We start from the raw sequence: 56,563 nt of genomic DNA on the forward strand, positions 1-56,563 counted from the left end.
GCCGGCCACCTTCGGGCAGCAGCGGCTTGAGCCGCTCCCACTCCGCGTTGGTTAAGTCACCTCGACCCATAGGCCCATCGTGACGGCCTAGACACGATCAGTCAGCAGATCTAAGAAACAGCTCCTAGAGGGGCCACATGACGGCATTCCGAACAGCGGGCGACCTTTCAGGACGGACCCCACCATTCACGGACGATTCCCCGCACACCCGGAGAAACGGAGTACGGCTGAGAAACCCGGCGACAACCCCTGCATGGAGTGCGGCCGGGAAACGCGGCGCCCACCCTTGCATGGAGTACGGCCGGGAAACGCGGCGGCCACCCCTGCCCGGAGTGGGCGGGGGTGGCCGGCGCGATGCTTTTGTCCGGGATGACGATCTCGGGCCTGATCAGGCAGTTGCCCCGACCGGGTTCGCCAGAGCCTGGGCATGGAAGGCCAGGCTCCGGTTCATCGGGACAACTGAGTGATCACGCGATGATCGTTGATGCTGCCGAGGTGTTTCAGGCGGCGGAGATGCCGGCGCTGGCGGCGCGGCGCATGCGACGGCGACGCTCGCTGGCGCGCTCGTCCTCGTTGAGACCGCCCCACGTGCCGTACTTCTCCGGCCGGGACAGCGCGTAGTCTAGGCACTCGTTGCGGACAGGGCACCCGGCGCAGATCGCCTTGGCCTTCCGCTCACGTACGTCACGCTCGGGCTGCCGCTCTCCGTCGGGGCCGAAGAAGAGCACGAGATCCTCACCCCGGCACGCGGCATCATCCTGCCAACCCCAGCTGGGGCGCGGGCGGGCGAGCTGCCGACGTACCTGAGACATGAGAAAACCACCTTCGTGAGAGGTATTTCGGTAATTGAGCCGCATTGGACGCTTTTGGCGTCACTGTTCCAACGCAAGGACGGGCCGTGATGTTCCCTGTTCAGGCGAGGGCAGGCGTGGCGTACCGCACAGGCGTGAGCCTGTCCAGCGAAACCAGCCGGTAGGTGGTGATCGTCTCGGCGCAAGCCGTACCACACGGCGCTGTGAACGCCGATGGCTCAACCACAACCTGGAACCGGACGTCTCCGCAGCGCACGACTGCTTCGGTGACGTCGCCGTCCGACCTGGAGGATTCCACGGCCACTGCGCCGACGGAGCACTCTCCCGTATGGGCTCGGGCAAAATGCTCGACGGCTTGCAATGGCTCAGGGATGCCTGCGCGCCCCCGGAGACGGTCGAGGATGACCTCGCCCGACCGGTACGCGTTAGCCGCTGCCAGTGCAGCAGCCTGAGACATGCTGCCGTAGAAAATTCCGTGTGGCAAGCACACGAGGTTGGCGGCGTAGCGATCGCCGCCTACGTGTGACGTTTCCCATACTCTGCCCGGCAAAGATTCCGCCAGCGAACGAGCGAGGGGTAGTCCAATGCGGGCGCAACACGCATTGCGCTTGGCGTGCGTGCAGACCAGAAATACCGGCTCGTCATCAAGTATGCAGGACTCCGGGAGCGCTCCGGCCACGAACGCGTCCAGGTCAAGATCGTCCGGACCTGCGACGACACCCCTGGCCAGCCAGGGGCGGTCGCCCGCGGCGTAGGCCAGTAGCACAGGGATGCCCTGCTCCTGCGGGCGGGTCCGCTTGCCCGGCCGCCTGATGAGCTGGGGTCTGATACCGCGTTCGAGCGCCCTGCGCACGAGTTCGGAGATTTCTTCAGGAAGTTGAAAGCTTTCCAGGTGGGAGGGCCAGGGGCCGGCGTACTCGATGAGCAGCCAGAGGCGGGCTCCCACGGTGGCGCTGGCCAGGGTCGGCAGCCGGCCGGTGTGGCAGCCCGCCGGATGTTCGCAACCCCTCGCCAACGCCTCCCCCTCTCCAACGAATTAGGTAAGACTAACCTAACGTATCGGTGGGTTTGGGCCCGGGGTCACCCCTCGGCCAGCACGTCGCGTGTCGCCGGCAGGCCGCGGTCGCGGTCGGCGGCGACCAGGCCGATCCTGGTCCGGCGGTCCAGCAGGTCGGCCTCGTCGAGCGCGCCCTCGTGCCGGACCGACCAGAGCAGGTCGCCCTTGGTCAGGCCCAGCCCGACCTCCTCCGGATGCGCCTTGACCAGCTCGTACGCCTCCGCCGCCTCGCTGCCGTACCGCTCGGCCACGCGCGCGGGCAGCCCGCCCGGCTGCGGACCGGCCCCCACGAGCGGGATCCTGTTCGTCCGGCTCGATCCCGTGTCGAGCCCTCCGACCGTGATCGCCCGGTCCACGGCGTCCTCGGCCATCCGCCGGTACGTCGTCAGCTTGCCCCCGACGACCGTGACCGCGTCGCCGTCCGAAACGACCGCGTGCCGGCGCGAGAGGTCCGCCGTACGGCCGTCGGCGGCCAGAAGCGGCCTCAGGCCCGCGTACGCGCCCGCAACCGCCTCAGGGGTCACCTGAGTCTCCAGAATGCCGTTCAGCACCTCCAGGAGCGTTCTGACGTCCTCCGCGGGGACCTCGGGAACGTCGGGCACCGGCCCGTCCACCGGTTCGTCGGTCAGCCCGACGTAGACGCGGCCGTCCTGCTGGGGGAGTACGAGCGCGAACCGGTTGGTCTCTCCGGGAATGGGCACGTGCATGCCGGCGATCAGCCCCGGCAGCGTCCCGGCGGCGAGCACGAGGTGGCTGCCCCGGGACGGGCGCAGCCGTACCGCCGGGTCGAGCCCTCCGGCCCACACCCCCGTCGCGTTGATCACCACCCGCGCGCGGATCGTGAACTCCTCGCCGGTCAGCTCGTCGCGCACCTCGGCGCCCTCGCCGCTGAGCCGCAGGGCCCGGCAGCGGGTCAGGACGCGGGCGCCGTGCCCGGCGGCGGTCCTGGCCAGGGCCACGACCAGGCGGGCGTCGTCGAGCAGCCGGCCGTCCCACGACAGCAGCCCGCCGCGCAGGCCCTCCCGCTCCAGCACCGGCGCGAGCGTGTGGGCGCGCGCCGCGCCGAGCCGCGTGGGGCCGGGCAGCAGGCGGCGCGGGGTGCGCGCGGCGGTCCGCAGCCCGTCGCCGAGCCGGTAGCCGGACATCACCAGCGCGGCCTGCCGCCGGGAGACGGCGGGCGTCAGCGGCAGCAGGTACGGATGGGCCTTGACCAGGTGCGGAGCCGTCTTCCGCAGCAGGATGCCGCGCTCGACCGCGCTCTCGTAGGCCACGTCGACCTGGCCCTTGGCCAGGTAGCGCAGCCCGCCGTGAACCATCTTGGAGCTCCACCTCGACGTGCCGAAAGCCAGGTCGTGCGCGTCGATCGCCGCTACGCTCAGCCCCCGGGAGGCGGCGTCCAGGGCCGCGCCGGCTCCCGTCGCCCCGAGCCCCACCACCAGCACGTCCAGCCGCTCCGCGGCCACCACCCCGAGTTCGTACGACCTTCTGCGGGCGTTCAGCGAGCTATCCAAGGTAGGCCTCCAGCAGCGCGGCGAGTTCGGCGTCCAGGTCGTCGAGCGTCACGGGGTCGAGCATCGTGGGGGCCGACAGCAGGAACGACTGGGCGACCAGCAACACGGCCCGCGCCCTGGCGGGCCCGCCGACGGCCGGCTCCAGCAGGGCGAGCACCGCCTCGTGGCTCGCGCCCCGCCGGTCCAGCAGATACGGCAGCAGCAACTCCGGATCCGCCTCCACGATCTTCCGCCACAGCGGATGCGCCCGCAGTCCGCGCACCCCGGCCACGATCGCGCGTACCGGGTCGGACAGGTCGAGTCCCGACACGACCTCGACCCACTCCCGCGTCATCAGGTCGGCGACCAGCGAGCGCACGTCCGGCCAGCGGCGGTAGATCGTCATCCGTGACACGCCGGCCCGCCGGGCGACGTCCGTGAGCGTCGTCCTGCGCACGCCGTAGGCCAGCACGCAGGCGCGTGCGGCGTCCAGTACACCCTCATTGTGACGATTCGACGTCATGTGTCACAGTGTATGGGTGACCGGTGAACCCATGCTGTGGTGTGGCTGGGGCGACCCCGCCAAGGCCCGCGAGCTGCCCGAACAGATCCGTACGCTGCTGCACGACCTCCTCGGCGTGCGCGCGCCCGACACCCCGGCCGCCACCATGGACGAGGTGCGGCTGCCGCCGGTCGCGCTGCCCGAGCGGGTGCTCGCCGCCCTCGTGGCCGCCACCGGCCCCGAGCACGTCCTGACCTCGCGCGAGGCCAGGCTGCGGCACACGCGCGGCAAGTCCACGCCCGACCTGCTGCGGATGCGCGCCGGGGACGGCTCCGACGCCCCCGACGCGGTCGTGCTGCCCGGCTCCCACGACGAGGTCGCCGAGCTGCTGCGGGTGTGCGCTGCCGAGCGGGTCGCGGTCGTGCCGTTCGGCGGCGGCACCTCCGTCGTCGGCGGGCTCGTGGCCGCGCGGGCTGGCTTCACCGGCGTGATCGCGCTCGACCTGGGCAGGCTCGACCGGCTGCGCTCGGTCGACGCCGAGTCGATGGTGGCCGACTTCGAGCCGGGCGTGCGCGCCCCTGAGGCCGAGCGGCTGCTCGCCGCGCACGGCCCCACCCTCGGCCACTTCCCCCAGTCCTTCGAGTACGCCACGCTCGGCGGCTTCGCCGCGGCCCGCTCCAGCGGCCAGGCCTCGGCCGGGTACGGCCGCTTCGACGACATGGTCGTCGGCCTCACCCTCGCCACCCCCTCCGGCACGCTGGAACTGGGCCGCGCGCCCAAGTCCGCGGCCGGGCCCGATCTGCGCCAGCTCGTCCTCGGCTCGGAGGGCGCGTTCGGCGTGATCACCTCGCTGCGGCTGCGGGTGCGCAGGCAGCCGGCCGAACGCCGCTACGAGGGCTGGCGGTTCGAGTCGTTCCGAGCGGGGACGGCCGCCGTGCGGGCGCTCGCCCAGGAAGGTCCGCCTCCCACCGTGCTGCGGCTCTCCGACGAGACCGAGACCATGATCGGCCTGGCCCGGCCGGACGCGATCGGCGGCGGCGACTCCGGCTGCCTGGTGATCCTCGGCGTCGAGGGCGACTGGATCGGCCACCGCCACGCCGCGGCCGCCACGGTCCTGTCCCGGCACGGCGGCGAGCCGCTGGGGCCCGAGCCCGGCCAGGCGTGGGAGCACGGCCGCTTCTCGGCGCCGTACCTGCGTGACTCGCTGCTGGGCGCGGGGGCCACCGTGGAGACGCTGGAGACCGCCGGTTTCTGGTCCAACCTGCCGCGCCTGTACGACGCGGTCCGGCTGGCCCTGCTCGGCGCGCTCGGCTCCCCGCTGGTCATGTGCCACGTCTCCCACGTGTACGAGACCGGCGCCTCGCTGTACTTCACCGTCGTGACCCCGCAGAAGGGCGACCCCGTCCAGCAGTGGGAGCGGGCCAAGGAGGCGGTGAACGCGGCCATCGTCGAGGCCGGCGGCACGATCTCGCACCACCACGGCGTGGGCCGTGACCACCGGGACGCCTACGCCGCCGAGCTGGGCCCGCTGGGCGTGGGCGTGCTCGTGGCGGTCAAGGACCGGCTCGACCCGGCCGGGATCCTCAACCCGGGGGTGCTCGTCCCTCAGTCGCCGGGCGGGATCTGATCGGCCTCGGCCAGCGCCTCGGCGGCGTCGCTGTAGTGGTGGAGCGCCTCGTACGCCTCGGCCAGGCGGTACAGGGAGACCGCCAGGTGGCCGCCGCCGAGCCCGCGGCTGAGCGCCACGGCCTCCTGGGCCATGGGCAGCGCCTCGGTCGCGCGTGAGCGGTCGAGCAGCATCCCGGCCGTGGTGCGCAGGGAGTGGGCCAGCAGGCCGGTGTACTCCTCCGGGTCGCGGGCGGCCAGCGCCCGGCTCTGGGCGATGGCCTCGCGGGCCCGTTCGACGCCGCGGCCGCCCCACCGGGGACGGCGCAGCGCGTAGGCCAGCATGGCCTGCACGGCCGCCGCGTCGACGCTGCCCTTCTGGGTCGCGTCGTCCGGGCCGTTCCGGTTCAAAGGAGCCCACCTCCGCGATCCCAAGGGCTTGCTTGGGGACGTGAGGTTACACCATGCCGCACCATCTGTGTCCCCCGCAGTACGGAGCGTTCAGTATGCGCGAATGAGGGATGCCGGTAAAGATGTGTTCATGGTGGAAGTCGCGGCCGAGCGCGGGAAGCAGCATTCGTCACGGGTGTCGGAGGCGGGGGCCGGGTGGTCCTGTGCGCAACCGGGGGCGTTTGCCCAGCTCAGGCCGGACAAAGGCGGATTTACCTGGCTAAATTTACGCACCCTTTGGTTGTCGCGGAACGAGATCCTCGCCGGCCTGTTCGGTGACCCTTCCGGGGAGGTGCGGGAACGGTGGATCGCGGCTCAGGAAGCCCGCGGGATAGATCCGGAATTTCGCATCAAGCCCGGCGTCGGGGGAAATTTCAATTTCCTGATTCTCGGCGACACCGGCGAGGGCGACGCCTCCCAATACGCCGTCGTCCCCGGAATGCTGAAAACGGGACAGGACACGTCGTTCGCCGTCATCGCCAGCGACGTGATCTACCCGACGGGATCGGGCAACGAGTACGGGGACAAGTTCTTCCGGCCGTACAAGGACTACGAGGCGCCGATCTACGCGATCCCCGGCAACCACGATTGGTACGACGGGCTCGGCGGGTTCATGCGGGTGTTCTGCGACGCCCCGCCGCTCAAGCCGAAGCCGGACCGCGGGCTGCGCGGCCTGCTGTGGCGCAAGCCGGAGACGATCGACGAGGCCCGGCTGGCCGAGGCGCGCGAGCTGCGGGGGCGGCCGGCCCAGCGGGCCGCGCAGCCGGCGTCGTACTGGGCGATCGAGAGCGACAGCCTGCTGATCGTGGGCGTGGACACCGGCATCAAGAACGTGCTCGACAAGAGGCAGACGGCGTGGCTGCGGCGCGTCTCGCTCGACCCGCGGCCGAAGATCCTGGTGACCGGGAAGCCCATCTACACCGGCAACGTCCACAAGCCGTCACTGCTGGAGGAAGGCGGCACGATCGATGACATCGTGCGCGACCCGGCCCACCGGTACGTCGCGGCCATCGGCGGAGACGTGCACAACTACCAGCGATATCCGGTCAAGGTGGGCGACCGGGTGATCCAGTACATCGTGACGGGCGGCGGCGGCGCGTTCATGCACGCCACCCACATCATCGACCGGGTGGACGTCGCAGGCGTCGCCGAGGACGACTTCAGGTGCTACCCGCTGCGCGGCGACTCGTTGTCCTTCTACAGCCAGCTCTACGCCCGGCGGCTGCGGATGAAGTGGCTCCGGCTCACCCCCGACGAGGCGTTGTGCGTCATGTCCCACCACATCGGCAACCGGCCCGTCCGGCCGATCGAGGGGGCGGTCACGATGACCCGGCGGATGCGGTGGGCCGCGCGGCTGCTCGGGGCCTGGCCGTGGCCGTTCAGGTTGCCGGTGGACAAGGTGTTCCACCGCTTTCTGTCGGAGTTGTCGGACTGGGACTTCCCGCCGTTCTTCAAGCAGTTCCTGCACGTGTCGGTCACGCCCGACCGGCTGACCCTGCGCTGTTTCGCCGCCACCGGATGCCTGGAGCAGGAGCTCAGGCCGCCGCTGGAGGACGAGGTGCACATCGATTTGTCGTAGGTATTTGGCACCCTTATGTACGTGTATGTCGTGGTAGCAGGGGAGACGGTGCTCCCCATCGGAGGATCGGCCCGGCACGCGGCCGATCCGGCGTCCGCGGTGCGGGAGCTGGAGGCCGGTGGCGGGCCGCGGTGGGTCTGGGCCGACACGCGCGAGACGTACCCGCCGCTGCTGGAGCAGGGCGTACGGGTCGCGCGCTGTCACGACCTCGCGCTCACCGAGGGGTTGCTGCTCGCCCACGAGGGCGGTTACGGCGAGCCGCGCTCGGCGCGGGCCGCGCACGCCCGGCTGCACGGGCTGCCCGTGCCCGACGACCAGCCGAACGTGACCGGCACGCTGTTCGCGCCCGAGCCGCTGGGGGCGGAGGCGGTGGCCGAGGTGCTGGCCGACCAGCTCCGCCGGATCGAGGCGCTGCCCGAGCCCGGTCGCTTCCGGCTGCTGGTCGCCGCCGAGTCCGCGGGCGCGCTGGTCGCGGCCGAGATGTCGTACGACGGCATGCCCTGGAGCCGGGACGTGCACGACGCGCTGCTGACCGACCTGCTCGGCCCAAGGCCCGTGCACGGCATGCGCCCGGCCAAGCTGCAGGCGCTGGCCGACGAGGTGACGGCGGCGTTCGGCCACCAGGTCAATCCCGACTCGGTGCAGCAGCTCGTCAAGGCGTTCAAGGGGGCGGGGGTGGCGCTGAAGTCGACCCGCTCGTGGGAGCTGAAGAAGATCGACCATCCTGCCGTCGCGCCGCTGCTGGCCTACAAGGAGCTGGCCCGGCTGTACTCCTTCCACGGGTGGGTGTGGGCCGACCAGTGGGTGCGCGGCGGGCGCTTCCGCCCCGAGTACGTGGTCGGCGGCGTGGTGTCCGGGCGGTGGGCGACCAGCGGCGGCGGGGCGCTGCAGATCCCCAAGGTGATGCGCCGGGTCGTGGTGGCCGACGAGGGATGGACGCTGGTGGTCGCCGACGCCGCCCAGCTGGAGCCGAGGGTGCTGGCCGCGATGGCCGGTGACCGGGGGCTGGCCAGGGCCGCGGGGGAGATCGACCTCTACTCGGCGCTGGCCCAGTCGTTCGGGGGCGAGCGCGAGAACGCCAAGATCGCGATGCTGTCCGCCATGTACGGCGGCACCAGCGGCGACGCCTCCAAGCTGCTGGCCGTGATGCGGCAGCGCTTCCCCCAGGCGTACCAGTTCGTGGAGGACGCGGCCAAGGCGGGGGAGGAGGGGCGGCTGGTGCGGTCCTGGCTCGGGCGTACCAGCCCGCCGCCGTCCGGGCGGTGGAAGGAGCTCGTGTCCGGGCCCGAGGGCGGGCGCGCGGCCCGCGACCGGGGCCGCTTCACCAGGAACTTCGTGGTGCAGGGCACGGCGGCCGAATGGGCGCTGGCGCTGCTGGCGGTGCTGCGCGGGATGTTGCCCGAGCCCGCCCGGCTGGTGTTCTTCCAGCACGACGAGGTCATGGTGCACTGCCCGCTGGACCAGGCGGAGCAGGTCATCGGGGCGGTGACGACGGCGGCGGCCGAGGCGAGCAGGCTGCTGTTCGGCTCGACCCCGGTGCGCTTCCCGATGGAGGCCGTCGCGGTCGGCTGCTACGCCGACGCGAAGTGATCGACGCCCGGGTCAGCCGGCACGCCGACGCGAAGCGGCCGACCGGCCGGGTCAGGGGCGGTCGCGGTACCAGGCCGAGGCCAGCCAGAGGCCGGTGGCGGTGACCATGACACCGACGACCAGGCCGAGCGCGCCGTAGGACACCATGCCCACGATGGCGCCCGCGATGATCGTCCCGGTGGCGCCGCAGACGTTCATGAGCAGGTCGGACAGCCCCTGTACGGCGGGACGGCGGTCGATCGGCACCGACTCGGTGACGAGCGCCGACCCGGCCACCAGCCCGCAAGACCAGCCGAGGCCGAGCACGGTCAGGGCCGCCGTCACCTGCCAGACCCGGTGCCCCGCCGTGGCCGCCAGGACGGCCGCGGCGAGCAGCAGCCCCGAGCCGAGCAGCAGGACCGGCACCTCGCCCACCCGGTCGGCCAGCCAGCCCACGACCGGCGAGAACATGTACATCCCGGCGATGTGCAGGCTGATCACCAGGCCGATGACGTTCAGGTTCGAGCCGTCGTGGTGGAGCTTCACGGGGGTCATCGACATGATCGAGACCATCGCGGTGTGGGCGACCGCGATCATGACCAGCGCGCGGCGGGCCATGGGGGTCTCGCGCAGCGTGCGCAGGCCCGTCCTGATCGTACGGTGGCGGCCCGGGCCGGGCTCCGGGGAGCCGTCCAGCTCGCGGGCCAGCTTGAGCGGGTCGGGACGCAGGCCGCCGATGATCACGGCCAGCGCCACGGCGAAGGCCAGCGCCGCGAACGCGAACGGCCCGGCCTTGGCCGCCAGCCCCGCCTGGATGCCCATCCGGTCGGCGGGCTCGGCCAGGTTCGGCCCGGCGACCGAGCCGACGGTCGAGGCCCACACGACCAGCGACAGGTGCCGGGCCGAGTGACCCTGCGGGGACAGGTCGGTCGCGGAGTACCGGGCGGCCAGGCTGCCCGCGCTGCCGCCGCCGACCAGTACGAGACCGGCCAGCAGCAGCGGCCAGTTCCCCAGGCTGATCGCGGCGACCGAGATCGCGCAGCCCGCCAGCGCCGCCACGTACGCCAGCGACAGGCCCGCCCGGCGGCCCCCGAGGCTGGACAGCCGCGCCGTCGGCAGCGCCAGCAGCGCCGCACCGAGCACGGTGGCGGTCCCGGCGAAGCCGCTGATCACCGTCGAACCGGACAACTCATCGACGACCACCGAGCTGAGTGCCAGCCCGACGGCCACTCCCACGCCGCCCACGATCTGCGCGGCGGACAGGACGGCCAGGGTCCGGCGTTGAACGCTGGCGCGATCAGGCAGGGAGATGGGGGGTTTCGTGGGGGTGCTGGTCACCTGTGAAGTCTCGCATAGCCCCCGACATCCCCCCAAAGAGGACAGGCATCCATTTCTATTAGGAAAGGTGCGTTTTTCAGAGGATGGTGACGGAATCCCCCACGGTGATCGTGCCGGTGCCGTCCGGGATCAGGTTGATGCCGAACCAGACCTTGCCATCGCGCTTGCGGTGCCGGGACAGCGTCCTGATGGGCTCCTTGCCCTTGGTGTACGTCGCGGTGTCGATCGTGGTCAGCACGCAGCGGTCGCAGCCCTTGGTCACCCGGAAGGCGACCTCGCCGATGCGCAGCCGCTTCCACTCGTCCTCGGCGAAGGGACGTTCCACGCCCCCGATCACCACACTCGGCCGGAAACGGTGCATGGGCAGGGGCGCGGGCGCCTCCTCGCCGCGCTCGGCCGCTGTCTCGGCGATCCACTCGTCGAGCCGGGACAGGGACGCGGTCGTGGTCAGCAGCAGGGGATAGCCGTCGGCCAGGCTCACGCGGTCGCCGGGAAGGGCGTACTCGGGGTTGACCGGACGGCGGGTCGGGTCGTCGAGCCAGGCCAGCCTGGCCGGGCGGCCGATCAGCGCCGACAACCAGCGCGCCGCGTCGTCGCCGCAGTCGGTGAGCTCGACCGGCGTACGCCAGACGGCGACGGTGCTCATGGTGGCGGTGGGGGTGACCCGCAGCGGCGGCGCGTGCGGGCCGGTCAGGGTGAGGGTGTCGCCGTCGAGCACCGCCACGCAGGCCAGCAGCATGGGGTGCTCTCGGGCGGTCAGCAGGCCGCCCTCGCCGTCGGTCACCAGGTAGCGCCGGTCACCGGCCAGCCCCCAGGGCTGCACCTCGGCCTCGTGGACGTCGTGCCCGGCGGTGGACTTGACGGGATAGAAGTGGATGCTCGCCAGTTCCATGGCCAGGACCGTATCTCACGCCCTCGGGACGGCCTCGGCCCGGTGGGCCGCGGCGACCGGCTCCCGGCGCGTACGGGCGGACAGGGCCACCGTCCCCAGGGCCGCGACGCCGAGCACGGCCCCGATCCAGCCGACGGACGGGTAACCGGCGCCCGCCGCGATGGCCAGCCCGCCGAGCCACGGACCGACGGTGATGCCGACGTTGAAGGCGGAGACGCTCATCGCGGCGGCCATCGTGGGGCGTCCTTGGCCAGGGCGAACGCGCGGGTGTTCAGCGTCGGGTTGGTGAAGAAGCCGAACGCCCCGAGCAGCACGATCAGCGGGACGGCCAGCAGCGCGACCGGTGCGGCCAGGGCCAGCAGCGCCGAGGTCACGACCAGGCCGGCGATCCCCGCGTACAGGGTCGGGAACGGGCGGGTGTCGGCGGTGCGGCCGCCGATGGTGATGCCGATCGTCGCGCCGACGCCGTACAGGGCCAGGATCGCGGGCACCCAGGCCGCCTCCATGCCGGTGGTCTCCACCAGCATCGCGCTCAGATAGCTGAAGGAGACCAGCAGCGCGCCGGTCGCCAGCGAGGTGGTGGCGAGGGCGAGCCACAGGCGCGGGTTCAGCAGCGAGCGCAGCTCGTCGGTGATGCGCGGCGCGTTCTCCCGCTCCGGCCGGCCGCCGGGGATCGTGGCCAGCACGCCCACGGCCGCCAGCGCCGACAGCGCGGCCACGGCCCAGAACGCGGCGCGCCAGCCGAGGTGCTGGCCGATGACCGTGCCCAGGGACAAGCCGAGGAGGGTGGCCACGGTCAGCCCGCCCACCAGGATGCTCATGGCCCTGCCCCTGGCGTTCGGCGGCACCAGGCCGATCGCTGTGGAGGCCGCGACCGCCCAGAACCCGGCGTAGACGACCGCGCCCGCCACGCGGGTGGCGAACAGCAGGCCGTAGCTCGACGTCAGGGCCCCTGCCACGTGCGTCAGCGTGAAGACCAGCATGAACGTCAGCAACGCCGTACGGCGCGGCCATCGCAACGTGACCACGGCCAGCACCGGCGCCCCCACCAGCATCCCGATGGCGAACGCCGAGATCAGCAGCCCCGCGTCGGGGACCGACACGCCGAGGTCGGCGGCCATCTCCGGCAGCAGTCCGGCCAGCATCAACTCCGAGGTGCCCTGGGCGAAGATCGCCAACCCCAGGATGAAAACCGCCAATGGCATGAGGAGCTCCTTTAATTTTGGAACGCTCAGTACAGAATTACGGCACAAAAACGGACGGAACGAGGGTGAGGTCGGGGGTCGAGAGGTCAAGAGTCGGGGGGCGGGAGGGCAGCCGGGCGGGAGGTCGGACCTCGGGGGTCGGGAGGGCGGGAGGTCAGCAGGGCGAGAGGGGAGGGGGGATCGGGCGTTGGGGGCGGGGTCAGAAGGCGGTCATCGCCGTTTTTGCGATGGACTCCAGGATCGCCCGGCCGGTCCCGCCTCTGGCCGCGACGGATATGCCGCTGACCGTGGCCACCACGAAGTGCGCGAGCGCCTGCGCGTCCTTGTCCGCGCCGATCTCGCCGCGGGCCTGCCCGCGCTCGATCGCGCCCCGCAGCGCCGCCACCCGCCGGTCGCCGTCGCGGCGCAGCAGGGTGGCGATCCCCGCGTCGTGCGGAGCCAGCTCGACCAGGGAGTTGACCACCAGGCATCCGGCCGGGGAGCCGGCCGCCGGATCGACCGCCTGCCACAACACGGTCCGGATCTTCTCCGGCGCCGGCAGGTCGGAGTCCATGAGCTCGATCAGCGCGGACGTGCGCTCCTCGTGGTAGCGGCGCAGGGCCCGCTCGTAGAGGTCGCGCTTGCTGTCGAAGGTGTTGTAGATGCTGCTGCGCCCGAGCCCGGTGGCCGCGCACAGGTCCTGCGTCGAGGTGCCCTCGTAGCCGGCGTCCCAGAACGCCCGCATCGCGGCCTCGACGGCGCGATCCTCCTCGAACGTCCGTGGTCGTGCCATGGCGAGCACGCTAGCACGTTTTGGACTGATTGTTACAGTAAGCCGGTTCAGGTGGTCTGGCGGAACGTGTCCAGGAACGTCTTACGGGTCCCGGCCTGGTCGTCCCACTTCAGCTCGGGCATGTCGAACGAGATCGTGAAGGCGGTCCTGTCGTCGATCGTGACGTACCTGGTCAGGGCGTGCATCGGGACGCCGTTCGCGGTGGTGTAGGTGTACTCCCAGTCGGCCGCCTTCCAGCCGCGGTAGTCCGTGGCCTGGAGCTGCACCTGGATGTAGCCCTCCACACCGCCGTCGGCCTCGCGCCTGCTCAGCTCGGCGAGCCCGTCGGCCTGCGGACCGGCCTGCTCGACCGTGATGCGCGTGCCGGAGTCCTTGGGGCCGGTGAACGTGGCCGCGTCCCCCGAGGTCGCCAGCTTCCAGCCGTCCGGCACCGCGGCGGCGAAACCGGGCGGGGTGTGCTCCTTGTAACCCTCGGGCACGGGCGACGGCCCGGCCTTCTTCGCCTCGGCGCTCGTGGCGGCGGTCGGCGTCGTACCGGGGCCGGCCTGGGGCGAGCCGCCGGACAGGACGACCACGATCGCGCCGATCACCAGGGCCACGCCCGCGACCGAGCCGGCCAGCAGCAACGGCGTGGGCCTGCCGTTGCGCGTCCACGGGCCGCCGCCCGGCTCGGCCCTGCGGCGGCTCGTGCCGGTCCGCGCGGGTCCCGTACGCGCGGGTCCCGTACGTGCGGAGCCCGTGCGCGTGGAGCCGGTACGCGAGCCCGCGCGCGGCGCGGAGCCGGGCAGGGAGGCCAGGCGGCTGTGGCTGAAGTCGTCCGACAGGTCGCGCGACTGCTCGCGCAGGTCGTCGGCCGAGGCCAGCGGCCAGGGAGTCGAGCCGGTCGCCGCCCTGCTGTCGCTGGTCAGCGGCAGGATCGGCTGCGGCGCGGGCGGGGAGGGCGTGTCGAGGTCGTCGAGGTCCTCGGCGGGCCGCTCCATGCGGTGGGGGCCGGAGGGCCCGCCGAACGCGTCGAAGCCGCCGGCCGGGGACGGGAGCTGGTCGGTGCGGTGGCTGCCGGACGGGCTCGACAGGCCGTCGTACGGCGGCATCGCGTACCCGCCCGACGGGCCGGCCAGCGGGTCGTACGGCACGCGCACCGGCCCCGAAGGGGTCTCCACGATGCGCGAGGGCATCGGCCCGGACGGGGATTCGAGCGGCGGCAGCAGACCGGCCGGCGTCGGGTCCGTCTGGGCCGGCAACGTCTCGGGCGGGCGCGGCCGGGTCGAGCCGTGGGCGCGCAGCACCGCTTCCAGCATCTCGGCGACCTGTTCGGAGGTGAGCCGTTCGGCCGGGTTCTTGCGCAGCAGGCCCTCGATCACCGGCAGCAGTGCCCCGGCCCGCTGCGGCTTGATCGGCTCCTGGGTGAGGACCGCGCCCAGCACCGCGATGGCGTCCGGCCCCTCGTACGGCGGCCGCCCCTCCACGGCCGCGTACAGCGTCGCGCCGAACGACCACAGATCGGCCGCCTGCCCGATCGGCTGCCCGGACAGCCGCTCCGGCGGCACGTACGCGGGGGAGCCCATGAGCAGCCCGGTCTGCGTGATCGTCACGTCGCCCTCGATGGCGGCGATGCCGAAGTCGGTCAGCACCACCCGGTCCGAGGTCAGCAGCACGTTGCCCGGCTTGATGTCGCGGTGCAGGATCCCGGCCGCGTGGGCGTGCCGCAGCGCGTCGAGCACGCGGATGCCGATCTCGGCGGCCTGGATCACCGGCAGCGGGCCGCTCTGCCGTACGGCCTGCTCCAGCGGCCAGGCGCGGACCAGCTCCATCACGATCCACGGGCGGCCGTCCTCCTCGACCACGTCGTGGACGGTCACGATGCCCGGATGCGTCAGCCGCGCGGCCGACCTGGCCTCGCGCAGCATGCGGCGATGCGCCATCTGCGTGCCGGCCTGGTCCAGCCCGTACGGCAGGATCAGCTCCTTGACCGCCACGTCCCGGTCGAGCAGCACGTCGTGGGCGTGCCACACCATGCCCATGCCGCCCCTGCCGACCGGCGACATCAACCGGTAACGCCTGCCGATCAGACGTCCCTGGCTCAGCGGGGCACCCCCCGATGCGCCCTTGTCCGGGCCGGGCCCGCTGAGCAAGCGGTCGGCTGCCATCTTCCCGCCCCCATTCAGCCTCATCTGTCACATTAGAGCGCCTTAGGCGTCCCCGTGCGCTTTGCGCTACTTGCAGATTATGAGGTTGGCCACGATATCGGCGGTTAATCGGTAATGGAAGCAGATGATCCTTTACGGGCAGGCTGACGTGCTGAAACACGGCTTTTCAAATGGATCACTTACTCGGCGGCGAGAGCGATCAAGGCGCTGGTGAACGCCTGCGCGGGCGGCTCCACCAGGCCCGCGCCGACCTGCCCCGTGCCCGCCACACGCCCGGCGATTCCGGTGTTGACGACCGGCAGAATCCCGGTCCTCGCGACGAGCGTCACGTCGATGCCGACCGGCGTGCCGCGGAATCCGAGCCCGGGAATCTGGTAGGCGGGATGCTCGGCGAGCGTGATCTCGTACATCGACCGGGTGGCCCGTACCGCGTCGGCCACCTCGCCGCCCACGAAACGCACGATCGCGGGCGCGATGGACATCGCGAAGCCGCCCAGTCCCGAGGTCTCGGTGATCGTGGAGTCGCCGATGTCGGGGTTGGCGTCCTGGGGGCCGTACGCGCCGAGGTAGAGGCCGTCCGGCACCCCGGCCGGGCCGGTGAACCAGCGTCCGCCGAGCCCGGAGACCTGCACGCCGAAGTCGGTGCCGTTCCTGGCCATGGCCACGACCAGCGACGAGCCTGGGATGTCGCGGGCCGCGTCCGTGCTCACCTTGCCCGCGGCCATGCCCGCGTTGAGGAAGAAGTGGTCGTTGCCGTTGATGAAGCGCAACACCTGCGCCGCCTGGGCGGGCGCGGCCTCGACCACGGCCGGGGCCAGCTCGCGCAGCAGCAGCGAGGTGGCCGCGCGGTTGCGGTTGTGCAGCTCGTCGCCCATCTGCAGGGCCTGCGCGATCAGCGAGCGCAGGTCGACCGGTCCGGTACGGGCCAGCGTCGCCGCGAGCACCGGGCCGAGCACCTCGTCCATCCAGCGCAGCCGGTCGAGCACCTCGGGCCCGTACGCGCCGTACCTGAGCACCTTGCCCAGGCCCTCGTTGAGCGAGCAGTAGGCGGTGCCGCCGTGCTCCTCGTCGCGTACCTCCAGCAACCACATGGACGGGCTCACCACGCCCGCCATCGGCCCCACCGCGCCGTGCTCGTGGCAGGGCCGCAGGGCGACCGCGCCCGCCGCCAGCGCGGCCGCGGCCTCCTCCTCGTCACCCGCCCGGCCCTCCAGCAACATCGCGCCGATCAGCGCGCCGCGCATCGGGCCCGAGGCCCGCTCCCACTCGATCGGCGGCCCGGCGTGCAGGAACGTGTTCGCGGGCAGCACCTCCGCGGCCCGCCGCAGGCCCACCAGGTACGGCCGCGCGCCGGTGAGCCTGCGCACGGCCAGCTCGTTCGCGGCCGGCCTGCGCGGGTCGGACAACACCTCGGCCAGCGCGCCGGCGGTGCCGGGCAGCGGCGGCCGCCAGTCCACCGGCGTCGTGGGCACGGCCTGGGCCGCCAGCGCCTCGTCGAGCAGCCCCGCGCCCACGGTGATCACCCGCGGCACCCCGGACAACAGGCTCACGACACCCTCCCGGCACAACAAGGAACAACAACCCGAAAGGCGACGGGCCCACGAACAACGGCCCCACGGACGGTGGCCCGGGTCACAGCAGGCTCCTGGCGTGGCGGGCGGCCTCGGCGTTGGAGACGTGCACCGCCGCTCCGGCCTCGCGCAGCGCGGCGGCCTGGCGGTGCAGGTCCTGGGGGTCGCCGGCGGCGCCGACCAGGGCGATCACGACGGTGGCCGGCGTACGGGCCACGGCCGGGGCCAGCCAGGCCGCGGGATCGGGGTCGGCGGCATGGCCGAGGACGACGTCCATGAGCACCACCTCGTCCGGCCCGACGTGCGACATCGCCTCCAGGCGCAACGTCGGGTCGATCATCGGATGGGCCCGCCCCCGTGTGTAGGCGTCGTCCCCGAAGTCGGTGAACTCGCCGGGCCCGGCGAGGGCGGCGGCCTCGGCGCAGAGCGTGCCGCCCGCGTACAGGCCCCTGACGGCCCGCGGCGTGCCGCGCCGCGCGCCCGGCCACGACGGCCACTCCGGCACGCCGCGGCCCAGCGCCCGCAGCGCCCGCCCGGCCGCCTCGGTGAGGTCGGTCTCCGGCAGGAACGCCTCCACCACCGGCGTGCGCAGCCCCGCGGCGACCTCCCGTACGGCCCGCGCCACCTCCGGGTCCGGCGGCTTGGAGATCAGCACGACGAGCTCGGTGGCCGGATCGTCGTCGAGCATGCGCAGGGCGCGCATCGTGGCCAGCCCGCCCACCTCGGCCGACAGGTCCCTGCCGCCCACGCCGAGGATGTGGCTGACGCCCGCCTCCGCCCAGTCGAGCAGGCAGGACACCTGCTGCGCGCCGGTGCCCGAGGCCGCGACCAGGCCGACGGGACCGGGCCGCAGCACGTTGGCGAAGCCGAGCCCGGCGCCCGCGATCGAGGCCGTCCCGCAGTCGGGCCCCATGACCAGGACGCCGCGCTCCTCGGCCAGGTCCTTGAGCCACCGCTCCTGGGCCAGGGGCACGCCGTCACTGAAGATCATCACCGGCAGCCCGGCCTCGACGGCGTCGTACGCCTCGCAGAAGGCGTGCTCGCCGGGCACGGACACCAGGACCAGGTCGGCCGGCGTCCTGGCGGCCGACCAGGTGGTCAGCGGTGGCTGCCCGGCGGCCGTGGCGGCGGTGGGGGCGAGCTCGGTCAGGCGGGCGTCCAGTTCCTCGACGGCCCGGTGGGGGGCGGCGCCCCGGAGGGCGATGAGGAGGTCGCCGGGCCCTGCGGGCGGCGGCGTGAACCCGAGGTCGCGGACGATGGCGAGGTTGAGCTCGGTGGCCATGGCCACCATCGCCACCTCCACACCCGGCATTTCGGTCAGCGCCCGACTTATCCGCATCAGCGTGACGGAGTCGTGGTACGTCCCTTTTCGGAGCTGGATCAGGTCGTCGCTCACCGGAGCCCGCCCAACGCCCGGACCGAGGCCAGCCCGATCGAGATGCCCTGGGCGAGGTCGGCCCCCGAGGTGTGGCCGAGGCGGTGCAGCCGCCGCAGCGCCGGTTCGAGCGCCTGCCGCCCCGCGATGCCGCGCAGTACGCCGGTCACCTCCGGGCTGGACTCGCCCCTCGCCGCGCAGTGCAGCAACGTCGCCGAGATCGGCGTCGTACGGGTGCGCGCGTCGTAGGTGACCGTGGCCCCCAGCCAGCCGGCCAGCCAGACCGCCCGGTCCACGCCGGTCGCCGTACCGAGGTGCCTGAGCGTCACCAGCAGCCCGGCCAGCACGTCGTCGCCGCTCGGCGTGAGCCCGGGACCGAGCCCGACGAGCCGTTCGGCCGCCGTCACCGCGCCCAGCAGCCGGCCCTCCGTGCAGCTTCGCGCCAGCAGCTCGACGGCCTCGTTCCCGGCCAGCCCGGGACGCCCTGGACCGTCGAGCACGACGTCCGCCAGGCTCAGCGGATCGACCGGGCCGAGCGCGGGGGACGGGTCCCACCAGCGGCGTACGCCGAGGCTCAGCGAGCCCAGCTCGATCCCGCGGTCGCCCACGGTGGCGTCGTCACCGACGGTCACCCGCGGCAGCGGCGTGGCGAGCAGCACCGAGTTGGGCAGCCGGGCCGCCTCCCCGGTGATGAGCGCGATCACCGAAGGCTCGCAGTCGGTCCTGACCTCCAGGTATATCCCCGCGGAGAACGCCGCGAGCACCCGGGCCGGGCTGCGCGGGGCCTCCAGCACGGGACGCACGGCGGTGCTCGCCGCGCCCGTCACGCGGACCCGGGCACGTCGCGCATGAGTACTGACGGTCACCGAACCTCCCATCGGACCTTGGTCCTGACCGTAGAACGGCCGGAGAACCCTCCGTACGGAGAAATTTGCCAACAGTCAGCGGGAAGGTTGGCTCTTCCTGACAGACCACCTGTGGAGTCACAATCACCACATGGAGCCCCCCGTTCGTCTGGCCAGCACCGGAACGATCATCCACGGCGTATCCGTCGGAGAGGTGCTCGGCGTCTCGACGCTGGCCGACGCCAGGCTGATCGCGGGGGAGAGCGGGCTCGGACGCATCGTGCAACGGCTCAACGTCATGGAGGTGCCCGACATCCTGGCCTGGGTCAAGCCGCATGAGCTGCTGCTGACCACCGGCTACCCGCTGCGCAACACCCCGCAGTCGCTCGGCCGCCTGGTCGCCGACCTCGACGAGCGCGGCCTGGCCGCCCTGGCGATCAAACTCGGCCGGTACGTGGACGAGCTGCCCGCCGAGATGACCGAGCAGGCCGACCGGCTCGGCTTCCCGCTCATCCTGCTGCCCAACGACGTCGGCTTCGACGACATCCTCAACCAGGTCCTCACCGACATACTCAACCGCCAGGCCGCCGTCCTCGCCCGCGCAGAGGAGGCGCACCGGGCGCTGGTGCACGTCGTGCTGGCCGGCGCCGGCCTGAACGAGGTGGCCGCCGAGGTGGCCCAGCTCCTCGACGTGGCCGTGGCCGCCGTGGACGGCTCCGGCCGCGTCCTGGCCACCGCCGGGCCCGCCGAGCACGTCGCCGTGCTGCGCGAGTCGATCTCCCGCGAGGGCCCGGCGCCCGCGCGGGCCGCCGACGCGCCGGGGCGCGGCAGGTCGTTCGCCTCGGCGCCCGTGCTGGCCGGCGGGCACCACCACGGCCGGATCGTCGCCTACAGCGCCGCCGGCGCGATCAGGGACAGCGACATCGGCATCCTCGAACGCGCCGCCACCGTCGCCGCGCTGGTCGTGACCCGGCAGGAGGCGGTCAACGCCGTCGAGAGCAAGTACCGGGCCGACTTCCTGCGCGACGTGCTCACCGGCCGGGCCGGCACGGCCGAGCGGGTCGACGCCAGGGCCAGGGCGTTCGGCTGGGACCTGGCGCGGCCGGTGACCGTGCTGGTCGCCGACCTCGGCGCCGACGGCGACGAGCGCAGTGCCCAGGACCGGCTGGTGTCCTGCTGGACGGCGGCCGTCCGGCGGCACGACCCGCGCGGCGCGGTGGCCGGGTTCTCGCACGAGGTCGTCGCCGTGGTGGACGCCTCCCTCGACGCCGCCAGGGTGGCCAAGGACGCGGCCTCGGCGTTCGCCGACGTGCCGCCCGCGACGTTCTCGACCGGGACCTCGCGGCCGAGCCCGGGGGCCGGGACGCTGCCCGAGGCGTACTCGCAGGCGATGAAGGCGGCCCGGGTGGGCCGGCAGCTCCACGGGCCCGGCGCGGTCGCGCACTTCGACCAGATCGGCGTCTACCGGCTGCTGTCGCTGGTCAACGACACCGGCGAGCTGCACGCGTTCGTCCGCGAGACGCTGGGCCCGCTGGCCTGGGACGAGGACGCCGAGAACGCCGACCTGCGGCGCACCCTGCAAGTGCTCCTGGAGACCAACCTCAACGTCGCCGAGACCGCCCGCAGGCTGCACTTCCACTACAACACCCTCCGCTACCGGATCGGGAAGCTGGAACGCCTGCTCGGCAACTTCACCGACGACCCCCACCTGCGGCTCAACCTGACCCTGGCCCTGCACGTGCTGCGTATGCGCGGCATCTAGGCTTGGGGCTCGTGGATCTGGATTTCGAACTGCGCTCCGAGTACATCCCGCTGTGCGACCTGCTGAAGTACTGCGGGGTCACGGAGACCGGCGGCATGGCCAAACACCTCATCGCCGAGGGCCTGGTCGAGGTGGACGGCGAGGTCGAGCTGAGGAAGACGGCGAAGATCCGCACCGGCCAGGTGGTCAGCGGCGACGGGTTCACGATCCACGTGGAATAACGGGCCGCCGTATCGGGAAGGCCGCGACACCCCTTATTGTGCTCTCCGACATATTCGGAAGACGTCGCCGCTGGTCAGGCGGAAGATTGAGGTGGGTTCGCGGTGTTCGGGTGGAAGCTGCACGGCGACGGGAAACATCTGGCGCCGGGAGAGGTCGTCAAGCCTGACGAGCGGCTCTCCTGGCCCAGGACGATCGGCATCGGCGCGCAGCACGTGATCGCCATGTTCGGCGCGACGTTCGTGTTCCCGCTGGTCATGGGCCTCGACGCCAACCTGGCCGTGATGATGTCCGGCGTCGCGACGATCCTGTTCCTGCTCATCGTCAAGGGCCGGATCCCCAGCTACGTGGGGTCCAGCGCGTCCTTCGTGGGCGCCGTGGTGGCGATCAGGGCGGCCGGGGGCGGCGACGCGACCGTCACCGGCGCGCTGCTCGTCGTCGGCGTCGTGCTGGGCCTGTGCGGCCTGGCCATCCACCTGCTGGGCGTGCAGATCATCCACCGCGTCTTCCCGCCGATCGTCACCGGCGGCGTGGTGATGCTGATCGGGTTCGGCATGGCGTACGTGGCGGCCGACGTCTACTGGCCCAAGGACCCGTGGGTGGCGCTGCTGACGATGGCGGCCACGTTCGTGTTCATCGGGGTCTTCAAGGGATTCCTCGGCCGGATCGGCGTGCTGCTCGGCCTGGTCTTCGGGTTCGTGTTGTCGTGGGTCTGGGACCGGGTGGGCGGCCAGATCCTGTCCCCCGACGCCACCGGCAAGGTGACCGAGCACTTCCGCGTCAACCTCGAGGGTGTGGCCAAGGCCGACTGGATCGGCCTGCCGTCGCTGCACGGGCCCGTGTTCGAGGTGTCGGCGATCGTGCTGGTGCTGCCCGTCATGATCGCGCTCATCGCCGAGAACGTCGGCCACGTCAAGGCCGTGGGCGAGATGACCGGCGCGGACGTCGACGGCTCCATGGGCCGCGCCATCATCGCCGACGGCGTCGGCACCGTGGTAGCCACCTCGGTCGGCGGCCCGGCCACCACCACGTACGCGGAGAACATCGGCGTCATGGCGGCCACCCGCGTCTACTCCACGGCCGCCTACTACGTCGCGGCGGTCATCGCGATCCTGTTCGGCCTGTGCCCCAAGTTCGGCGCCCTCGTCGCCGCGACCCCCGACGGCGTGCTCGGCGGCGTCACGACCATCCTGTACGGCATGATCGGCCTGCTCGGCGCCAAGATCTGGATCGAGAACAAGGTGAACCTGTCCGACCCGGTCAACCTGGTGCCGGTGGGCGCGGGCATCATCTGCGCGATCGGGCCGGTCGTGTTCCCGATCACCGACACCTTCGCCCTGAGCGGCATCGCGCTCGGCACGATCGTGTTGCTCCTCGGCTACCACCTCCTGCGCGCCACCCGCCGCGAACCGGTGCCCGAAACCGGCCGATAACCCCCCTCGAAAGGCCGGCGGCCCTCCCGTACGAGAGGTTCGCTCTGGTGGCCACGGGAGATTTGGCAGATCATGCCCGTGTAGCCGCGTTCCAGCGGTCCTAATGTGCCCGCAAAGGCACGTGCCGCCGGCCCGGAAGAGAGGGCGCAGATGGTTTTCGGATGGACCAGACACGGAGACGGAAGGCATCTGGCGCCCGGCGAGGTGGTCAAGCCCGACGAGCGGCTGAGCTGGCCGCGCATGGTCGGCTTCGGCGCCCAGCACGTGATCGCGATGTTCGGCGCGACGTTCGTGTTCCCGCTGGTCATGGGGCTGGACCCGAACGTCGCCGTGATGATGTCCGGCGTCGCGACGATCATGTTCCTGCTGATCGTCAAGGGCAAGGTGCCCAGCTACCTGGGCACCAGCGCGTCGTTCGTCGGCGGCGTGTTCGCCATCAGGGCCGCCGCCGGGAGCGACCAGCCGATCGCCGACGCCCTCGTGACCGGCTCGATCCTGGTCGCCGGGCTCGTCCTGGCGCTGGCGGGCGTGGCCGTGCACGTGCTCGGGGTGCAGATCATCCACCGGATCTTCCCGCCCGTCGTCACCGGCGCGGTGGTGATGCTCATCGGGTTCGGGCTGGCGTACGTGGTCGCCGACGTCTACTGGGGGCAGGACCAGTGGGTCGCGCTGGTCACGATGCTGGTGACGTTCGTGGTGATCGTGGCGTTCAAGGGGTTCGCCGGGCGCGTCGGGGTGCTGATCGGGCTGGTCACCGGGTTCGTCCTGTCCTGGGTGCTGGACCGGACGGTCGGCCAGGTCACCTCCGTCCTGCCCGGCCGGAACCTGCGCGACGCGGCCGGCGCGGCCTGCCCGGCCGAGGGCCCGTACTGCGTGGCCACCGCCTTCCCGCACGACCGGGTCAGCTTCGACGCCGTGGCCAAGGCCGACTGGTTCGGGCTGCCGGACTTCCACGCGCCCGACTTCAAGTTCTCCGCCGTGCTGCTCGTGCTGCCCGCGGTGATCGCGCTCATCGCCGAGAACGTCGGCCACGTCAAGGCCGTGGGCGAGATGACGGGCACCGACGTCGACCCGTACATCGGCCGGGCGATCATCGCCGACGGCGCCGCCACCGTCGTCACCAGCGCCGTCGGCGGCTCGCCCACCACCACCTACGCCGAGAACATCGGCGTCATGGCCGCCACCAAGGTCTACTCCACGGCCGCGTACTACATCGCCGGTCTGATCGCGATCCTGTTCGGCCTGTGCCCGAAGTTCGGCGCGCTGGTCGCCGCCACGCCGGGCGGCGTGCTCGGCGGTGTCACCGTCATCCTGTACGGCATGATCGGACTACTCGGCGCCAAGATCTGGATCGAGAACCGGGTGGATTTCGCCGACCCGGTCAACATGGTCCCGATCGGCGCGGGCATCATCCTGGCGATCGGACCGGTGACTCACATGATCGGCGGAGACTTCTCCCTTGAGGGCATCGCGCTCGGCACCGTCGTGGTGGTGGGCGGATACCACCTGCTCCGCGCCATCGCCGGACGTTCGCCGCGGCCGGTCCCTGGCGAGGCCGGGTGAAGCCGCCGCCGTTCACCTACCACGCGCCGCGCGACCTCGGCGAGGCTCTGAGCACGCTCGCGGAGGTGCCCGGCAAGGTGCTGGCCGGCGGCCAGAGCCTGATCCCCCTGCTCAACATGCGGCTGGCCACCCCCGAGCACGTCGTCGACATCAACCGCGTGACCACCCTGGACACGGTGGAGGCCGGCGGCGACGGGGTGCGGGTGGGCGCGCTGGCCCGGCACTCGCGGGTCGCGCGCTCCGGCGCGCACCCGCTGCTGACGAAGGCGCTGCGGCTGGTCGCCCACCCGGTGATCCGCAACCGCGGCACGGTCGTCGGCAGCCTGGTCCACGCCGACCCGGCCGCCGAGCTGCCCGCGGTGCTCGCGGTCCTCGGCGGCTCGGTACGCCTGGCCGGCCGCGCGCCCGGCGGCGGGATCGCCACGCGGGACGTCCCGGCCAGGGAGTTCTTCGTCGGCCCCATGGAGTCCGCCGTCCGGCCGGACGAGCTGGCCGTCTCGGCGTACTTCCCGGCGCTCGGCGGGCGGGCCGGTACGGCGTTCGAGGAGGTGTCCAGGCGGCACGGCGACTACGCCCTGGCCGGCGTCTGCGCCGTGGTCACGCTGGACGACGACCTGCGGATCGCCGCGGCCAGGGTCGCCTGCGTCGGCGTGGGCCCGGTCCCCGTCCTGCTGGACGTGACCCGCGAGTGCGGCCACCGGCCCGCCGCGAGCGCCGACTGGGCCGCCGCCGCGCAAACCGTACGGGAGGCGACCGACCCCGACGGGGACATCCACGCCACCGCCGCCTACCGGCGGCACCTGGTGGGCGTGCTGGCCGAACGGGCACTGCGGAACGCGGCACGGGAGGGGACGGCGAGCGGTGGAACATGAGATCACGCTGACCGTGAACGGCACCACCCGGCGGGTCAGCGTCCCCGGACGCCGCCTGCTGTCCGACTGCCTGCGCCACGACCTCGGCCTGACCGGCACGCACGTCGGCTGCGAGCACGGCGTCTGCGGCTGCTGCACGGTGCTGCTCGACGGCGAGCCGGTGCGGTCGTGCCTGACGTTCGCGGTCACCGTGGACGGGCGCGAGATCACCACCGTGGAGGGCCTGGCCGGACCCGACGGGCTCTCACCCGTGCAGCGGGCCTTCGCCGAGTGCCACGGCCTGCAGTGCGGCTTCTGCACCCCGGGCTTCCTGTGCACGGTGACCGCCCTGCTGGCCGACAACCCGGCGCCCACCCACGAGGAGGTGCTGGAGGGCGTCTCCGGCAACCTGTGCCGGTGCACCGGCTACCAGAACATCGTCAAGGCCGTCCACCGGGCCGCCGAGCTGCTGGCGGAGGAGTCGTGAGCCCGGTGCCGCCCGGCGACCCGCTCGTGGAGGAGTCATGACGACCAAGCTGTTCGGCGAGCCGGTGCAGCGGCGCGAGGACCCCAGGCTGCTCACCGGCCAGGGCCGTTACCTGGACGACCTCGGCCCCGACGCGCTCGCCGCCGCGTTCGTCAGGTCCCCGCACGCCCACGCCCGCGTCCGGGACGTCGACGTGTCCGCCGCGCTCGACGTGCCGGGCCTGGTCGCGATCTACACGTGGGAGGACCTGCCCGAGCGGGTCGGCCGGCCGCTGCCGCTGCTGATCCCGCATCCGGCGCTGACCCACGGGCGTACGGCGTACCCGCTGGCCAGGGACGTCGTCCGGCACGTGGGCGAGCCCGTGGTCATGGTCGTGGCCGCCGACAGGTACGCCGCCGAGGACGCCTGCGCGCTCATCGAGGTCGCCTACGAGCCGCTCAAACCGGTCGTCGGCCTGGCCGAGGCGGCGCAGGGCGCCCAGCTCGTGCACGAGGACGTGCCGGGGAACGTGGGCGCGCACCTCGTCCAGGAGGTGCCGGGAGCCGACGGCAGAGGCGCCCGCGAGGCCGTCGCGAGCGCTCCGCACACGCTGGCCTTCCGGCTCGACATCGAGCGCAGCGCCAGCATGCCGCTGGAGGGACGCGGCGTCTACGCCCGCTGGGACGGCCGCGACCTGCGCGTCTACTCCAGCACCCAGACCTCCACCAGCGTGCGCATGGCCGTGGCCGCCACGCTCGGGTTGCCGCTGCCGCAGGTCGAGGTGATCGCGCCGGACGTCGGCGGCGGCTTCGGCGTCAAGATCGTGCACCCGTGGCCGGAGGAGATTTTGGTGCCGTGGGCCGCGATGACGCTCGGCCGCGAGATCAAGTGGACCGAGGACCGCAGAGAACATTTCATCTCCTCCGCCCACGAACGCGCCCAGATCCACCACGTACGCGTCGGCTTCGACGACGACGGCCGCGTCCTGGGCCTGGACGTGACGATCAGGCACGACCACGGCGCCTACACGCCGTACGGGATCATCGTGCCCATCGTCACCTCCACGCAGCTTCTCGGGCCGTACAAGCCGGGGGCCTACCGGGTCGAGTTCACCGCGCTCTACACCAACACCGTGCAGGTCACGCCGTACCGAGGGGCCGGCCGGCCGCAGGGCGTGTTCTGCATGGAGCGGACCATGGACAAGATCGCCCACTACCTGGGCAAGGACCGTACCGAGGTGCGCGCGGCCAACTTCATCCGGCCCGAGGAGTTCCCGTACGACCAGGGGATGACGTTCCAGGACGGCCGCCCGCTCATCTACGACAGCGGGAACTACCCGGAGATGCTCCGCATGATCAAGGAGCTGATCGGCTGGGACTCCTTCGAACGCCGTCCCGGCCGGGGGATCGGCATCGGCTGCTACGTCGAGGGCACGGGGGTCGGCCCGTACGAGGGCGGGCACGTGCAGATCACCTCCGACGGCCGGGTGCACGTCTCGACCGGCCTCACCTCCCAGGGGCAGGGCCACGAGACCGCCTTCGCCCAGATCGCCGCCTCCGAGCTGGGCGTGCCCATCGAGCGGGTCAGCGTGGTCACCGGCGACACCCGCAGGTTCGGGTACGCGGTGGGCACCTTCGCCTCCCGCGCCGCCGTCGTCAGCGGCAACGCCATCGCGCTGGCCTGCCGGAAGGTCAGGGACAAGGCGCTGCGCATCGCGGCGGAGGCGCTGGAGGCCGACCCGGCCGACCTGGAGATCGCCGACGGCATGGTGCACGTCGTCGGCGCGCCGTCCGCCGCGATCCCGCTCTCGACGGTGGCGGTGCTGGCCAACCCGCTGCGGTACGCCTTCGACGAGGAGACCGCCAAGGCGACCCAGTTCTCCGGCACCGCCTCCCCGGACCGCCCGCCGGTGGCCGAGGGCGACGAGCCGGGCCTCGAAGGACGTGACTTCTACTCGCCCATCAGGTCCACGTTCGCCTCGGGCATGCACGCGGCCATCGTCGAGACCGACCCTGACACCGCCGAGATCAAGGTCGTCAGGTACGCCGTCGTGCACGACTGCGGGCGGCTGATCAACCCGATGATCGTGGAGGGGCAGATCCACGGGGGAGTGGCCCAGGGCATCGGCGGCGCCCTGTACGAGCGCATGGAGTACGACGTCCACGGCCAGCTCGTCAACGCCTCGTTCATGGACTTCCTCATGCCGTACGCCACCGAGATCCCCCGGATCGAGACCGCCCACCTGGAGACGCCCTCGCCGCTCAACCCGCTCGGCGTCAAGGGCGCGGGCGAGGCCGGCGTGATCCCGGTGTCGGCGGTCATCGCCTCGGCCGTCGAGGACGCCGAGGGCATCGAGATCGACCGCATGCCCATCTCCCCGTCCGACCTGTACGAGCTGCGTGTGCGAGGATCGGCGCCATGCGTGCCCCCGGAGCCGGACTGACCCTTTTCCCCGACGTCCCCGACGACGTACGGCTGATCGACCTGGCGTGGAACGAGCTGACCCAGGTGCCTGCCCGGGTGGCCGGGCTGGCCCGGCTGGAGGAGCTGCGGCTCGACGGCAACCGGCTGCGCGAGCTGCCCGACCTGTCCGGCCTGACCGCGCTGCGCGCCCTGCACCTCGACGGCAACGAGCTGGGCGAGGTCCCGGCCTGCCCGCCCGGCCTGGAGAGCCTCTTCCTCTACGGCAACCGGATCGAGCACCTTCCCGGCCGCCTCGGCGAGCACCTGCGCCACCTCGCGCTCGGCGGCAACCGGCTGACCTCGGTGCCCCCGGCCCTGTGGAAGCTGACCGCGCTCGAATCCCTCAACCTCGCCGAGAACGCCCTCACCGACGTTCCCGCGGCCGTCGGCGGCCTGACCCGGCTCCGCATGCTCGACCTCGGCCACAACCGGCTCGCCTCGATCCCGCCCGAGCTGGGCGACCTGCCGCTCACCGACTACCTCTACCTGAGCGACAACGGCTTCACCGACGTCCCGGCCGCGCTCGGCCGCCTCGACCGGCTGGCCTACCTCAACCTGACCGACAACCGGCTCACCACGCTCCCGGACGCGCTCGGCTCGATGAGGTCGCTGGTGGAGCTGCGGTTGTACAACAACCGGCTGGAGACGTTGCCCGAGACCTTCGGCGGGCTCGCCGCCCTGCGCGAGCTGCACGTCCAGGGCAACCGGCTGACCCGGCTGCCCGCCTCGCTCGCGGCGCTGGGCGAGCTGCGGGTGCTCGACCTGCGGAACAACCACCTGGGCGACCTGCCGCCGCTGCCGCCCGGCCTCACCCATCTCGACCTGCGCAACAACCGGCTGCGCGAGCTGCCCGCCGACCTCCATGCCGAGCTGCCCGGCCTGCGCAAGCTCGACCTGCGCTGGAACAAGCTCTACGACGACCCGCCGGTGCTCGACCGGCTGCGCGCCCGGGGTTGCGTCGTCCTGCGCTGAACCGGCGCGGGCGGCCGTGCGTACCTCCGCACATGACGACACATCCACGTCTGGCCGCCCTCGTGCTGCTGGCCGGGCTGGCCGCCGCCTGCTCCTCCGGAGGCGGGGGAGGCTACGCCGCGGCCGGTCAGAAGGCCGCGCCCGCGGCGGCGCCCCAGACCGTCGAACAGCTCGCCGCCAAGGTCGGCTGCAAGCCGCGCATGCAGGTCGACGCCGCCGAGATCCGTACGGGCTACTGCAGGACCGCCGACGGCCAGTTCTTCGTGACGACGTTCGCCAGCCAGTCCGGCAAGGACGCCTGGATGGACGCCGCCCCCGAGTACAACCCCCACCTCGTCGGCAGCCTGTGGACCGTGCTGTCCAGCCGCAAGGTGCTGGAACTGCTGAAGGAGCGGCTCGGCGGCGACCTCCACCTGAAGGACCACCGTACGAACCAGATGCGTACGGTCGGTTAGGAGCGCCTGGCTCACGCGCCAGGTCACCTTGATGTTGCCGGTCGCGGTGGCGGCCCGCGCCCCTTCGTGTCCTCGCAGGATGCCCGCGTGCCCCGCCGCCCTACGACGCCGCGAGGATGACCCGCTTGCGGAACACCCAGTACGTCCAGCCCTGGTAGACCAGCACGAACGGCAGCGTGATCAGCCCGATCCAGCTCAGCATCGTCAGCGTGTACGGCCCCGACGCCGCCTGCGCCAGCGTCAGCCCCGGCAGCGGCGCGAGGCGCAGCTCGATGAACACCGCCAGCGTGGCCAGCACGATGCCCGCGGCCGTCGCCCCGAACGCCCATCCCTCCCTGCGCCGCCAGATCAGCGCCGCCGCGGCCGCCAGCGCGGCCATGGCGGCCAGGGCCGGCGGCGAGCCCAGGTTCGACAGGGCGAGCACGGCGACCGGGATGGTCACCGCCGCCGCGGCCAGGGCGGCGGTCCTGGCCCGCCGGCGCACCGGGCCGGTGGTCTTGAGCGCGAGGAAGACCGCGCCGTGCAGCACGCAGAGCGTCAGCGTGAACGCCCCGCCGATCAGGGCCGCCGGGCCGCTGTCGAACAGCACGTCGGCGAAGATCGCGCCCCACAGGAACGCCGGCAGGCCGCTGCCGACCAGGATGCCGAGGTCGCACCAGATCGGGTTGGCGACCTTGCCGCGCCATTCGAGCCCGACGCCGCGCACGATCAGTCCGACCAGGATGAGCGTGACGGGCAGGTAGAACGCGCTGAACAGGCCGGAGTACCAGGCGGGGAACGCGGCGAACATCGCGCCGACCGCGGTGATCAGCCACACCTCGTTGCCGTCCCACACCGGGCCGATGGTCTGCAGGCTCTGGCGCTGCTCGGCGGCGTTCCTGCTGAGGAGCGGCGCCAGCAGGCCGACGCCGAAGTCGAAGCCTTCGAGGACGAAGTAGCCGGTCCAGAGGAAGGCGATGATGACGAACCACAGGTTGATCATGGGTCTGGTCCCTCTAGTACATCAGCGACGGTTCGAGCGGCTGGGCCTCGGGCGCGGGCTGCCGTTCCTCGACGCCCTTGCGTACGTGCCTGGCCAGCAGGACGACCTCGGCGATGGCGAGGCCGCCGTACAGGAGCGTGAAGACGGTCAGCGAGATGGCGACCTCGGCCAGGGTCACGCCGGGCGAGACGCTGGAGGCGGTCAGCAGTTCGCCGGCGACCGTCCACGGCTGCCGGCCGATCTCGCTCAGCAGCCAGCCCGCGATCACCGCGGCGAACGGCAGCGGCAGCGCGAACAGCAGCGCCCGTGCCAGCCAGGACGGCACCTCGCGCCTGCGCCGGGTCAGCCAGAGTCCGAGCAGCGCCAGCCCCGCCGTGGCCATGCCGAACACGATCATCACGCGGAACGACCAGAACACGATCGTCTGGTCGGGCCGGTAGTCGCCGGGGCCGAACTGCTGCTCGAAGCGCTTCTGCAGGTCCTCGGTGCCCTGGATGGTGGCGTTGAGGTCGTTGGTGGCGAGGAAGCTGAGGACGTTCGGGATCTCGATGCCGGGGGCGACGGAGAAGGGCGCCCCGGCGGTGTCGCGCTCCAGGCCCTCGGCCGAGGCCAGCTTCATGGGCTGCTGCTCGTACATCAGCTTGGCGGACATGTCGCCGGTGCCCGCGACGACCGCCCCCGCGATCGCCGTCATGATCAGCGCGCCGCGCGCGGCGCTGCGCCACATCGGCGCGCGCGTCTTCAGCAGCCAGTAGCCGCTGACGGCCAGCACGAACCCGCCCGCCACGATGAACGCCGCCGCGATGACGTGGGGCACCTGCGCGACCGCCGTGGAGTTGGTCAGTACGGCCCACAGGTCGGTCATCCTGGCCTTGCCGTCCACGACCTCGTAGCCGACCGGGTGCTTCATCCAGGCGTTCGCCGCGAGGATGAAGTAGGCCGACAGGTTGGACCCGATGGCGGCGGCCCAGATGCACGCCAGATGCACCTTCTTCGGCAGCCGGTCCCACCCGAAGATCCACAGGCCGAGGAACGTGGACTCCATGAAGAAGGCCAGCAACGCCTCCATGGCCAGCGGCGCGCCGAAGACGTCCCCGACGAACGTGGAGTACTCACTCCAGTTCATGCCGAACTGGAACTCCTGCACGATGCCGGTCACCACGCCCATGGCGAAATTGATCAGGAACAGCTTCCCGAAGAACTTCGTCAGCTTGAGGTACTGCTCCTTGCCCGTACGGTGCCAGGCCGTCTGCAGGCCCGCGACGAAGATGCCCAAACCGATGGTCAGGGGTACGAACAAGAAGTGGTACACGGTGGTGACCCCGAACTGCCACCGTGCCAGGTCAAGCGCGTCCATCTTTCCCCACCCGCTCATCGCTCTACAAGCTGTAGTACTTCTACCTGTAGTAGTACTACAGGCCGTAGAGCATTGCGATGCGACCTTGGTCACATCCCCCTGTACTGGCTGTATGTAGAGAATCCCGTACGGACGGGGCCCGGCGCGTCACCCGCCGGGCGGACTGCCGGCTACCCCGCCCGGCGGACCCCGGTGGCGGCGTCCAGGTACGCCTGAAGATCGCCCAGCTCGAAGCCGCGCCGCTTGATCTTGTTCACCAGGACGCGGAAGTCCGCCGCCAGGTTGGGACGGAAGTGCAGCAGCAGGATGTCGCCGGGGCGTAGCTGCTTGTCGGGCACCTGGTAGGCGATCTTGCCGCCCGGCTGGACGGTGGCGGTCCACAGCAGCACGGCCTTCATGCCGCAGCGCTTGGCGGCCCTCAGCGTGTCGGTGTTGTAGCTGCCGAACGGCGGCCGGAACAGGGCCGGCCGCGTGCCGATCTCCTTGGCGATGACCTGGGACGAGCCGCAGATCTCGCGGCGCTGGGCGTCGAAGGGCAGGCGGCGGAGGTCGGGATGGGTGAGGGTGTGGTTCTCGACGGGCACGTGCGCGTCGCGGAGCTGCCGGAAATATCCCCACTTGCCGGCGCCCACGTAATGGCCGGGGCCGCCCGCCGGGTCCGGGTCGCCCTTGGCCTCGACAGCGTCGCGCATGGCGAAGGCCGTGATCGGGATGCGCCGGTCGCGTACCTGCTTGACGAAGCCGGGGTCCTGCTCCCAGCCGTCGTCGATGGTCAGGAAGACGACCTTGCGCTTGGTGGGGATCGAGCTGATCACCGGCGGCAGGCCGTTCTCGCCCCTGATCGCGCCCACCTCTCCCGCGCGTGGCTGCGCTCCGGGCGGGCCCTGCGGGGTGGGACGCGGTGTGCGTACGGCGCTCGCGGACGGCTCGCCCGACGGCCCAGGACCTGGCCCGGCGCCCGTGGTCCCGCCGGACCCGCAGCCGGCGACCGGGGCCAGCACGAGCAGCCCGGCGACCACCTTCGTGAACACCCCGGGCCGCGGCCCGCCACGCCCGGCCCCGTCCTTGACCGTTCCACGCCCCCAGCACATGGAGCACCATCTTGCCAGCCCTGATCCACAACACGCGTCGCGCGACTGGCAGGTCTTGCCCTTAACCACCCGGTCACCCGTGCCTAGAGTGGCCGCATGAAGGTGGCGGGCAGCGCCGTGATCGGCGTTCAGCGAGATCGAGTGTGGGCCGCGCTCCAGGACCCGGCGGTGCTCGTACGCACCATCCCGGGCTGCGAGCGCCTTGAGGAGACCGGGCCGGACACCTACAGGATGACGGTCAACGCGGGGGTGGCGTCCATCAAGGGCGTCTATCAGGGGGAGGTGGCGCTGGGCGAGCCGCACGCGCCCGAGAGCTTCACGCTGCGGGCGCGCGGCCAGGGCGCGCCTGGGACGGTCGAGGCCACCGTCCAGGTACGGCTGAGCGAGATCGACGGCGGCACCCGCGTGGACTACGACGCCGACGCGGTGATCGGCGGCATGATCGGCGGCGTCGGGCAGCGCATGCTCGGCTCGGTGGCCAGGCGCACGGCGGGCGAGTTCTTCTCCGCCGTCGAGGACCACCTGTCCGTCCCCCCGTCCCCGGCCCCCGCGCCTTCCGCGCCCTCCGCGCCCTCCGCGCCCTCCGTGCCTTCTGTGCCGGACGCGCCCGCGATCGCGCCCGTCGTGGCCGTCCCCGGCGTGTACGAACGGCCGCCGAAGCCGCACACCGAGGCCCGGCCGTGGGTGCTGCTGGCCTCCTTCGGCATGGGCGCGGGCGTCGCGCTCACCGGCGTCGCCGTGGGCTGGCTGCTCGGCCGGACCCGGCGCGGCCGACACGGCTGACGACCGGGACGAGGGCTCTCGCGGAAAAGGATCTCCCGGCGTAGCGTGGCGGTATGCGGCAGGCACACGCTGAAGACGCACGGACCGAAGCCAGGCGCATCGTACGCAACCTGCTGGGGGATGAGCGCCCGACCGCCGAGACCCTGATCGGCGACGTACGCCCGGTGCTGGGCGATGAGCGCACCGACCGCGCGCTCGGGCTCGCGCTCGGCGCCTCCCTCACCCGCCGATCGGCCGAACTGGCCGCCATCGCCGCGCTCCTGGTCGGCACCCGCGAACTGGGCGCCGACTGGTGGACGCGGCCCAGAGGCGGAAAGCTGCCGCCGCCCGACGAGGTGCTGCGCACGGCCGTCGCCATCGAGCCGTGGACCGACCTGACCGCCCTGGAGATGCTGGCCGCGTGGAGCGCCGACGACGCCGCCGACCAGCTCTGGGGCCGGCCCGCCGCCCAGGTCGACCTCAACTCCTGGCAGGCCGAGGACCGCTTCGACCTGCCGCCCGACGTCAAGCCGGGACAGCGGCTCGTGGTGCACTTCGACGCGGGCGGCCGGCTCGACGCGGTCGTCGCCCGCCGCCCCGACGAGGCGCTCGGCTCCAACCTCGACTTCCAGTCCCTGCGCTACTCCCGGCCCGCCGAGGCGCAGTGGAGCTGGGGGGTCGCCGCCGGACTCGGACCGCACCGGCTCCCCGGCGAGCGGCCCGATCCGTACGCCCGCGAGATCCCGGCCGCCGCCGCCGGCATCCTGCGGGCCTGGGCCGTCCGCCACGGCGTCACCCGCGAGGAACTGGGCGAACGCTGGGCGACCGTCGGCGACGTGGTGGCCGCCATCGAACGGGCCGACTGGATGTGGCGCAGCGGCGAGTGGTTCGGCTGGTGGCGCGGCGCCTCCGCCCTGGTGGACGACTCGGCCTACCTCCCCTACCGCCTGGAGGAACTGGCCGCAGGCTGAACCGGACTCGCGCATCGCCCGGTGGAATCGCGGCGCGGGCTGATCCGGACCCCCGCTTCGCCTGGTGGAATCGTGGCGTGGGTGGCGTGGTTGTGGTTTGGCGTGAAGGTTGAGATTTTCTCTGATGTCGTATGCCCATGGTGTTACATCGGGCATGTCCGCTTCGCCCGCGCCGCCGAGAGCTTCCGTGCCAAGGGCGGCACGATCGAGGTGACCATGCGCCCGTACCAGCTCGATCCCGGCGCGTCCGCCGAGGGCGAGCCGCTGATCCCGGCCCTTGAGCGCAAGTTCGGCCCCGGCGCGCGGCAGATGACCGAGCGCGTGAAGGCCGCCGCCGAGGGCGAGGGCCTGGAGATGGACTACGACAGGGCCGTCAGCGCCAACACGTTCGAGGCCCACCGGCTCATCGAGGTCGCCACCGGCCAGGGGCTGGGCAAGGAGATGGCCGAACGGCTGTTCCGCGCGTACTTCACCGAGGGCGCGAACGTGGCCGACGCCGGCGTGCTGAGCCGCCTGGCCGCCGAGGCGGGCGTCGAGGACACCGGCGAGGGCGCCGGGCTGGTCGGCCAGCACCTCGGCCGGGCCGGCTCGCTCGGCATCAGCGGGGTGCCGTTCTTCCTGTTCGAGGGGCAGTTCGCGGTGTCGGGCGCACAGCCCGAGGACGTCTTCGCGGCGGCGATCGACGAGGTGGCCGCGCGTACCGGCCAGACGCCGATCACCCAGCTCGCCGCGCCCGCCGACGGGTGCGACGACGACGGCTACTGCGCGGTCTGACCGCGCCCGCCCGGTGCGAGAATCGAGGAGTGTCCACCCGCCGCCTTGGTTACCTGCTCAAGCACGCCGCGCTGCGCCTGGCCGGGTTCACCGGCCCGGCGCTGGAGCCGTACGGGATCGACGGGCGGGAGCTCGGGGTGTTGTCGGTGATCGACGCCCCCGAGCCGCTGTCGCAGCAGGAGGCGGCCCAGCGGCTCGGTATCGACCGGACGACGATGGTCGCCATGGTCGACGCGCTGGAGGGCAAGAACCTGGTGGCGCGCCGGCCGCATCCGGGCGACCGCCGCAAGAACGCGGTGGAGCTGACCGAGCGCGGCCGCGAGACCATGCGCCTCGCGGTGCCGGCCGTGGAGGACGCCGAGCGCGCCTTCCTCGCCTCCCTGTCCGAGGACGAGCAACACCTGTTCAGGGACGTCCTGCACCGCCTGGTGTGACGGCCGTCAGCGCGGGGGCTCAGGCCGGGTCGCCGCCCTCGCCGAGCTGGCCGGAGCGGTGGTGGCGGCGGCAGAGCACCTGGTAGCGCACCGGGGAGGCGTCGGTGTCGCCGATCACGACCTGCTCGCCCGTACGCGCCAGCACCCCGCCCACCACGCGCGCGTTGAGCTGCCCCGGCCGCCCGCACCAGCACAACACCTCGACCTGCAACCGGCACACCTCGTCGGCCAGCTCGAACAGCCGCTGCGCGCCGGGGAACATGACCGACCGGAAGTCGGAGGCCAGGCCGAAGGCGTAGACGTCGATGCCGTGCTCGTCCACCAGGTCGGCCAGTTGCTCGATCTGCTCGACCGTGTAGAAGCACGCCTCGTCACAGATCAGGTAGTCGATGCGCTCGTGCGAGGTGACCAGGCGGACGAGATCGAGGGAGTCCTCCACCTCGATCGCCTCCAGGCCGAGCCCGATCCTGCTGGTGACCTTCGGCCCGCCGGAGCGGTCGTGCTTGGTCAGGACCAGCCCGCGCCTCCCCTGGCGGCCGTGGTTGTAGTTCATCTGGAGCGCCAGAGTGGACTTCCCGCAGTCCATGGGGCCGAAGTAGAACTTCAGTACGGCGTCCCGGGCCCCAGAAGGCACGGCAGACAAGGCAGACAGTTCGGTCACAGGTGGCCAGCTTAGCGGCTTGGCTTGTCCCATGACCTCGTGGGACATTTCTCCCCTGGACTATCAGGAGGAACTGTGGTCACCGACAATCCACCGACGCTCGACGCGATGATGACGCAGGACGACGTGACGGCCGCCCAGGCCGACGCCGCCCGTTGGCGTTACGGTTTCCTGGTCGTCGTGACGGGCATCGTCGCTATCCTGATCGCCTTCGGCGCCGCCGTGTTCGCCACCCGGGAGTTCGCCGCGCTCTTCGCGGGCGTGGCCGGGGTGGTCGGCACGATCATCGGCGCCTATTTCGGCGTGCAGGCGGGCCAGTCGGGTAAGGCCAGAGTCGAGGCCGAACTGGCGAAATCCCAAGAGCTGGTGGTGCGCCTGGCGGCCTACGTCGGCACTCAGAACGCGCCCCGGGTCATCGACGAAGTGCTCGGCCGTCGCCGAAGCTGAGGAGCCATGCGTAGCGTCCGTATCGGAGTGGACACCGGGGGCACGTTCACCGACGTCGTGGCGGTGGACGAGAAGACCGGTGAGATCGTCACCACCAAGACCCCCTCGACGCCCGCGAACCCGGCCGACGGGTTCGTCGCGGGCATCGGGAAGCTGGGCGAGCTCGACGTCGCCTCCATCGTCCACGGCACCACCGTGGCCACGAACCAGCTGCTCGAAGACCGCATCGCCAACCTCGGGTTCATCACGACCGAGGGCTTCGAGTCCATCCTGGAGATCGCCAGGCAGAGCGTGCCGGACGGCTACGGCAACTCCTACTTCTGGGTCAAGCCGCCGCGGATCGTCCCCGTGCACCTCGTCAGGACGGTCGGCGGGCGGCTCGACCACCTCGGTAACGAGGTGCGGCCGTTCTCCGAGGAGCAGGCCGCCGAGGCGGCGCGCTGGTTCAGGTCGAAGGGGATCAACGCGATCGGCGTGTGCTTCCTGCACTCCTACGCCAACCCCGAGCACGAACGCCGCATGCGCGAGGTGCTCTGGCGCGAGCACCCGGAGGCGGTGATCTCGCTCTCCAGCGACGTGCTGCGCGAGTACCGCGAGTACGAGCGCTCGGTCACCACCCTCGTGGACGCCGCGGTCAAGCCGGCGATGCGCGGCTACATCGCCGGCCTGTCCAACCGGCTCGGCATGCCGTTCTCGGTCATGAAGTCCAACGGCGGCGTGCTGTCGGCCCGCGAGGTCGTCAACCAGCCGATCACCACCGTGTTGTCGGGTCCGGCGGCGGGCGCGCTCGGCGCCGCGCTCCTCGCCTCCACCGCCGGGCACCCGTCGGTGATCACGCTCGACGGCGGCGGCACCTCGACCGACGTGGCCGTGGTGATCGACGGCGAGCCGTCCCTGACCACCGAAGGCTCGGTCGGCCGCTACCCGTGCAAGATCCCGATGATCGACATCGTCACGGTCGGCGCGGGCGGCGGCTCGGTGGCCTGGATCTCGCCCGAGGGCACGCTGAAGGTCGGCCCCCGGTCCGCCGGAGCCGACCCCGGCCCGCTCTGCTACGGCAAGGGCGGCGCGGAGGTCACGGTCACCGACGCGCACGTGTTCCTCGGCCGCATCCCGCCGCACCTGCTTGGTGGCGAGATCCCGCTCGACGTGGACGCCGCCCGGCGCGGCGTCCAGGCCCTGGCCGACAAACTCGGGCTCACCCCCGAGCGCACCGCGACCGGCATCCTGGAGATCAGCGCGTTCAACCAGAGCAACGCGATCCGGCAGCTCACCGTCAAGCGCGGCCTCGACGTACGCGACTTCCCGCTGGTGACGTTCGGGGGGTCGGGGCCGCTGCTGGCCTGCCGCCTGATCGACATCCTCGGGCTGCCCGCCGTCATCGTCCCGCGCGATCCGGGCAACGTCTCGGCGTTCGGCCTGCTCACCGTGGACGTCAAGAACGACTACGTGCGCACGTACGTCACCCGCGACCTCGCGCTCAAGACGGCCGCGCAGATCTTCCAGGAGCTGGAGGGCCAGGCCGCCGAGGCGCTCGACCGCGAGGGCTTCGACGACCCCGTCTACCTTCGCACCGCCGACCTGCGCTACTACGGCCAGGCGTTCGAGGTCCGCGTCCCCGCCCCCGCGGGCCCGCTGGACGACGACTGGAAGCGGGCGGTGATCGACGGCTTCCACGACGCCCACGAGAAGTTGTACGGCTACGCCTACCGCGACGACCCCCGGCACGGCGTCGAATGGGTCAACCTTCGCGTCTCCGGCATCGGTCCCATCACCCGCCCGGCCGTCCGGCGGCTCGACAAGCCGGGCGAGGGCGCCACCTCGGTCCGTCCCGTGCATTTCGACGAGACCCGCGACACCCCGGTCCACCAGCGCGTCGCCCTCGGCCCCGGTGCCACCGTCCAGGGCCCGGCGATCATCGAGGAGTACGGATCGACGATCCCCGTCCATCCCGGTTTCACCGCAACGGTGGACGAATACGGAAATGTGGAGATCCGACGTGATTGATCCGATCCTGGTGGAGATCGTCGAGGGCACCCTGGCCTCCGTCGAGCAGGAGGTCGAGACGGCCATCGCCCGTACGGCCCGCTCCCCGATGATCCGCGACGCGCACGACTTCCGCGCCGGCATCCACGACGTCCGCCTGCGCAAGCTCACCGGCCGCTCCTACAGCGCGCTCGTCCAGCCGATCGTGCGTGACTTCCCGATCGAGACGATGAAGCCCGGCGACGTCTACTTCCACAACGACGTCTACCTGTCCGAGGGCGGCATCGGCCACCTGCCCGACCTCTGCGTCACCGTGCCGGTCTTCCACGAGGACACGGTGGTGGCGTTCGTGCAGGCGTTCGGCCACCACGACGACATCGGCGGCGCGGTGCCCGGCTCGATGCCCTCGCACGCCCGCTCGGTCTACGAAGAGGGCCTGATGATCCCGCCGATCAAGTTGTGGGACCAGGGCACGCCGAACGAGACCGCGCTGCGCATCATGACCCGCAACTCCCGCATGCCCGACTCCCTGGCCGGCGACCTCGACGCCGAGTGCTCGGCCTGCCTCATGGGCGCCCGCCGCCTCGGCGAACTGTTCGACCGGTACGGTCGGCAGGCCGTCGAGGAGTGCTTCGACACGATCATCTCCAACACCACCGAGACCTTCCGCAGGGAACTCCTCGCCAAGATCCCCGAAGGCACGTACGTCTGGGAGGACTACGCCGAGCACGACGGCGTCGACGAGCCCCGCCTGCACGCCCAGCGCATCACGCTCACGGTCGACCACGCGGCCCTCGAGCGCAGGAATTCGCGACGAGAGAGCGACGAAGGAGCCAACGAGGAGCGAAGCGGGCGCGACCATGAGCACGCGCCCCTCACGATCGACTTCACCGGCACCTCACCCCAGGCCAAGGGTCCGATCAACCACGCCGGCGACTACTCCGACGGCGTGTTCCTGAAGAAGTGGCTCGCGCCGGTGCTGCGCAACCTGGCCGACACGCCCGAGCGCATGGCCGAGCTCGACGTCAACGAGGGCGTCGTCCCGCTGATCAAGATGGTCTTCCCGGAGAAGGGCACCCTGCTCACCCCGGTCTTCCCGGCGCCCACCAACGCCCGCACGTTCGTCATCCTGCGCCTGCTCGGCCGCCTGGCCGGCGTACTGGCCAAGGCCACCGGCGGACGCATGCCCGCCGACCAGGAGACCATCCGCTACACCGGCGTCTACGGCAGCGACGCCGACGGGGTGCCGTACCTGATGCGCGAGGTCCTGGGCGGCGGCTCGGGCGGCCGCTGGTACGCCGACGGCGAGGACACCATCCACATCGTCCCCGACTCGCGCAACATCCCGGTCGAGTTCGCCGAGGCGCGCTGGCCGTTCCGGGTGGAGCGGCTGGGACTGGCCTGCGACTCGGGCGGGCCCGGCATGTTCCGGGGCGGCCTGGGCTACGACAAGCACATCAGGATGCTCCGGGACGCCTCGTACATGTCGATCGCCGACCGGTCGATCCTGTCGTGCTGGGGCGTCAACGGCGGCCTGGCCGGGCGCCCGTTCCGGGTGGAGATCGCGGGCAAGGAGATGGACGGCCTGGTGGACGACCACCCGGTCCAGGCCGGCGACCTGATCCGCATCCGTACGACGGGCGGCGGCGGCTGGGGCTCCCCCTACGACCGCGACCCGAGGGCGGTGGCCGCCGACGTACGCGACGGCAAGGTCTCGATCGCCGGCGCGCTGGGGGACTACGGCGTGGTCCTGGACGGCGACCGCATCGACGAACGCGGCACCGCCGAACTCCGCGCCCGCCTCCGCCCGCCCACGGACCGCTTCTTCGACCGCGGCCCGGGCTACCCGAAGTTGTCCGGGGGGAGGACGTTCGCGGAGGTAGACGAATTGTAAGGACTTCATCACCCTTCGTGACGAGCAGGGCTACCATGGCCCCTCGTGAACCCCCCGTCCTCGGCGTACGTCGATGAGTCCATGCTGCTCACGCATGGTGTGTATCTGATGGCCGCGATGTTCGTGGCTCCCCATCAGACGGACCACTATCGGACCGAGCTGCGCGCGCTGCTGTTCCGGAGACAGCCGCGGCTGCACTGGCGCGACGAGAACGACAAGCGGCGGATGCAGCTCATCGAGGCGGTGGCTGCGCTGCGGCCCGCGGGCATTCTCGTGGCGTCCACCGGCCTGGACGCCAAGCGACAGGAGCGGGCCCGGCGCAAGTGCATGGAGTGCCTGCTCTGGGAGCTGGGCGACCACCACGTGAATGACGTGGTCTTCGAGCGTCGGGGCCAGCTTGATCGGCGGGATCACGAACTGGTCGCCGTGCTCCAAGGGCGCCACGCCATGCCGTCGAAGTTGGTCGTGTCGTGGTGCGACCCCATGGCCGAGCCCTTGTTGTGGTTGCCGGACATCATCGCGGGGGCGAAGTCTCTGGCCGAGCGCGGCGATCATCGGTTCTGGAGCCAGGTGGAGAGCGGAATGCTCGTGAGGGCCATCGACGCCCGTTGACATGCGCGAGCCCGGGCTTCCGTCGTCCGGCGGTCCACCCGGGCTCACTTCCGATCCCTCCGCAGGAGGTCGGCATTGTCTTGCTGTCGCGAGGTCCGGGCTCCTGTCAATTCCGGCAGTACACCCGGTTCACTTCCACCCCCCCGTAGGAAGGCGGCGTGCTCCTACTGTACCCGGATGTGCACGCAGTGTCACCCTCGATCTCGGTCCTGACATGATGGGGATCATTTCCTGAAATGTCATCCCAGTTGGAGGAGGCGCTGTGCGTATCGCGCTTGCCGGGCTCGCCACCAGCCATCCCTACACCGACGCCCGCCCCCTGGCCCGCCACGCCGAGCTGGTCGTGTGGGAGCCGGATCCCGAGCGGTTGCGGCGGTTCACGGAGGAACATCCCACGGCGAAGGTGGCGACCGGTCTTGACGAGGTGCTGGCGGGGGAGCTCGACGGGGTCGTGCTGACCGTGCCCAACCCGGAGGTGCCAGAAGCGCTCGGGCGGGTGCTGGAGACCGGCGTGCCGTGTTTCGTGAACAAACCCGCCGCCGCCACCCGGGCGCAGCTCGACGCCCTGCGCCGGTTGCCGGTGCACGAGCGGGTGTTGTCGGCGTCCGTGTTGCGTTTCGCGCCGGCCTTCGCCGGGGTGCGGGCCGACCTGGGGGACGTGTCGTCGGTACGGGCGACCGTACGGCATGACGTGGGCATGTGGGCGGACGGCTACAACGCCTGGCAGGACACCCCCGGCGAGGGCGGCGGGACGATGGTGACCATGGGCATCCACGGCGTGGAGCTGCTGGTCGCCCTTCTGGGCCCGGACGTACGCCTGGTGGGGGCGGCCGGGGCCAGGCGGCACTACCGGACGCTGAGGTCGGAGGACACCGGCGTGCTGGCGCTGCGGTGGGGGAGCGGGATCGTCGGGACGGTCGAGATCCTGGGGATCTCCGAGGGCAACTCGTACACGGTGACGCTGCACGGGCGGCACGGCAGCGAGTCGGTCGTGATCGAGAGCGGCCCGGACCCGGTCCAGGGGCTCGGGTACGCGGGGACGATGGAGGCGTTCCTCGGCATGGTGCGCGGCGGGCCGAGCCCGGTGCCGTGGGAGCAGACGCTGGCGATCCTGGAGGTCCTGGTCTCAGCGCGAGAGCAGGCCACGACCGGCTGAAGGCGGCCGGGGGCCGCCTCCCGGCCTGAGGCTCACTTCTCCTCGAAGCTCGCGAAGTACGTGGCCGCCATGTCCTGCCCGCCGTGCCCCTGGGCCTCGGCCCGGCGCAGCCGCTCGCCCGCCGCCGCCACCATGTCCAGCCGAACGCCCGCCGCCTCGCCCGCCTGGGTGATCAGACGGGTGTCCTTCTCGGCGTTGTGCACGGTGAAGGAGGGCTCGAAGTCGCCCTCCAGGATGGCCTTCGACTTGGCCTGGAAGTAGACGTTGTCCATCGGGCCGCCGCTCACCACCTCGCGGACCAGGCCGGGGTCGAGGCCGAGCCCCTTGGCCAGGGCCAGGGCCTCGGCGACGATGCCGGTCATCGAGATGCCGTAGCTGACGGCGGCCATCTTGAGCTTGGAGCCCGTGGCCAGCGCGCCGTCGTCGCCCAGCCAGAGCGTACGCGCGCCGACGGCGTCGAAGACCGGGGTGAGCGCCGGCCTGGCCGGTTCGGGGGCGGCCGCCAGGATGACCAGCTTGCCCTGCTCGGCCGGCTGCCTGGTGCCCTGGACGGGCGCGTCGGCGAAGATCAGCCCGTGCTCGGCGGCCAGCGCGGCGAGGCGCTCCACGGCCGCCACGCCGACCGTGCTCATCTGCGCCCACACCTGGCCGGGGCGCAGCGCGGGCGCGGCGGCGGTCATCGCGTCGTGCACGGCGTCGCCGTCGCTGAGCATCGTGACGATCACGTCGGCGCCCTCGATCGCCTCGGCAGGGGTGGCGGCGACGACCGCGCCGTCGGCCGCCAGCGCCTCGGCCCTGTCCCGCGTACGGTTCCAGATCCTGACCGGCAGGCCGGCCTTGAGCAGGTTGCGGGCCATGGGGGCGCCCATGAGCCCGGCCCCGAGTACTGCGACTTCAGTCATGATCTCACCCTACGACGGGCCTTCTCATCGGCCCGTGACGGCCACCCTGTACGCCGTCCCGTCCGCACGTTCTCGATGTCAGGATGGCAGGCATGGGACCGACGCGGATCATGGCGGTACGACACGGGGAGAGCCAGGCCAACCTCGCCCACGCGGAGGCGGGTGACCGGCCGCTGGTCTACGAGCGGGGCGACCACGAGGTGTCGCTGACCGGCCTCGGCCTGCTCCAGGCACGGGCGTTCGGCCGGATGCTGGCCGGGCTGCCCGCCCACGAGGCGCCCGAGGTGGTGTGGTGCTCGCCGTACCTGCGGGCGCTGGAGACCTGGCGGACCGCCCAGGAGACCTGGGGCGGCGGGCCGCTGCCGGTGACCGTGGACGAGCGGCTCAGGGACCAGGAGTCGGGCGCGTTCGCGCCCTACAACCTGGCCGCGATCGGCGAACGTTTCCCCGACGAGGTGGCGCGGATGCGGGCCGAGGGGCCCTACGCCTACCGGCCGCCCGGCGGGGAGTCGCTGGGCGACGTGGTGGTCCGGCTCAAGGACTTCCTGGCCGGGCTGCGCGAGCAGGCCGACGGGCGGCGGGTGCTGATCGTCGCCCACGACTCGGTGGTGCTGGGGCTACGGCACGTCGTGGCCGGGCGGGACGACGCCGACCTGGCCGACGTCCTGCGGTTCGCGCCGGTGCTCAACGCGTCGGTGTCGGTCTGGCGGGCGGCCGGCGGGGGGTTCGAGGTGGTGGCGTTCAACGACGTCACCCACCTAGATCCCGCTTGAGCCGCAGCAGCCGCGCCCGCGTCGTGTGCGCCCGTACGGTCAGGACGGCGGCCACCACGACGAAGGCGAGCCCGAACACCAGCGCGCCCGCGGCCACGGCGGCGACCAGCGCGGTGGTGAGCAGGGCGGCGGCCAGGGCGATCCAGCCGGCGATCACCCGGTCGCGGGCGAACAGCGGCGTCCCGCGGGTGCTCAGCCAGGCCCCGTAGCAGGCCCAGGCCAGGCAGAACGCGGTGAAGGCGGCGAAGGCGAGCTGGGTGCGGCCGGGCAGCGGGCCGGGCTCGGTCCACCACAGGGCGGACACGAAGACCGCCCCGGCGGCGCCGGCGAGCAGGGCGGTGAGGGCGCGTACGCGCCGCCACGGCGACAACGTCGCTTCGAGGCGCTGGATGATCTCGTCGGCGGTGAGACGCGGCTCATCGGTCATGGTCGATCTCCTTCAGGTGGTCGCGCAGGAGGCGGCGGGCACGGCTCAGCCGGGACTTGACGGTGCCCGCCGGGATGCCGCAGATCTGGGCGCACTCCTCGACCGGAAGGTCCTCCAGGTAGTGCAGGACGAGGATCTCCCGTTCGGGAAGGGGCAGGGCGGACAGGGCGGAGATCAGGCCGGCGCGGTCCACGACGGCCTCGACCGGGTCGTCCGCGACCGGCTCGGGGCCGCCCGCGCTCTCCGCCCGCGCGTACTCGCCGCGCAGGCGGTCGGTGACCGCCCGGCGGGCGATGGTGAACAGCCAGGGCGCGAACCGGCCGGGGGTGCGCAGCCGGGGCAGTCCGCGTACGACGGCCACCCAGATCTCCTGGGTGACGTCGTCGGCGCGTTCGGCGTCCAGCATGCGCCGCGCGTAGGTCCAGACAGGGGTGTGCCAGCGGTGTACGAGTTCGGCGATCGCCGCGCGCTCGCCCAGCTGGGCGCGTACGACGAGCAGCTCATCGGTCATGTCGTCCTTCCGTCACCGTGCTCAGTCGGGCGGGAGGGCGGCCAGGTTCACGTTCCGACGACGAGATCCGCGCGTTCGCGGGTGCGGTCGGCGGCGAACCAGGCCCGTTCGGCGGCGAACCACTGCCGCCAGCGGGGTTCGAGCTCCGGGCCGTCGCGGTCGAGGACGCGCCGCAGCCGTACGGACTCGGGCGCCTCGACCCAGACGGTGAAGGCCAGCAGGCGGGCGGCCGAGCGGCGGGCGGTGCCGACGCCCTCCACGATCAGGACGGGCGCGGCCGGCACCTCGACGTGGTCGGTGTAGCGCTCGCGCACCCAGTCGTACCTGCGGAAACCGGCGGGACGGCCGTGCCGGAGCGGTTGCAGGACCTGCTCGTCCAGCAGGTGGAACCAGGCGCCGGGGCCGTCGTCCCAGTGGACGGGGAAGTCGTCGCTGTGGATCACCTGGCAGCGCAGCGCCGCGCCGAGCCGGCCCGCGAAGGTGGTCTTGCCCGAGCCCGCCGGCCCGTCCACGGCCACCAGACGGACGGGCCCGCAGGAGGGCGGCAGGGCCTGGATGCGGCGGGCCAGGGAATTCATCGGACCAGGGTAGGTGATGGGAGAAGGCCGCCTGAGAGAATATTCTTCCGGCCCAACGCAAGCTGGAGGTTGATCTTGCTCGGACCCCTCGGCGACGTCGTCGTCCTCGATCTGTCCAGGGCCCTCGCGGGGCCGCACGCCGCACAGATGCTCGGCGATCTGGGCGCACGGGTGATCAAGGTGGAGCATCCGGACGGGGGTGACGAGTCGCGCGGCTGGGGGCCGCCCTTCGTCGGGCCTGATCACGATATTTCGACCTATTTCCTGGCGGCAAACCGCAACAAGCAGTCCATCGCGGTCGACCTCAAGTCCGCCGAGGGCAAGCGGCTCATCGAACGCCTCGTCCGCCAGAGCGACGTGCTGATCGAGAACTTCCGCACCGGCGTGCTCGACCGGCTCGGCTTCCCCGTCGAACGCCTCCACGAGCTCAACCCGCGCCTGGTCGTCCTGTCGATCACCGGGTTCGGCCACGACGGGCCCGAGGGCGGCCGGCCGGGCTACGACCAGATCGCCCAGGGCGAGGCGGGGCTGATGTCGCTGACCGGGCCCTCGCGCGAGGAGCCGTACCGGGTGGGGGCCTCGATCGCCGACCTGCTGGCCGGCATCCACGGCGCGTACGGCGTGGCGGCGGCCCTGTACGAGCGCGAGCGCACCGGCCACGGCCGGGTGGTGCGCACGTCCCTGCTGGCCGCGGTCGCCGGCGTCCACTCCTACCACGGCACCGCCTGGACGGTCGGCGGCCAGGTGCCCGGCGCCAACGGCAACCACCACGCCTCCATCGCCCCCTACGGCGCCTTCCACTGCGCCGACGGCATGCTGCAGATCGCCGTGGCCAACGACGGCCAGTGGAAGAAGGTCGCCAAGCTACTCGACATCGACCCTGATGTGGCGAAATATGCGACCAACAGACAGAGATTCGCACACCGGGACGAGCTGATCGCCGACATGGAGAAGGCCCTGGCCGATCACGACCGCGCCCACTGGCTGGCCAGGCTGGGCGAGGCCGGCGTGCCCGCAGGCGCGATCAGGTCGATCGACGAGGTCTACGCCTGGGACCAGACCCGTTCCCAGGGCCTGCTGGTCGAGGTGGACCATCCCGTGCTCGGCAGGATCGAGCTGCCGGGGCCGCCGTTGCGCTTCGACGGCCTGCCCGCGTCCGAGCACACCGCGCCCCCCGCGCTCGGCCAGGACGGCGAGGCCGTGCTCGCCTGGCTCGAAGAGCGCGAGCCATGATCGGCAATTCCCGGCCCCGGCCTGTACCCTCGTGCGTCACCATGGCATCATCGGTTGATCGTTAGGAGCGATAGTGAGCCGTCCGGACGCGCGCACACTGATCGAAGCGGTCCTCGACAGGGGGTCGTGGAAATCGTGGGACGCGCCGCCCGCCGATCCGGCGGAGCCCGGCTCCCCCTATGCCGAGGAGCTGGCGGCGGCCCGCGTGAAGTCCGGCTACGACGAGTCGGTGATCACCGGTGAGGGGCTGCTCGACGGCCGCAGGGTCGCCGTCGTGGTCTGCGAGTTCTCCTTCATGGCCGGCTCGGTCGGGGTCGCCGCGGCCACCCGCATCGCCGCCGCGATCGAGCGCGCCACCCGCGAACGGCTGCCGCTGCTGGCCGCGCCCGCCTCGGGCGGCACGCGGATGCAGGAGGGCGCGCTGGCGTTCGTCCAGATGGTCCGGATCACCGTCGCGGTCCAGGAACACCGCGCCGCCGGGCTGCCGTACGTCGTCTACCTGCGCCACCCGACGACGGGCGGGGTGCTGGCCTCCTGGGGGTCGCTCGGGCACGTCACGGCGGCCGAGCCGGAGGCGCTGATCGGCTTCCTCGGGCCGCGGGTGTTCGAGGCGCTGCACGGCTACCCCTTTCCCGAGGGCGTCCAGGTGGCCGAGAACTTCTACGACCACGGCCTGGTCGACGCCGTCGTGTCGGCCGACGACGCCCGCAGGGTCGCGATCAGGGCCCTCGCGGTGTTGTGCGGCGGCCACACCGGCGTCGAGGCGGGCGAGCCGCCCGTGGAGGACCTGCGGCCCGTCGAGCCGTGGGAGGCGATCACCCGCTCGCGCCGCGACGACCGTCCGGGCGTGCGTACGCTGCTCAAGCTCGCCGCCACCGACGTGACACCGCTCAGCGGCAGCGGCGCCGGCGAGAACGAGCCCGGCCTCGTGCTGGCCCTGGCCAGGTTCGGGGCCGCGCCCGCCGTGGTGCTCGGCCAGGACCGGCGCAGGCAGCGCCAGCGTTCGCCGCTCGGCCCGGCCGGGCTCAGGGTGGCCAGGCGCGGCATGCGCCTGGCGGCCGAGCTGGGGCTGCCGCTGGTCACCGTGGTCGACACCGCGGGCGCCGACCTGTCGAAGTCGGCAGAGGAGGGCGGGCTGGCCGCCGAGATCGCCCGCTGCCTGGCCGAGCTGGTCACCCTCGACGCCCCGACCGTCTGCCTGCTGCTCGGCGAGGGCGCGGGCGGGGCGGCGCTGGCGCTGCTGCCGGCCGACCGGGTGTTGTGCGCGCAGCACGCCTGGTTGTCGCCGCTGCCGCCGGAGGGCGCCTCGGCCATCCTGTACCGGTCGGTCGACTTCGCCCCCGAGATCGCCCAGGCGCAGCGCATCCGGGCCACCGACCTGCGCCGCGACGGCATCGTCGACCGGGTGATCCCCGAGCTGCCCGACGCCGCGTACGAGCCCAGGCAGTTCTGCGAGCGGGTGGGGCGGGCGCTGGAGTACGAGATCGCCAAGCTGCTGGAGGCGAGCCCGGCCGACCGCCTGGCCGACGTCCTGGCCCGCTACCGGAACCTGGGATAGCGGCCACGGCCTCGGGCGGCCTACGGCACGGGGATGCGCTCGACGCGGATGGAGAAGACCTCCTCGCGGGGCACGACGACCTCGTACGCGCCGTGGTCGACCATCCAGTAGCCGAGCGCCTCGGCCTTCATCCCGCTGTGGCCGGTGTAGGCGATGTGCAGGCCGTCGTCGTCCTCGTCGAGCACGATGCACGGCTCGCCGCCGAAGGCGCCGACGGTGCGGATCAGCACCAGCCACTCCACCTGCGACCTGGCCACCACCCGCCGCCAGTAGCCCGAGGCAGCCTCGAAGCCGTCGAGCTCCACCTCGCTGAACAGCACCACCTGGTCGTTGTCGGGGCCGAGCGCGGCCGGCAGCGTACGCTCGCCGAAGCGGGCCACGAAGCCGGAGGCCACCGGCGTGATCTCCTCGCTCATGCGGCGGGCCGCCAGGTCAGGCCGTCGTAGCCGGCGAAGGGCCGTTCGCCCTCGTCGGTGACGTGGACGATCTCCGCGCCCGCCGGGATCGGCATCGGAACGGTGTGGAACTGCGGCACCACGTGGTCGGGCGAGGTGGTGAACCCGTTGCCGGCGAACGGTGGCACGTCGCTCCAGTCACCTCCCATGTGCGGGCCGTAGGGCACGGCGTAGGTGTCGACGTCGCGGGCGTGCCAGCGCATGACGTAGAGCTCGGGGACCTCGGGGAACAGCTCGGAGCCGTCGTAGGACAGGTCGAGACCGTGGTAGAGGGCCGCCGGCGTGGTCAGCCGGACGCAGTCCTGGACCCGGTAGACGTAACCGGAGATCACCGTGCGCTTGCCCGACAGATATGGCACGAGCAGACGCGGTGGGACGACCTTCTGCATCTGCGTTCCACTCATGCCTCTACTTTACGGTCGGTTGACCCTTGAGCACCCGGTGATCCAGGCACGGGAGCATGGACCTGGCGGTGGCCGTCCATTCGGCCTCGAGGTGGACGAGCTGGACACCGGGGCCGGTGCCGAGGTCGGCCCGTACCACGCCGAGGGGGTCGACCAGCATGCTGCGACCCACGCCGAACCCGTCCTTCGACTCCTCCGGGTTGGGCGCCTGGCCGACGGCCGCGGTCCACATCGTGTTCTCCAGGGCCCGCGCGCGGACCAGCGTGACCCAGTGGTCCTCCTTCAGCGGGCCGGACCCCCAGGCGGCGATCACCGCGAACAGCTCGGCACCCTTGTCGACCAGGGCCCTGGCCAGCTCGGGGAAGCGGATGTCGTAGCAGGTGATCAGCCCGACGCGCAGCCCGGCCAGCTCCACGACCGTCGGCTCGGCGCCCGGCGCGACGATCTCGGACTCCTTCGAGCCGAAGGAGTCGAACAGGTGGATCTTCCGGTACGCGGCCCTGACCGTGCCCTCCGCGTCGATCGCCACGGCCGTGTTGTGCACCTTGGCGCCGGCCGGGCCCTCGCCCGGCTCGAACACGCCGGCGATCACCGCCAGGCCGTGGGCGCGGGCCGCCTCCGCCAGCCCGGACACGAACGGCCCGTCCAGCGGCTCGGCCAGGTCGGTGACGCGCCTGCCGTACCGGGTGAGCGTGGCCTCGGGGAAGATCGCCAGGTCGGCGCCCTCGGCCCGGGCCAGCGCCTCCCGGGCCCTCTTGAGGTTGGTGGACGGGTCAGGAGAGACCGGAATCTGGCAGAGGGCGATTGTGGTCACGGGGCGACTCTAACCGGTTGGGCACCAGTCGAAACCAGGTCAGGCATCGCCAGATCCATTCAAGTGGTCCGTAACGGAATCTGGTCAGCCACCACCCACTGAACAACGTCTGCGCCACCACCGTCGTCAGCGCCACCGCGAGTACCGCCCAGCGGGTGGGATCGCTCTTCAGCGGCGCCGTGCACAGCGCGATCACCGCCGTGCCCGTGACGTAGTTGGTCAGCGCCATCCGGCCGAGCGGCTCCAGCAGCGCCGACAACCACGGCCGCAGGACCAGCAGCAGCCCGCTCGTGTACGCCGCCGCCCCGGTCAGCGCGGCCACGCTGTAGACCGTCCAGTCGCCCGCCCCCGGCGTGTCGTCGATGCCGGCCCAGACGGCGGTCAGCGCCACGGAGGCCAGCGCCGAGACCGCGAACACGGGCGGCAGCAGGCTGCGCGGCGGACGCAGCCGCATCAGCCCCATGCCGACCAGGAACAGGCCGGGGATGAGCGAGGGGCCCGCGCCGTGCCAGGTCGCCCAGCCGGTCGCCACGATCCCCAGGACGAGCACCGGCAGGCCGCCCGGCAGGAACGAGGCGGGCAGCAGCACCACCAGGCCGTACAGGGCGTAGTCGGTCAGCACCTCGCCCTCGTAGAAGGTGTGCTGGAGCAGGCCGAAGCACATCAGCCAGGCCAGCCGGCGCACCAGCGCCCAGCGGCTGCCTGAGCGGTCGAGGAACAACACGAAGCTGATGCCGAACAGCAGCGAGAAGATCGGATAGAAGCGGCTCTGGAACAGCGCCTCGACGGCCCGGTCGATGCCGGTGTAGGGCTCGTGGCTCGCGTGTTGCCAGGTGTTGACCAGCATGATGCCGCCCACCGCGAAGCCGCGGAGGGCGTCCAGCTCACGGATGCGCGTCACAGGAACCAGGTGCACCACCATACGAGGAAACCGGCGCCGGTGACCGCCGCCGCGATCTGCGGCCACCGCCGTGCGTGGAACAGGGCCGCGACACTCACCACGGCCGAGGCCGCCGCGAGCCACGTGTACAGGCCGACCGTGCCGGGGACGCCGACGGCCAGGGCCGTCTCGTTCCTGCTGGCCATACCGTAGACGGCCTGGCCGGTCAGCCCGGCGAACGCCACGCCGGCCAGCCCGGCGTACGCGCTGACCGTCCGGCCGAGCAGCGCGCCGGCGGCGAACTGGACCAGCGAGACGAGCAGGAACAGCGCGAAGGGCGCGGCCAGCCAGGGCGCGAGCGAGATCTGGTACGGCGCCCCGGTGACGTGCGTGTCGGCGAGCCGGAGCGTCGGGGGCTGGGCCGGGTCGGGCTCGCAGGGCTTCGGCCAGAGGCGGGCGGGGGCCTCGACGAACTCGGCGATGCGCTTCCTGGCGCAGGCGCTGGTGAGGAAGACGGCGTGGCTGCCGCGGAAGGTCTCGAAGCGGGCGCCGGGGATGGCCCTGGCGGCGGGGCCGGCGGTCCGCGCGGGCGTGGTGGGGTCCTGCTCACCGCCGACGACGTAGACGGGGGCCTTGGGTACGGCGTTCACGGGGGTGGACCGGGGGAGCTGCCAGGTATCACACACCGCTTTATCCGCATTTACGGTGAAAAGCCGGGACCTGGTGGCGTAGCTGTTGAACGGCACCTCGTCCTGGCACTGCACCGCGTGGTACAGCCCGAACTCGTGCGACACCAGCGCCTGCCCCACCGCGTCGGCCAGCGGCCGCAGCAGCTCGTCGTGCCCCTCGGCCAGGCCGCCGACCAGCGCGGGCGCCACGGCCGACACGTCGGCCTCGTGCAGCGCCTCGGCGAGGACCGTGGCGACGTCGTCACCGGACATCGTCGCCGTGAACGGCCTGCCGAGCAGCGGATCGGTGGTCGGCACCCGGGCGGGGGAGCGGTTGAGCCTGGACACCATCCGCTCGAAGGCGTCGCCCGCGCCGAGCGTGGCCAGGGTGTCGCGCAGGTTCCGGTCGGCGTCGTCGTACCAGGCCACGGACTCGGGCAGGAACGAGTCCAGCACCACCGACCGCAGGCCGCCGGGGTCGGCCGCGGCGACGTCCGCCATGACACGGGTGGAGTAGCTGACGCCGAACAGGTTCCAGGACGGGTAGCCGAGCGCCCGGCGTAAGGCGACCACGTCGGCCGCGATCTCCTTGGTGTTGTAGCCCCGCAGGTCGATGCCCTGCTCCTGGAGACGGGCACGGCAGCGCCGGGCCGCCGCGGCGACGTCGGCGGGCGGCCTGCGCAGCCGTCCGCGCATCGCCTCGGCCGTCTCGGGGCAGCCCAGCACCGGACGGGAGTACTTCGCGCCGCGCTGCTCGATCGTCACCACGTCGCGGTCGGGGAACATCTGGCTCAGGAACCCGGTGAGCTGGAGCGACGACGACGCGGGCCCGCCGCCCATGTAGACGATCGGGTCGGGCCGGCGGCCGGGCGCCGTCGAGGTGTGGACGGCGTAGCCGACCTCGACCGTCCTGTCCGGCGCGTCGCGGCGCTCGGGAACCCGCAGGAACCCGCAGACCGTGTGCTCCGGCACGGCGACAGGACAGGTCCCGGCCTCGACGGAGGGGGGCGCGTCCCTCATGACGAGGGGCACACTCAGGGCGAGGGCTAGCACGACCCGGATGATCACGGGACGAGACTAATAGTGTGGGGACGTGACCGAACCACTTGTTAGCAGGATGCGCGCCTTCGGCACCACGATTTTCGCCGAGATGAGCGCGCTCGCCGTGCAGACCGGGGCCATCAACCTCGGACAGGGCTTCCCCGACACCGACGGGCCGGCCGCCATGCTCGACCGCGCGGTGCAGGCGATCACCTCGGGCGCCAACCAGTACCCGCCGGGGCCGGGGGTGCTGGAGCTCCGGCAGGCGGTCTCGGAGCACCGGATGGCCCACTACCGGCTCGACTACGACCCGGCGCGCGAGGTGCTGGTCACCGTGGGCGCCACCGAGGCCATCGCGGCGAGCGTCCTGGCGTTGTGCGAGCCGGGGGACGAGGTGATCGCGTTCGAGCCGTACTACGACTCCTACGCGGCCTCGATCGCGCTGGCCCAGGCCCGGCTGGCGGCGGTGACGCTGCGACCGGTGAACGGCCGTTTCACCTTCGATCCCGACGAGCTGCGCGCGGCCGTCACGCCGCGTACCCGGGCGATCCTGGTCAACTCGCCGCACAACCCGACGGGCACGGTCCTCACCAGGGACGAGCTGACGGTCATCGCCGAGCTGTGCCAGGAACACGGCCTGATCGCGATCACCGACGAGGTCTACGAGCACCTCACCTTCGACGGCGACGAGCACGTCCCGCTGGCCACGCTGCCCGGCATGCGCGAGCGCACGGTCATGATCTCCTCGGCGGGCAAGACGTTCTCGGTCACGGGCTGGAAGACCGGCTGGGTGTGCGCGCCGCCCGAGCTGGTCCGGGCGGTCTCGACGGTCAAGCAGTTCCTGACCTTCACCGCGAGCGCGCCCTGGCAGCTCGCCGTGGCCTACGGGCTGCGCACCGAGCTGGAGTGGGTGGCCGCGCTGCGCGCAGGGCTGCAGGACAAGCGCGACCGGCTGATGGACGGCCTGGCCGCGGCGGGCTTCGAGGTGCTCAGGCCCTCGGGCACGTACTTCGTGCAGACCGACATCCGGCCGCTCGGCTTCGAAGACGGCCTGGAGTTCACCCGGCGCCTGCCCGAGCTGGCCGGGGTGGTGGCCATCCCGACGCAGGTCTTCTACGACCATCCCGAACGCGGGAGCCACTTCGTCCGGTTCGCGTTCTGCAAGAAGGACGAGGTCATCGACGAGGCGGTGACCCGGCTCAAGCGCCTGTCGCAGGGGTAGCCCGGCGCAGGCCGTCGAACATCACGGCCAGGGTCCTGACCCGCAGGTCGTCGCTCCAGTTGTGGTGCTGGGCCGCCAGACAGGCGGCGCTGAGCAGGGCCACCAGCTCCGCCATGCCCACGTCCGCCCGGACCGCCCCGGACTCCTGGGCGCGTGCCAGCAGGGTGCCGATCGCGCCCCTGATGTCGGGCGCGCCCGCCTTGGCGTCGATGCCGGCGCTGGCCAGGGCGTCCACGAGCATCTTCTTGACCGTCGAGTCGGCCACGATGCGGTCGAAGAACCCGAAGAGGGCGGCTCCGGCGTCGTCCGCGCCGGCCAGCTCCTCGGCCATCTCGGCCAGCCGTTCCTGCCGGGCCGCCACGATCGCCTGGTAGAGCGCCTCCTTGGTGGGGAACTGGCGGTAGATCGTCCCCACGCCCACCCCCGCCAGCGCGGCGATCTCGCGCATCGACGCGTCCAGTCCGTCGCGGGCCAGCACGACCTCGGCCGCCTCCAGCACGCGGACGCGGTTGCGCGCGGCGTCGGCACGCATGGGCCCCTCCTCACGTCGACATCCTCGCGTTGACATCCGGAACATCGGTTCCGTATCGTTCTTGGCATCCAAGCGGAACAATCATTCCGATTCTAGGGGCTTTCGTGCACTTCCAGACCATGGGTCGTTCCGGGTTGCGCGTCTCCCGCGCGTGCCTCGGCACCATGAACTTCGGCACCGAGTACGGCCTGGCCGCCGGCGACGAGACCGAGGCGGGCCGCGTCATCGACGCCTACCTCGACGCGGGCGGCAACTTCATCGACACCGCCGACCTCTACCACCGCGGCGAGACCGAGGAGATCGTCGGCCGGGCGCTGCGCGGCAGGCGCGAGTGGGTCGTGCTGGCCACCAAGGGGGCCATGCCGGTCGGCCCCGAGGGGCGCGGCCTGTCCAGGCGGCACCTCACCCGCGCCCTGGAGGCGAGCCTGCGCCGCCTCGGCACCGACTACATCGACCTCTACCAGTGCCACCAGTGGGACCCGGACACGCCGATCGAGGAGACGATGGCCACCCTCGACGGCTTCGTACGCTCGGGCAAGGTGCGCTACCTCGGCTGCTCCAACTTCACCGCCGCCCAGCTCGTCGAGTCGCAGTGGGCCGCCGAGCGTGTGAGCGGCACGCCGTTCGTGAGCCTGCAACCGCAGTACTCGCTGATCCAGCGGGTCGTCGAGGCCGAGATCCTGCCCGCCTGCCAACGCCTGGGCCTCGGCGCGGTCGTGTACGGCGCGCTCGGCGGCGGCGTCCTGACCGGCCGCTACCGGCGCGGCGAGCTCCCCGACCCCGACAGCCGCATGGGCCGCCTGCTCGGCGCCGCGATGCCCGGCGCGACCCGCTGGGCCGAGTCGCTGCTGAACGACCGCAACCTGGCCGTCGCCGAGGGGCTGGCCGAGGTCGCGTCCGGTCTGGGGGCCGACCCCGCCGCGGTCGCGCTGGCCTGGGTCGCGAGCCGTACGGGCGTCACGTCGGTGTTGCTCGGGCCGCGTTCGGTGGGGCAACTGCGGGAGAACCTGGCCGCCTTCGACCTCACCCTCCCGCCGGAGGCGACCGCCCGCCTGGACGAGCTCTCCGACCCCGCCCTCACCCCCGCCGACGGCTCCTTTTTCCACCTCGTCCCCCGTTGATCCCGTTCACGAGATGAGTTTGACCGGGAGCCTGCGCTGGCGGATGGCGGTGCGGATGGCCTCGGCGAGCTGGGCGTACTCGGGGGTGCGGGCCGAGGAGGCGCGGTAGGCCAGGCCGATCGTACGGCCCGGGGCCGGGGCGGCGAAGCGGCGCAGGGCCAGGCGTACGCGCTTGCCCGTCTCCACCGGCACCGCCGACTCCGGCAGCAGCGTCACCCCGAGGCCCCCGGCCACGAGCTGCACCAGCGTCGGCAGGCTGGTCGCGTACGTGGTCGCGGTCGCCCGCGCGCCCACCTCGCGGCACACGTCGATGGCCTGCTCGCGCAGGCAGTGGCCCTGGTTGAGGAGCACGATGTCCAGGCCCTTGAGCACGTCGCGGTCCAGCGGCGCGGGGTCGGCGGCCAGGGGATGGTCGTGGGGGAGGGCCAGCAGGAAGTCCTCGTCGTACAGCGGCGCCTCCACCAGGCCGCCCACCTCCGTCGGCAGGGCGAGCAGCACCATGTCGAGCCGCCCCTCGCGGACCTCCTCAAGGATCGTGTCCGTCTTGGCCTCGTGCACGGTCAGCTTCAGGTGCGGGAACCGCTGGGCGAACATGGGCAGCAGCGCGGGCAGCACGTACGGCGCCACGGTGGGGATCACGCCGAGGTGGGCCGGGCCGCTGAACGGCTCGCGGTTCTGGGCGGCCTCGCCCATCAGGTCCTCGACCGCGGCCAGCACCCGCCAGGCGTGCTCGGCGACGCGCTCGCCCGTCGCGGTGAGCAGCACCTTCCGGGTGGTGCGTTCGAGGAGTTGTGTGTCCAATATCTCCTCCAATGAGGCGATATTTCCGGAGAGGGTGGGTTGGCTCATCTTCAGTGCGGTCGCCGCCTCCCTGAAGTGCAAATGCTCGGCCACGGCCAGGAAAGAACGCAGCTGAGCGAGGGT

General features: G+C 72.1%; 55 protein-coding genes (1 of these 55 cut by a window edge). 26 read left to right on the top strand and 29 right to left on the bottom strand.

The genetic code is table 11. The features are described from left to right. Positions 1-500: 500 nt before the first annotated feature. From DMB42_RS14865 to DMB42_RS14880, 4 genes are all read right to left on the bottom strand, one after another. On the bottom strand, positions 501-812 hold the full coding sequence (locus tag DMB42_RS14865) for a WhiB family transcriptional regulator (RefSeq protein WP_125634885.1): 312 nt from the start codon (positions 810-812) through the stop codon (positions 501-503). Positions 813-912: 100 nt separating this feature from the next. Beyond that, positions 913-1,758 (bottom strand): sucrase ferredoxin, encoded by an 846-nt coding sequence (locus DMB42_RS14870; protein ID WP_260477694.1) that lies wholly within the window; start codon positions 1,756-1,758, stop codon positions 913-915. 134 nt (positions 1,759-1,892) lie between these two features. Then, positions 1,893-3,380 (bottom strand): glycerol-3-phosphate dehydrogenase/oxidase, encoded by a 1,488-nt coding sequence (locus DMB42_RS14875; RefSeq protein WP_125634889.1) that lies wholly within the window; start codon positions 3,378-3,380, stop codon positions 1,893-1,895. Beyond that, on the bottom strand, positions 3,373-3,882 hold the full coding sequence (locus tag DMB42_RS14880) for a TetR/AcrR family transcriptional regulator (RefSeq protein WP_125634891.1): 510 nt from the start codon (positions 3,880-3,882) through the stop codon (positions 3,373-3,375). The genes DMB42_RS14875 and DMB42_RS14880 overlap by 8 nt, the downstream gene beginning before the upstream one ends. A gap of 31 nt (positions 3,883-3,913) precedes the next feature. Between DMB42_RS14880 and DMB42_RS14885 the strand changes: the two genes are divergently transcribed. Beyond that, positions 3,914-5,488 (top strand): FAD-binding oxidoreductase, encoded by a 1,575-nt coding sequence (locus DMB42_RS14885; RefSeq protein ID WP_125635755.1) that lies wholly within the window; start codon positions 3,914-3,916, stop codon positions 5,486-5,488. Here the strand turns inward: DMB42_RS14885 and DMB42_RS14890 are convergent. Continuing rightward, positions 5,467-5,877 carry a hypothetical protein gene (locus tag DMB42_RS14890; RefSeq protein WP_125634893.1) on the bottom strand — a complete coding sequence of 137 codons (411 nt, stop codon included), beginning with the start codon at positions 5,875-5,877 and terminating at the stop codon, positions 5,467-5,469. The genes DMB42_RS14885 and DMB42_RS14890 overlap by 22 nt on opposite strands. Positions 5,878-6,208: 331 nt before the next feature. Here DMB42_RS14890 and DMB42_RS14895 point away from each other — a divergent pair, with 331 nt between their 5' ends. Beyond that, positions 6,209-7,495, top strand: a complete 1,287-nt coding sequence (locus tag DMB42_RS14895; protein WP_396982570.1) for a metallophosphoesterase family protein — start codon at positions 6,209-6,211, stop codon at positions 7,493-7,495. Between the two features lie 15 nt (positions 7,496-7,510). After that, positions 7,511-9,085, top strand: coding sequence for a bifunctional 3'-5' exonuclease/DNA polymerase (locus tag DMB42_RS14900; RefSeq protein ID WP_125634897.1), 1,575 nt, complete (start codon positions 7,511-7,513; stop codon positions 9,083-9,085). Positions 9,086-9,136: 51 nt separating this feature from the next. Here the strand turns inward: DMB42_RS14900 and DMB42_RS14905 are convergent, their stop codons facing one another. From DMB42_RS14905 to DMB42_RS14940, 9 genes are all read right to left on the bottom strand, one after another. After that, positions 9,137-10,402, bottom strand: coding sequence for an MFS transporter (locus DMB42_RS14905; RefSeq protein ID WP_260477696.1), 1,266 nt, complete (start codon positions 10,400-10,402; stop codon positions 9,137-9,139). Between the two features lie 76 nt (positions 10,403-10,478). Beyond that, complete coding sequence (locus tag DMB42_RS14910; protein WP_125634899.1) at positions 10,479-11,294, bottom strand: MOSC domain-containing protein; 816 nt, start codon at positions 11,292-11,294, stop codon at positions 10,479-10,481. A 15-nt stretch (positions 11,295-11,309) separates the two neighbouring features. Next, positions 11,310-11,528 (bottom strand): hypothetical protein, encoded by a 219-nt coding sequence (locus tag DMB42_RS54205; RefSeq protein WP_221762159.1) that lies wholly within the window; start codon positions 11,526-11,528, stop codon positions 11,310-11,312. Next, on the bottom strand, positions 11,513-12,499 hold the full coding sequence (locus DMB42_RS14915; protein ID WP_221762160.1) for a Cmx/CmrA family chloramphenicol efflux MFS transporter: 987 nt from the start codon (positions 12,497-12,499) through the stop codon (positions 11,513-11,515). Before DMB42_RS14915 ends, DMB42_RS54205 begins: the two co-directional genes overlap by 16 nt. Positions 12,500-12,698: 199 nt before the next feature. After that, positions 12,699-13,271, bottom strand: coding sequence for a TetR/AcrR family transcriptional regulator (locus DMB42_RS14920; protein WP_125634901.1), 573 nt, complete (start codon positions 13,269-13,271; stop codon positions 12,699-12,701). 47 nt (positions 13,272-13,318) lie between these two features. After that, on the bottom strand, positions 13,319-15,418 hold the full coding sequence (locus DMB42_RS14925; RefSeq protein ID WP_185844665.1) for a serine/threonine-protein kinase: 2,100 nt from the start codon (positions 15,416-15,418) through the stop codon (positions 13,319-13,321). Positions 15,419-15,597: 179 nt separating this feature from the next. Next, complete coding sequence (locus DMB42_RS14930) at positions 15,598-16,968, bottom strand: DUF1116 domain-containing protein (protein WP_125634905.1); 1,371 nt, start codon at positions 16,966-16,968, stop codon at positions 15,598-15,600. Between the two features lie 82 nt (positions 16,969-17,050). Further along, entirely contained in the window at positions 17,051-18,385 is a 1,335-nt protein-coding gene (locus DMB42_RS14935) for an FdrA family protein (protein WP_125634907.1), read from the bottom strand. Beyond that, positions 18,382-19,230: a DUF2877 domain-containing protein gene (locus DMB42_RS14940; RefSeq protein WP_260477697.1), complete on the bottom strand. Its 849-nt coding sequence runs from the start codon at positions 19,228-19,230 to the stop codon at positions 18,382-18,384. Before DMB42_RS14940 ends, DMB42_RS14935 begins: the two co-directional genes overlap by 4 nt. 130 nt (positions 19,231-19,360) lie before the next feature. Here DMB42_RS14940 and DMB42_RS14945 point away from each other — a divergent pair, with 130 nt between their 5' ends. The 9 genes from DMB42_RS14945 to DMB42_RS14985 all read left to right on the top strand — a co-directional run bounded on the left by DMB42_RS14945 (position 19,361) and on the right by DMB42_RS14985 (position 29,393). Then, positions 19,361-20,971: a PucR family transcriptional regulator gene (locus tag DMB42_RS14945; RefSeq protein ID WP_125634911.1), complete on the top strand. Its 1,611-nt coding sequence runs from the start codon at positions 19,361-19,363 to the stop codon at positions 20,969-20,971. 11 nt (positions 20,972-20,982) lie between these two features. Further along, positions 20,983-21,192 carry an RNA-binding S4 domain-containing protein gene (locus DMB42_RS14950; protein WP_125634913.1) on the top strand — a complete coding sequence of 70 codons (210 nt, stop codon included), beginning with the start codon at positions 20,983-20,985 and terminating at the stop codon, positions 21,190-21,192. Between the two features lie 102 nt (positions 21,193-21,294). Continuing rightward, the gene (locus DMB42_RS14955) at positions 21,295-22,623 is read left to right on the top strand and encodes a uracil-xanthine permease family protein (protein ID WP_125634915.1); all 1,329 of its coding nucleotides are present in this window, start codon (positions 21,295-21,297) and stop codon (positions 22,621-22,623) included. 150 nt (positions 22,624-22,773) lie between these two features. After that, positions 22,774-24,186 carry a uracil-xanthine permease family protein gene (locus tag DMB42_RS14960; RefSeq protein WP_125634917.1) on the top strand — a complete coding sequence of 471 codons (1,413 nt, stop codon included), beginning with the start codon at positions 22,774-22,776 and terminating at the stop codon, positions 24,184-24,186. Next, positions 24,183-25,058 (top strand): xanthine dehydrogenase family protein subunit M, encoded by an 876-nt coding sequence (locus DMB42_RS14965; protein WP_125634919.1) that lies wholly within the window; start codon positions 24,183-24,185, stop codon positions 25,056-25,058. The genes DMB42_RS14960 and DMB42_RS14965 overlap by 4 nt, the downstream gene beginning before the upstream one ends. Then, positions 25,048-25,524 carry a (2Fe-2S)-binding protein gene (locus tag DMB42_RS14970; protein ID WP_125634921.1) on the top strand — a complete coding sequence of 159 codons (477 nt, stop codon included), beginning with the start codon at positions 25,048-25,050 and terminating at the stop codon, positions 25,522-25,524. Before DMB42_RS14965 ends, DMB42_RS14970 begins: the two co-directional genes overlap by 11 nt. A gap of 37 nt (positions 25,525-25,561) precedes the next feature. Further along, a complete protein-coding gene (gene cutA / locus DMB42_RS14975; protein ID WP_125634923.1) occupies positions 25,562-27,946 on the top strand; it encodes an aerobic carbon-monoxide dehydrogenase large subunit in 2,385 nt (794 codons plus the stop codon). Continuing rightward, positions 27,922-28,938 (top strand): leucine-rich repeat domain-containing protein, encoded by a 1,017-nt coding sequence (locus DMB42_RS14980; RefSeq protein ID WP_125634925.1) that lies wholly within the window; start codon positions 27,922-27,924, stop codon positions 28,936-28,938. The genes cutA and DMB42_RS14980 overlap by 25 nt, the downstream gene beginning before the upstream one ends. A 32-nt stretch (positions 28,939-28,970) precedes the next feature. Continuing rightward, positions 28,971-29,393, top strand: coding sequence for a hypothetical protein (locus tag DMB42_RS14985; RefSeq protein ID WP_125634927.1), 423 nt, complete (start codon positions 28,971-28,973; stop codon positions 29,391-29,393). A gap of 100 nt (positions 29,394-29,493) precedes the next feature. On the opposite strand, the gene cydB is transcribed toward DMB42_RS14985, so the two are convergent. The 3 genes from cydB to DMB42_RS15000 all read right to left on the bottom strand — a co-directional run bounded on the left by cydB (position 29,494) and on the right by DMB42_RS15000 (position 32,823). Then, a complete protein-coding gene (gene cydB, locus DMB42_RS14990; protein WP_125634929.1) occupies positions 29,494-30,375 on the bottom strand; it encodes a cytochrome d ubiquinol oxidase subunit II in 882 nt (293 codons plus the stop codon). 13 nt (positions 30,376-30,388) lie between these two features. Continuing rightward, complete coding sequence (locus tag DMB42_RS14995) at positions 30,389-31,732, bottom strand: cytochrome ubiquinol oxidase subunit I (protein ID WP_125634931.1); 1,344 nt, start codon at positions 31,730-31,732, stop codon at positions 30,389-30,391. Between the two features lie 170 nt (positions 31,733-31,902). Further along, a complete protein-coding gene (locus DMB42_RS15000; RefSeq protein ID WP_260477698.1) occupies positions 31,903-32,823 on the bottom strand; it encodes a polysaccharide deacetylase family protein in 921 nt (306 codons plus the stop codon). 96 nt (positions 32,824-32,919) lie between these two features. Between DMB42_RS15000 and DMB42_RS15005 the strand changes: the two genes are divergently transcribed. The 4 genes from DMB42_RS15005 to DMB42_RS15020 all read left to right on the top strand — a co-directional run bounded on the left by DMB42_RS15005 (position 32,920) and on the right by DMB42_RS15020 (position 35,764). Beyond that, a complete protein-coding gene (locus DMB42_RS15005; RefSeq protein ID WP_125634933.1) occupies positions 32,920-33,606 on the top strand; it encodes a carbon monoxide dehydrogenase subunit G in 687 nt (228 codons plus the stop codon). A 53-nt stretch (positions 33,607-33,659) separates the two neighbouring features. Next, positions 33,660-34,556, top strand: coding sequence for a hypothetical protein (locus tag DMB42_RS15010; protein ID WP_125634935.1), 897 nt, complete (start codon positions 33,660-33,662; stop codon positions 34,554-34,556). 102 nt (positions 34,557-34,658) lie between these two features. Beyond that, positions 34,659-35,330, top strand: coding sequence for a DsbA family protein (locus DMB42_RS15015; RefSeq protein ID WP_125634937.1), 672 nt, complete (start codon positions 34,659-34,661; stop codon positions 35,328-35,330). Between the two features lie 29 nt (positions 35,331-35,359). Further along, positions 35,360-35,764, top strand: coding sequence for a MarR family winged helix-turn-helix transcriptional regulator (locus DMB42_RS15020; protein WP_125634939.1), 405 nt, complete (start codon positions 35,360-35,362; stop codon positions 35,762-35,764). 19 nt (positions 35,765-35,783) lie between these two features. On the opposite strand, the gene DMB42_RS15025 is transcribed toward DMB42_RS15020, so the two are convergent. Continuing rightward, a complete protein-coding gene (locus DMB42_RS15025; protein WP_260477699.1) occupies positions 35,784-36,398 on the bottom strand; it encodes a thymidine kinase in 615 nt (204 codons plus the stop codon). Positions 36,399-36,500: 102 nt separating this feature from the next. Here DMB42_RS15025 and DMB42_RS15030 point away from each other — a divergent pair, with 102 nt between their 5' ends. The 5 genes from DMB42_RS15030 (at position 36,501) to DMB42_RS15050 (ending at position 42,520) form a co-directional block, all read left to right on the top strand. After that, positions 36,501-36,872 (top strand): hypothetical protein, encoded by a 372-nt coding sequence (locus DMB42_RS15030; RefSeq protein WP_125634943.1) that lies wholly within the window; start codon positions 36,501-36,503, stop codon positions 36,870-36,872. A 6-nt stretch (positions 36,873-36,878) separates the two neighbouring features. Next, entirely contained in the window at positions 36,879-38,879 is a 2,001-nt protein-coding gene (locus tag DMB42_RS15035; RefSeq protein WP_125634944.1) for a hydantoinase/oxoprolinase family protein, read from the top strand. After that, positions 38,872-40,752: a hydantoinase B/oxoprolinase family protein gene (locus DMB42_RS15040; protein WP_260477700.1), complete on the top strand. Its 1,881-nt coding sequence runs from the start codon at positions 38,872-38,874 to the stop codon at positions 40,750-40,752. Before DMB42_RS15035 ends, DMB42_RS15040 begins: the two co-directional genes overlap by 8 nt. A gap of 81 nt (positions 40,753-40,833) precedes the next feature. After that, on the top strand, positions 40,834-41,364 hold the full coding sequence (locus DMB42_RS15045) for a hypothetical protein (RefSeq protein ID WP_125634948.1): 531 nt from the start codon (positions 40,834-40,836) through the stop codon (positions 41,362-41,364). Positions 41,365-41,626: 262 nt separating this feature from the next. Continuing rightward, complete coding sequence (locus DMB42_RS15050) at positions 41,627-42,520, top strand: Gfo/Idh/MocA family protein (protein ID WP_125634950.1); 894 nt, start codon at positions 41,627-41,629, stop codon at positions 42,518-42,520. A gap of 32 nt (positions 42,521-42,552) precedes the next feature. Here the strand turns inward: DMB42_RS15050 and DMB42_RS15055 are convergent, their stop codons facing one another. After that, a complete protein-coding gene (locus tag DMB42_RS15055; protein WP_125634952.1) occupies positions 42,553-43,422 on the bottom strand; it encodes an NAD(P)-dependent oxidoreductase in 870 nt (289 codons plus the stop codon). Between the two features lie 92 nt (positions 43,423-43,514). Between DMB42_RS15055 and DMB42_RS15060 the strand changes: the two genes are divergently transcribed. Then, complete coding sequence (locus tag DMB42_RS15060) at positions 43,515-44,195, top strand: histidine phosphatase family protein (RefSeq protein ID WP_185844666.1); 681 nt, start codon at positions 43,515-43,517, stop codon at positions 44,193-44,195. Here DMB42_RS15060 and DMB42_RS15065 read toward each other — a convergent pair. Genes DMB42_RS15065 through DMB42_RS15075 form a run of 3 tightly spaced genes read right to left on the bottom strand, consistent with a single transcriptional unit; the run spans position 44,173 to position 45,711 of the window. Further along, complete coding sequence (locus tag DMB42_RS15065) at positions 44,173-44,622, bottom strand: hypothetical protein (protein ID WP_125634956.1); 450 nt, start codon at positions 44,620-44,622, stop codon at positions 44,173-44,175. The genes DMB42_RS15060 and DMB42_RS15065 overlap by 23 nt on opposite strands. Beyond that, positions 44,612-45,133, bottom strand: coding sequence for an RNA polymerase sigma factor (locus DMB42_RS15070; RefSeq protein ID WP_125634958.1), 522 nt, complete (start codon positions 45,131-45,133; stop codon positions 44,612-44,614). The genes DMB42_RS15065 and DMB42_RS15070 overlap by 11 nt, the downstream gene beginning before the upstream one ends. 47 nt (positions 45,134-45,180) lie before the next feature. Beyond that, the gene (locus DMB42_RS15075) at positions 45,181-45,711 is read right to left on the bottom strand and encodes a uridine kinase (RefSeq protein WP_125634960.1); all 531 of its coding nucleotides are present in this window, start codon (positions 45,709-45,711) and stop codon (positions 45,181-45,183) included. 75 nt (positions 45,712-45,786) lie between these two features. Here DMB42_RS15075 and DMB42_RS15080 point away from each other — a divergent pair, with 75 nt between their 5' ends. After that, positions 45,787-46,944 (top strand): CaiB/BaiF CoA-transferase family protein, encoded by a 1,158-nt coding sequence (locus DMB42_RS15080; RefSeq protein WP_125634962.1) that lies wholly within the window; start codon positions 45,787-45,789, stop codon positions 46,942-46,944. 73 nt (positions 46,945-47,017) lie between these two features. Continuing rightward, complete coding sequence (locus DMB42_RS15085) at positions 47,018-48,502, top strand: carboxyl transferase domain-containing protein (protein WP_125634964.1); 1,485 nt, start codon at positions 47,018-47,020, stop codon at positions 48,500-48,502. Positions 48,503-48,522: 20 nt separating this feature from the next. Here the strand turns inward: DMB42_RS15085 and DMB42_RS15090 are convergent, their stop codons facing one another. Genes DMB42_RS15090 through DMB42_RS15110 form a run of 5 tightly spaced genes read right to left on the bottom strand, consistent with a single transcriptional unit; the run spans position 48,523 to position 52,791 of the window. After that, positions 48,523-48,918, bottom strand: coding sequence for a hypothetical protein (locus DMB42_RS15090; protein ID WP_125634966.1), 396 nt, complete (start codon positions 48,916-48,918; stop codon positions 48,523-48,525). Continuing rightward, on the bottom strand, positions 48,915-49,361 hold the full coding sequence (locus DMB42_RS15095; protein WP_260477701.1) for a hypothetical protein: 447 nt from the start codon (positions 49,359-49,361) through the stop codon (positions 48,915-48,917). The genes DMB42_RS15090 and DMB42_RS15095 overlap by 4 nt, the downstream gene beginning before the upstream one ends. A 4-nt stretch (positions 49,362-49,365) precedes the next feature. After that, a complete protein-coding gene (locus tag DMB42_RS15100) occupies positions 49,366-50,175 on the bottom strand; it encodes a carbon-nitrogen hydrolase family protein (RefSeq protein WP_125634968.1) in 810 nt (269 codons plus the stop codon). Beyond that, on the bottom strand, positions 50,135-51,076 hold the full coding sequence (locus DMB42_RS15105) for a DUF418 domain-containing protein (protein ID WP_185844667.1): 942 nt from the start codon (positions 51,074-51,076) through the stop codon (positions 50,135-50,137). The genes DMB42_RS15100 and DMB42_RS15105 overlap by 41 nt, the downstream gene beginning before the upstream one ends. Beyond that, positions 51,073-52,791, bottom strand: a complete 1,719-nt coding sequence (locus DMB42_RS15110) for an alpha/beta hydrolase (RefSeq protein ID WP_125634972.1) — start codon at positions 52,789-52,791, stop codon at positions 51,073-51,075. The genes DMB42_RS15105 and DMB42_RS15110 overlap by 4 nt, the downstream gene beginning before the upstream one ends. Before the next feature lie 25 nt (positions 52,792-52,816). Here DMB42_RS15110 and DMB42_RS15115 point away from each other — a divergent pair, with 25 nt between their 5' ends. Next, a complete protein-coding gene (locus tag DMB42_RS15115; protein WP_125634973.1) occupies positions 52,817-53,986 on the top strand; it encodes a pyridoxal phosphate-dependent aminotransferase in 1,170 nt (389 codons plus the stop codon). On the opposite strand, the gene DMB42_RS15120 is transcribed toward DMB42_RS15115, so the two are convergent. After that, positions 53,964-54,518: a TetR/AcrR family transcriptional regulator gene (locus DMB42_RS15120; protein WP_221762162.1), complete on the bottom strand. Its 555-nt coding sequence runs from the start codon at positions 54,516-54,518 to the stop codon at positions 53,964-53,966. The two genes, DMB42_RS15115 and DMB42_RS15120, sit on opposite strands and share 23 nt — an antisense overlap. Before the next feature lie 104 nt (positions 54,519-54,622). Here DMB42_RS15120 and DMB42_RS15125 point away from each other — a divergent pair, with 104 nt between their 5' ends. Then, positions 54,623-55,639: an aldo/keto reductase gene (locus DMB42_RS15125; protein ID WP_125634978.1), complete on the top strand. Its 1,017-nt coding sequence runs from the start codon at positions 54,623-54,625 to the stop codon at positions 55,637-55,639. 6 nt (positions 55,640-55,645) lie between these two features. Here the strand turns inward: DMB42_RS15125 and DMB42_RS15130 are convergent, their stop codons facing one another. Beyond that, positions 55,646-56,563, bottom strand: partial view of a LysR substrate-binding domain-containing protein gene (locus DMB42_RS15130; RefSeq protein WP_260477702.1) — the 3' portion only. It continues 6 nt past the right edge of the window; only the last 918 of its 924 coding nucleotides appear in the window; its start codon lies beyond the right edge, outside the window; the stop codon is at positions 55,646-55,648.

Source organism: Nonomuraea sp. WAC 01424 (assembly GCF_003947315.1).
Lineage (GTDB): Bacteria > Actinomycetota > Actinomycetes > Streptosporangiales > Streptosporangiaceae > Nonomuraea > Nonomuraea spiralis.

Coding starts and splice junctions, on each gene's coding strand:
- DMB42_RS15060 (WP_185844666.1), top strand. CDS start 43,515: ATGGGACCGACGCGGATCATGGCGGTACGACACGGGGAGAGCCAGGCC.
- DMB42_RS54205 (WP_221762159.1), bottom strand. CDS start 11,528: ATGGCCGCCGCGATGAGCGTCTCCGCCTTCAACGTCGGCATCACCGTC.
- DMB42_RS14980 (WP_125634925.1), top strand. CDS start 27,922: ATGCGTGCCCCCGGAGCCGGACTGACCCTTTTCCCCGACGTCCCCGAC.
- DMB42_RS14915 (WP_221762160.1), bottom strand. CDS start 12,499: ATGCCATTGGCGGTTTTCATCCTGGGGTTGGCGATCTTCGCCCAGGGC.
- DMB42_RS14880 (WP_125634891.1), bottom strand. CDS start 3,882: ATGACGTCGAATCGTCACAATGAGGGTGTACTGGACGCCGCACGCGCC.
- DMB42_RS14945 (WP_125634911.1), top strand. CDS start 19,361: ATGGAGCCCCCCGTTCGTCTGGCCAGCACCGGAACGATCATCCACGGC.
- DMB42_RS14995 (WP_125634931.1), bottom strand. CDS start 31,732: ATGGACGCGCTTGACCTGGCACGGTGGCAGTTCGGGGTCACCACCGTG.
- DMB42_RS15120 (WP_221762162.1), bottom strand. CDS start 54,518: ATGCGTGCCGACGCCGCGCGCAACCGCGTCCGCGTGCTGGAGGCGGCC.
- DMB42_RS14900 (WP_125634897.1), top strand. CDS start 7,511: ATGTACGTGTATGTCGTGGTAGCAGGGGAGACGGTGCTCCCCATCGGA.
- DMB42_RS14985 (WP_125634927.1), top strand. CDS start 28,971: ATGACGACACATCCACGTCTGGCCGCCCTCGTGCTGCTGGCCGGGCTG.
- DMB42_RS15075 (WP_125634960.1), bottom strand. CDS start 45,711: ATGAATTCCCTGGCCCGCCGCATCCAGGCCCTGCCGCCCTCCTGCGGG.
- DMB42_RS14865 (WP_125634885.1), bottom strand. CDS start 812: ATGTCTCAGGTACGTCGGCAGCTCGCCCGCCCGCGCCCCAGCTGGGGT.
- DMB42_RS14925 (WP_185844665.1), bottom strand. CDS start 15,418: ATGGCAGCCGACCGCTTGCTCAGCGGGCCCGGCCCGGACAAGGGCGCA.
- DMB42_RS15090 (WP_125634966.1), bottom strand. CDS start 48,918: ATGAGCGAGGAGATCACGCCGGTGGCCTCCGGCTTCGTGGCCCGCTTC.
- DMB42_RS14920 (WP_125634901.1), bottom strand. CDS start 13,271: ATGGCACGACCACGGACGTTCGAGGAGGATCGCGCCGTCGAGGCCGCG.
- DMB42_RS15070 (WP_125634958.1), bottom strand. CDS start 45,133: ATGACCGATGAGCTGCTCGTCGTACGCGCCCAGCTGGGCGAGCGCGCG.
- DMB42_RS15010 (WP_125634935.1), top strand. CDS start 33,660: ATGCGGCAGGCACACGCTGAAGACGCACGGACCGAAGCCAGGCGCATC.
- DMB42_RS14960 (WP_125634917.1), top strand. CDS start 22,774: ATGGTTTTCGGATGGACCAGACACGGAGACGGAAGGCATCTGGCGCCC.
- cydB (WP_125634929.1), bottom strand. CDS start 30,375: ATGATCAACCTGTGGTTCGTCATCATCGCCTTCCTCTGGACCGGCTAC.
- DMB42_RS15095 (WP_260477701.1), bottom strand. CDS start 49,361: ATGAGTGGAACGCAGATGCAGAAGGTCGTCCCACCGCGTCTGCTCGTG.
- DMB42_RS15005 (WP_125634933.1), top strand. CDS start 32,920: ATGAAGGTGGCGGGCAGCGCCGTGATCGGCGTTCAGCGAGATCGAGTG.
- DMB42_RS15045 (WP_125634948.1), top strand. CDS start 40,834: ATGCTGCTCACGCATGGTGTGTATCTGATGGCCGCGATGTTCGTGGCT.
- DMB42_RS14910 (WP_125634899.1), bottom strand. CDS start 11,294: ATGGAACTGGCGAGCATCCACTTCTATCCCGTCAAGTCCACCGCCGGG.
- DMB42_RS14885 (WP_125635755.1), top strand. CDS start 3,914: ATGCTGTGGTGTGGCTGGGGCGACCCCGCCAAGGCCCGCGAGCTGCCC.
- DMB42_RS15055 (WP_125634952.1), bottom strand. CDS start 43,422: ATGACTGAAGTCGCAGTACTCGGGGCCGGGCTCATGGGCGCCCCCATG.
- cutA (WP_125634923.1), top strand. CDS start 25,562: ATGACGACCAAGCTGTTCGGCGAGCCGGTGCAGCGGCGCGAGGACCCC.
- DMB42_RS15035 (WP_125634944.1), top strand. CDS start 36,879: ATGCGTAGCGTCCGTATCGGAGTGGACACCGGGGGCACGTTCACCGAC.
- DMB42_RS15065 (WP_125634956.1), bottom strand. CDS start 44,622: ATGACCGATGAGCCGCGTCTCACCGCCGACGAGATCATCCAGCGCCTC.
- DMB42_RS15000 (WP_260477698.1), bottom strand. CDS start 32,823: ATGTGCTGGGGGCGTGGAACGGTCAAGGACGGGGCCGGGCGTGGCGGG.